At 64.1% G+C, this 56,079-nt stretch carries 58 protein-coding genes (2 of these 58 running past the window's edge); 26 read left to right on the forward strand and 32 right to left on the reverse strand.

Annotated elements, in window-relative coordinates:
- From B5F74_RS02125 to B5F74_RS02150, 6 genes are all read left to right on the forward strand, one after another.
- Window positions 1-908, forward strand: the 3' portion of a protein-coding gene (locus tag B5F74_RS02125) for a diacylglycerol kinase family protein (RefSeq protein ID WP_087199637.1). Its footprint begins 22 nt before the window's first position; 908 of the gene's 930 nt are visible here — the last part of the coding sequence; its start codon lies beyond the left edge, outside the window; it ends in the stop codon at window positions 906-908.
- 359 nt (window positions 909-1,267) lie between these two features.
- Window positions 1,268-1,840 carry a hypothetical protein gene (locus B5F74_RS02130; protein WP_066831984.1) on the forward strand — a complete coding sequence of 191 codons (573 nt, stop codon included), beginning with the start codon at window positions 1,268-1,270 and terminating at the stop codon, window positions 1,838-1,840.
- 198 nt (window positions 1,841-2,038) lie between these two features.
- Window positions 2,039-2,572, forward strand: a complete 534-nt coding sequence (locus B5F74_RS02135; RefSeq protein WP_066831895.1) for a hypothetical protein — start codon at window positions 2,039-2,041, stop codon at window positions 2,570-2,572.
- Window positions 2,573-2,660: 88 nt separating this feature from the next.
- Entirely contained in the window at window positions 2,661-4,418 is a 1,758-nt protein-coding gene (locus B5F74_RS02140; RefSeq protein ID WP_087199951.1) for an energy-coupling factor transporter ATPase, read from the forward strand.
- Window positions 4,411-5,157, forward strand: coding sequence for an energy-coupling factor transporter transmembrane component T (locus tag B5F74_RS02145; RefSeq protein ID WP_087199639.1), 747 nt, complete (start codon window positions 4,411-4,413; stop codon window positions 5,155-5,157). Before B5F74_RS02140 ends, B5F74_RS02145 begins: the two co-directional genes overlap by 8 nt.
- 114 nt (window positions 5,158-5,271) lie before the next feature.
- Window positions 5,272-6,222, forward strand: coding sequence for an RsmB/NOP family class I SAM-dependent RNA methyltransferase (locus B5F74_RS02150; RefSeq protein WP_087199641.1), 951 nt, complete (start codon window positions 5,272-5,274; stop codon window positions 6,220-6,222).
- A 100-nt stretch (window positions 6,223-6,322) separates the two neighbouring features.
- Here the strand turns inward: B5F74_RS02150 and B5F74_RS02155 are convergent, their stop codons facing one another.
- Window positions 6,323-6,550 carry a hypothetical protein gene (locus B5F74_RS02155; protein ID WP_087199643.1) on the reverse strand — a complete coding sequence of 76 codons (228 nt, stop codon included), beginning with the start codon at window positions 6,548-6,550 and terminating at the stop codon, window positions 6,323-6,325.
- 224 nt (window positions 6,551-6,774) lie between these two features.
- On the opposite strand from B5F74_RS02155, the gene B5F74_RS02160 reads away from it, so the two are divergent.
- Window positions 6,775-7,755, forward strand: coding sequence for a hypothetical protein (locus B5F74_RS02160; RefSeq protein WP_239283318.1), 981 nt, complete (start codon window positions 6,775-6,777; stop codon window positions 7,753-7,755).
- Between the two features lie 140 nt (window positions 7,756-7,895).
- On the forward strand, window positions 7,896-8,522 hold the full coding sequence (locus B5F74_RS02165) for a TetR family transcriptional regulator (RefSeq protein ID WP_087199646.1): 627 nt from the start codon (window positions 7,896-7,898) through the stop codon (window positions 8,520-8,522).
- Between the two features lie 498 nt (window positions 8,523-9,020).
- On the opposite strand, the gene B5F74_RS02170 is transcribed toward B5F74_RS02165, so the two are convergent.
- Window positions 9,021-9,908: a DegV family protein gene (locus tag B5F74_RS02170; RefSeq protein WP_066831907.1), complete on the reverse strand. Its 888-nt coding sequence runs from the start codon at window positions 9,906-9,908 to the stop codon at window positions 9,021-9,023.
- 234 nt (window positions 9,909-10,142) lie between these two features.
- A complete protein-coding gene (locus B5F74_RS02175) occupies window positions 10,143-10,589 on the reverse strand; it encodes an Rrf2 family transcriptional regulator (RefSeq protein WP_066831908.1) in 447 nt (148 codons plus the stop codon).
- 178 nt (window positions 10,590-10,767) lie between these two features.
- Here B5F74_RS02175 and sufC point away from each other — a divergent pair, with 178 nt between their 5' ends.
- From sufC to B5F74_RS02205, 6 genes are all read left to right on the forward strand, one after another.
- Window positions 10,768-11,544, forward strand: coding sequence for a Fe-S cluster assembly ATPase SufC (gene sufC, locus B5F74_RS02180; RefSeq protein ID WP_087199648.1), 777 nt, complete (start codon window positions 10,768-10,770; stop codon window positions 11,542-11,544).
- Window positions 11,545-11,556: 12 nt separating this feature from the next.
- On the forward strand, window positions 11,557-12,969 hold the full coding sequence (gene sufB / locus B5F74_RS02185; RefSeq protein WP_087199650.1) for a Fe-S cluster assembly protein SufB: 1,413 nt from the start codon (window positions 11,557-11,559) through the stop codon (window positions 12,967-12,969).
- Window positions 12,969-14,234, forward strand: coding sequence for a SufD family Fe-S cluster assembly protein (locus B5F74_RS02190; protein WP_087199652.1), 1,266 nt, complete (start codon window positions 12,969-12,971; stop codon window positions 14,232-14,234). Before sufB ends, B5F74_RS02190 begins: the two co-directional genes overlap by 1 nt.
- Entirely contained in the window at window positions 14,231-15,487 is a 1,257-nt protein-coding gene (locus B5F74_RS02195; protein ID WP_087199654.1) for a SufS family cysteine desulfurase, read from the forward strand. Before B5F74_RS02190 ends, B5F74_RS02195 begins: the two co-directional genes overlap by 4 nt.
- Window positions 15,488-15,564: 77 nt before the next feature.
- Complete coding sequence (gene sufU, locus B5F74_RS02200) at window positions 15,565-15,999, forward strand: Fe-S cluster assembly sulfur transfer protein SufU (RefSeq protein ID WP_087199656.1); 435 nt, start codon at window positions 15,565-15,567, stop codon at window positions 15,997-15,999.
- 230 nt (window positions 16,000-16,229) lie between these two features.
- A complete protein-coding gene (locus B5F74_RS02205) occupies window positions 16,230-17,549 on the forward strand; it encodes a lysylphosphatidylglycerol synthase transmembrane domain-containing protein (protein ID WP_087199658.1) in 1,320 nt (439 codons plus the stop codon).
- A 302-nt stretch (window positions 17,550-17,851) separates the two neighbouring features.
- Here the strand turns inward: B5F74_RS02205 and B5F74_RS02210 are convergent, their stop codons facing one another.
- The 3 genes from B5F74_RS02210 to B5F74_RS02220 are packed head-to-tail and all read right to left on the reverse strand — an operon-like array spanning window position 17,852 to window position 18,964.
- Window positions 17,852-18,526 carry a hypothetical protein gene (locus tag B5F74_RS02210; protein WP_087199660.1) on the reverse strand — a complete coding sequence of 225 codons (675 nt, stop codon included), beginning with the start codon at window positions 18,524-18,526 and terminating at the stop codon, window positions 17,852-17,854.
- The gene (locus B5F74_RS02215) at window positions 18,513-18,743 is read right to left on the reverse strand and encodes a hypothetical protein (RefSeq protein WP_087199662.1); all 231 of its coding nucleotides are present in this window, start codon (window positions 18,741-18,743) and stop codon (window positions 18,513-18,515) included. Before B5F74_RS02215 ends, B5F74_RS02210 begins: the two co-directional genes overlap by 14 nt.
- Window positions 18,744-18,745: 2 nt before the next feature.
- Window positions 18,746-18,964: a hypothetical protein gene (locus B5F74_RS02220; protein ID WP_087199664.1), complete on the reverse strand. Its 219-nt coding sequence runs from the start codon at window positions 18,962-18,964 to the stop codon at window positions 18,746-18,748.
- A gap of 173 nt (window positions 18,965-19,137) precedes the next feature.
- On the opposite strand from B5F74_RS02220, the gene B5F74_RS02225 reads away from it, so the two are divergent.
- Complete coding sequence (locus B5F74_RS02225; RefSeq protein WP_087199666.1) at window positions 19,138-19,386, forward strand: hypothetical protein; 249 nt, start codon at window positions 19,138-19,140, stop codon at window positions 19,384-19,386.
- A gap of 70 nt (window positions 19,387-19,456) precedes the next feature.
- Entirely contained in the window at window positions 19,457-19,678 is a 222-nt protein-coding gene (locus tag B5F74_RS02230) for a hypothetical protein (RefSeq protein ID WP_087199953.1), read from the forward strand.
- A 5-nt stretch (window positions 19,679-19,683) separates the two neighbouring features.
- On the opposite strand, the gene B5F74_RS02235 is transcribed toward B5F74_RS02230, so the two are convergent.
- The 10 genes from B5F74_RS02235 to B5F74_RS02275 are packed head-to-tail and all read right to left on the reverse strand — an operon-like array spanning window position 19,684 to window position 27,140.
- Window positions 19,684-21,042, reverse strand: coding sequence for a hypothetical protein (locus B5F74_RS02235; RefSeq protein ID WP_087199668.1), 1,359 nt, complete (start codon window positions 21,040-21,042; stop codon window positions 19,684-19,686).
- Entirely contained in the window at window positions 21,043-22,326 is a 1,284-nt protein-coding gene (locus tag B5F74_RS02240; protein ID WP_143753744.1) for a BppU family phage baseplate upper protein, read from the reverse strand. It abuts the gene before it with no gap.
- Window positions 22,326-23,600, reverse strand: a complete 1,275-nt coding sequence (locus B5F74_RS02245; RefSeq protein WP_239283319.1) for a phage tail protein — start codon at window positions 23,598-23,600, stop codon at window positions 22,326-22,328. Before B5F74_RS02245 ends, B5F74_RS02240 begins: the two co-directional genes overlap by 1 nt.
- Entirely contained in the window at window positions 23,597-24,343 is a 747-nt protein-coding gene (locus tag B5F74_RS02250) for a phage tail domain-containing protein (protein ID WP_087199673.1), read from the reverse strand. Before B5F74_RS02250 ends, B5F74_RS02245 begins: the two co-directional genes overlap by 4 nt.
- Window positions 24,340-24,513, reverse strand: coding sequence for a hypothetical protein (locus B5F74_RS12340; protein WP_158095670.1), 174 nt, complete (start codon window positions 24,511-24,513; stop codon window positions 24,340-24,342). Before B5F74_RS12340 ends, B5F74_RS02250 begins: the two co-directional genes overlap by 4 nt.
- Before the next feature lies 1 nt (window position 24,514).
- On the reverse strand, window positions 24,515-24,907 hold the full coding sequence (locus tag B5F74_RS02255; protein WP_087199675.1) for a hypothetical protein: 393 nt from the start codon (window positions 24,905-24,907) through the stop codon (window positions 24,515-24,517).
- Window positions 24,904-25,233 carry a hypothetical protein gene (locus B5F74_RS02260; protein ID WP_087199677.1) on the reverse strand — a complete coding sequence of 110 codons (330 nt, stop codon included), beginning with the start codon at window positions 25,231-25,233 and terminating at the stop codon, window positions 24,904-24,906. The genes B5F74_RS02255 and B5F74_RS02260 overlap by 4 nt, the downstream gene beginning before the upstream one ends.
- A gap of 1 nt (window position 25,234) precedes the next feature.
- Window positions 25,235-25,591, reverse strand: coding sequence for a hypothetical protein (locus B5F74_RS02265; RefSeq protein WP_087199679.1), 357 nt, complete (start codon window positions 25,589-25,591; stop codon window positions 25,235-25,237).
- 10 nt (window positions 25,592-25,601) lie between these two features.
- A complete protein-coding gene (locus tag B5F74_RS02270) occupies window positions 25,602-26,633 on the reverse strand; it encodes a hypothetical protein (protein ID WP_087199681.1) in 1,032 nt (343 codons plus the stop codon).
- A gap of 3 nt (window positions 26,634-26,636) precedes the next feature.
- Window positions 26,637-27,140, reverse strand: a complete 504-nt coding sequence (locus tag B5F74_RS02275; protein WP_087199683.1) for a hypothetical protein — start codon at window positions 27,138-27,140, stop codon at window positions 26,637-26,639.
- Window positions 27,141-27,305: 165 nt separating this feature from the next.
- On the opposite strand from B5F74_RS02275, the gene B5F74_RS02280 reads away from it, so the two are divergent.
- From B5F74_RS02280 to dcm, 4 genes are all read left to right on the forward strand, one after another.
- Window positions 27,306-27,713, forward strand: a complete 408-nt coding sequence (locus tag B5F74_RS02280) for a hypothetical protein (protein ID WP_087199685.1) — start codon at window positions 27,306-27,308, stop codon at window positions 27,711-27,713.
- Window positions 27,714-27,854: 141 nt separating this feature from the next.
- Window positions 27,855-29,492 (forward strand): restriction endonuclease, encoded by a 1,638-nt coding sequence (locus B5F74_RS02285; protein ID WP_143753746.1) that lies wholly within the window; start codon window positions 27,855-27,857, stop codon window positions 29,490-29,492.
- 35 nt (window positions 29,493-29,527) lie between these two features.
- Window positions 29,528-30,733 (forward strand): hypothetical protein, encoded by a 1,206-nt coding sequence (locus tag B5F74_RS02290; protein WP_087199689.1) that lies wholly within the window; start codon window positions 29,528-29,530, stop codon window positions 30,731-30,733.
- 278 nt (window positions 30,734-31,011) lie between these two features.
- Entirely contained in the window at window positions 31,012-32,151 is a 1,140-nt protein-coding gene (gene dcm, locus B5F74_RS02295) for a DNA (cytosine-5-)-methyltransferase (protein ID WP_239283320.1), read from the forward strand.
- On the opposite strand, the gene B5F74_RS02300 is transcribed toward dcm, so the two are convergent.
- Together B5F74_RS02300 and B5F74_RS02305 are read right to left on the reverse strand one after the other, a co-directional pair.
- On the reverse strand, window positions 32,141-33,457 hold the full coding sequence (locus B5F74_RS02300) for an LlaJI family restriction endonuclease (protein ID WP_087199693.1): 1,317 nt from the start codon (window positions 33,455-33,457) through the stop codon (window positions 32,141-32,143). The two genes, dcm and B5F74_RS02300, sit on opposite strands and share 11 nt — an antisense overlap.
- A 2-nt stretch (window positions 33,458-33,459) precedes the next feature.
- Window positions 33,460-35,256, reverse strand: a complete 1,797-nt coding sequence (locus tag B5F74_RS02305; RefSeq protein ID WP_087199694.1) for an AAA family ATPase — start codon at window positions 35,254-35,256, stop codon at window positions 33,460-33,462.
- Between the two features lie 1,415 nt (window positions 35,257-36,671).
- On the opposite strand from B5F74_RS02305, the gene B5F74_RS02310 reads away from it, so the two are divergent.
- On the forward strand, window positions 36,672-36,980 hold the full coding sequence (locus B5F74_RS02310) for a hypothetical protein (protein WP_087199696.1): 309 nt from the start codon (window positions 36,672-36,674) through the stop codon (window positions 36,978-36,980).
- Window positions 36,977-37,162, forward strand: coding sequence for a hypothetical protein (locus tag B5F74_RS02315; protein WP_087199698.1), 186 nt, complete (start codon window positions 36,977-36,979; stop codon window positions 37,160-37,162). Before B5F74_RS02310 ends, B5F74_RS02315 begins: the two co-directional genes overlap by 4 nt.
- 67 nt (window positions 37,163-37,229) lie before the next feature.
- On the opposite strand, the gene B5F74_RS02320 is transcribed toward B5F74_RS02315, so the two are convergent.
- The 6 genes from B5F74_RS02320 to B5F74_RS02345 form a co-directional block, all read right to left on the reverse strand.
- Entirely contained in the window at window positions 37,230-37,829 is a 600-nt protein-coding gene (locus B5F74_RS02320) for an S-layer homology domain-containing protein (RefSeq protein WP_087199700.1), read from the reverse strand.
- Window positions 37,830-37,886: 57 nt separating this feature from the next.
- Complete coding sequence (locus tag B5F74_RS02325) at window positions 37,887-38,381, reverse strand: hypothetical protein (protein ID WP_087199702.1); 495 nt, start codon at window positions 38,379-38,381, stop codon at window positions 37,887-37,889.
- 132 nt (window positions 38,382-38,513) lie between these two features.
- Window positions 38,514-39,923 carry a hypothetical protein gene (locus B5F74_RS02330; RefSeq protein ID WP_087199704.1) on the reverse strand — a complete coding sequence of 470 codons (1,410 nt, stop codon included), beginning with the start codon at window positions 39,921-39,923 and terminating at the stop codon, window positions 38,514-38,516.
- 291 nt (window positions 39,924-40,214) lie between these two features.
- On the reverse strand, window positions 40,215-41,489 hold the full coding sequence (locus B5F74_RS02335) for a phage terminase large subunit (protein ID WP_087199706.1): 1,275 nt from the start codon (window positions 41,487-41,489) through the stop codon (window positions 40,215-40,217).
- Window positions 41,482-41,892, reverse strand: a complete 411-nt coding sequence (locus B5F74_RS02340) for a helix-turn-helix domain-containing protein (RefSeq protein ID WP_087199708.1) — start codon at window positions 41,890-41,892, stop codon at window positions 41,482-41,484. Before B5F74_RS02340 ends, B5F74_RS02335 begins: the two co-directional genes overlap by 8 nt.
- A gap of 197 nt (window positions 41,893-42,089) precedes the next feature.
- On the reverse strand, window positions 42,090-42,671 hold the full coding sequence (locus B5F74_RS02345) for a hypothetical protein (protein WP_087199710.1): 582 nt from the start codon (window positions 42,669-42,671) through the stop codon (window positions 42,090-42,092).
- A gap of 484 nt (window positions 42,672-43,155) precedes the next feature.
- Between B5F74_RS02345 and B5F74_RS02350 the strand changes: the two genes are divergently transcribed.
- Window positions 43,156-43,518, forward strand: a complete 363-nt coding sequence (locus B5F74_RS02350) for a hypothetical protein (RefSeq protein ID WP_087199711.1) — start codon at window positions 43,156-43,158, stop codon at window positions 43,516-43,518.
- Window positions 43,519-44,249: 731 nt separating this feature from the next.
- Here the strand turns inward: B5F74_RS02350 and B5F74_RS02365 are convergent.
- Together B5F74_RS02365 and B5F74_RS02370 are read right to left on the reverse strand one after the other, a co-directional pair.
- The gene (locus B5F74_RS02365; RefSeq protein ID WP_087199717.1) at window positions 44,250-46,976 is read right to left on the reverse strand and encodes a DUF927 domain-containing protein; all 2,727 of its coding nucleotides are present in this window, start codon (window positions 46,974-46,976) and stop codon (window positions 44,250-44,252) included.
- Window position 46,977: 1 nt separating this feature from the next.
- Window positions 46,978-47,193, reverse strand: a complete 216-nt coding sequence (locus B5F74_RS02370; RefSeq protein WP_087199719.1) for a helix-turn-helix domain-containing protein — start codon at window positions 47,191-47,193, stop codon at window positions 46,978-46,980.
- Window positions 47,194-47,419: 226 nt separating this feature from the next.
- Between B5F74_RS02370 and B5F74_RS02375 the strand changes: the two genes are divergently transcribed.
- Both B5F74_RS02375 and B5F74_RS02380 read left to right on the forward strand, forming a co-directional pair.
- Window positions 47,420-48,079 carry a helix-turn-helix domain-containing protein gene (locus B5F74_RS02375; RefSeq protein ID WP_087199721.1) on the forward strand — a complete coding sequence of 220 codons (660 nt, stop codon included), beginning with the start codon at window positions 47,420-47,422 and terminating at the stop codon, window positions 48,077-48,079.
- Window positions 48,080-48,163: 84 nt separating this feature from the next.
- The gene (locus B5F74_RS02380) at window positions 48,164-49,558 is read left to right on the forward strand and encodes a site-specific integrase (RefSeq protein ID WP_087199723.1); all 1,395 of its coding nucleotides are present in this window, start codon (window positions 48,164-48,166) and stop codon (window positions 49,556-49,558) included.
- A 173-nt stretch (window positions 49,559-49,731) separates the two neighbouring features.
- Here B5F74_RS02380 and B5F74_RS02385 read toward each other — a convergent pair whose 3' ends face one another.
- From B5F74_RS02385 to B5F74_RS02410, 6 genes are all read right to left on the reverse strand, one after another.
- Window positions 49,732-50,091, reverse strand: coding sequence for a DUF4160 domain-containing protein (locus tag B5F74_RS02385; protein WP_343217543.1), 360 nt, complete (start codon window positions 50,089-50,091; stop codon window positions 49,732-49,734).
- Window positions 50,000-50,260, reverse strand: coding sequence for a hypothetical protein (locus B5F74_RS02390; RefSeq protein WP_087199726.1), 261 nt, complete (start codon window positions 50,258-50,260; stop codon window positions 50,000-50,002). Before B5F74_RS02390 ends, B5F74_RS02385 begins: the two co-directional genes overlap by 92 nt.
- Window positions 50,261-50,441: 181 nt before the next feature.
- Window positions 50,442-50,840, reverse strand: coding sequence for a hypothetical protein (locus B5F74_RS02395; RefSeq protein WP_087199728.1), 399 nt, complete (start codon window positions 50,838-50,840; stop codon window positions 50,442-50,444).
- Window positions 50,841-50,975: 135 nt separating this feature from the next.
- The gene (locus B5F74_RS02400; protein WP_087199730.1) at window positions 50,976-52,286 is read right to left on the reverse strand and encodes a lactate racemase domain-containing protein; all 1,311 of its coding nucleotides are present in this window, start codon (window positions 52,284-52,286) and stop codon (window positions 50,976-50,978) included.
- 624 nt (window positions 52,287-52,910) lie between these two features.
- Window positions 52,911-53,915: a GGGtGRT protein gene (locus tag B5F74_RS02405; RefSeq protein ID WP_066831922.1), complete on the reverse strand. Its 1,005-nt coding sequence runs from the start codon at window positions 53,913-53,915 to the stop codon at window positions 52,911-52,913.
- 18 nt (window positions 53,916-53,933) lie between these two features.
- Window positions 53,934-54,668: a hypothetical protein gene (locus B5F74_RS02410; protein WP_066831924.1), complete on the reverse strand. Its 735-nt coding sequence runs from the start codon at window positions 54,666-54,668 to the stop codon at window positions 53,934-53,936.
- A gap of 325 nt (window positions 54,669-54,993) precedes the next feature.
- On the opposite strand from B5F74_RS02410, the gene B5F74_RS02415 reads away from it, so the two are divergent.
- Window positions 54,994-56,079: the 5' portion of an FAD-dependent oxidoreductase gene (locus tag B5F74_RS02415; RefSeq protein ID WP_087199732.1), read on the forward strand. The gene runs 483 nt beyond the window's last position; 1,086 of the gene's 1,569 nt are visible here — the first part of the coding sequence; it begins with the start codon at window positions 54,994-54,996; its stop codon lies off the right edge, out of view.

Below are 56,079 nucleotides of genomic sequence, written 5' to 3' on the forward strand. Positions count from 1 at the left end.
ACCCAGCATCCGGCCCCAGCTCCGACGAGATCTTCGCGTTTTCCCGAGCCCTCTCGAGGGCGGGCGACGAGATCTGCATGCGCTTCATCGGCGCGGGCATGGAGGCGAGCGATGCGACCGCCGACGCCACGTCGTTCGACCGCATCGTGGTCTCGGGCGGCGACGGCACCGTATCCAACGTGCTCGACTGCCTGCGCGGAACGCACATCCCGCTGCTGGTGTTCCCCTCGGGCACGGCGAACCTGTTCTTCAACAACATCGGCAACGCGCCCGAGGCGGCCGCACTCGCCGCCGCATGCCGGCGCGGGCGCACGGCGAGCGTCGACATGGGAGAGCTGTACTGGAAAGACGAGGCGGGAGACATCCAGCGCCACGGCTTCATCATCATCGCCGGCTCGGGCTTCGACGCCGCGATCATGGAGAAGGCCGCGCCGAGCAAAAACGACATCGGCGAGATAGCCTACGCGTTCGCGGCACTCGCCACGCCCGAACCGCAGGTCGCCCACTTCACCATCGAGCACGACGGCCAGATCGACGAGCTCGACGGCATCGGCTGCATGGTGGGCAACACCGCCGTCATCCAAAACGACATCAACCTGTTCCCCGACTGCCGCATGGACGACGGCCTCATCGACATCACGGTCATCGAGCCGGCGAAGACCGTCGAGCTGCTGCCGACGCTGCTCGCCGCGGCGCTCGACCCCGCGGGCAGGGGTCTCGGCAGGCCCCAGTTCAAGATGTTCCAGGCCAAGGAGGCGCGCATCACCTGCAAGCCGTCGCTCGGCATGCAGTTCGACGGCGAGCTCATCCCCAACAACTCCGGCGTCTTCGGGGCGCGCGTGCTCCCCCGCTGCCTGGACGTCATCATCGACGACTTCTCGAAACTCAACGCGCGAAACGCCGGGTGACGCCCGGGGAGACGCCGCCGAGCAGGCGCACCGTAACATCGCGGAAATAATCCCCTGACCGGCCTTCCTTGAGGCGCTCCACTGTGCTATAGTGCAGCGCAACACGAACTACCTCGTGATTTCCTGAGTTACCGAAAGGAGCCACCAGAATGAAGACCATGAACCTCGCTCTCAACAACTGGTGGTGGCGTGATGCGATGTCGGCTGGTCGACGGTGAGTCCCTCACGCCTCCTTTGTATGTAGCGCGCAGAAGGCCTCCGGTTTGACCGGGGGCCTTTTTTCGTTCGCGCCCGCGCCGCCGCACCGTATCACGCGCCTCCACGTTCCACCCCACCTCGCACAGAACAGGATGATCACCATGGCACAGTCCCCCAAGTCCTCCCAGGCCCGCTCCGTCAACACCACCGACCACGGCAAGCTCGACATCAAGGCCCTCGTTCTTCTCGCCGTCCTGCTCGCAGCCGGCTTCATCCTCAACATGACGCTCGGCAAGGCGATCGGCGCCATGTCCGCCGGCATGATCAACCCCGAGTTCATCATCTCGGCGTTCTGCATCACCATCCTCGTCGTGCGCCCCGGCGTGCTGCAGGCCCTCGTCATCGGTCTGGTCTCCGCCGCCGTCATCCAGCTCACCACGAGCCTCCCCGGCGCGGACTTCGTGGCCGAGGGCGTGGCCGCCATGCTCATGGCGCTCATCGTCAACGCGGGCATGAAGACCGGCGCCAAGGCGATCATCCCCACCGTGGGCACCTTCGTCACCACCTTCGTCTCGGGCTTCATCTTCATGCTCATCCGCATGGCCCTCATGCAGTTCGACATGAGCATCGCCGCCGCCATGCTGCCCGTCGTCGCCCTCACGGCCGTGTTCAACGCCATCCTCGTCGGCGCCCTGTACGTGCCCATCAAGAAGGCCCTAAAGCTCAACGACTAGGACCGGGCGGCGCGCATCGCGCGTCCAACCCGACGGCCGATCGCCCCGGGTGCTGCGGCACCCGGGCATCGGAAGAAGCATCAGCTCGAACATCAATCAATCGCACCACACGCTCGCGAACGCGGAACGTGAACGACTCGCACGTCTTCCGGCTCGCTCCCTGACGCATACCCATTTCCCTTGAGAAAGGATCCCATCATGACCCAGCGCACCGTCACCGCCCGCTCCGGCGCCCTCGACATCTCCGCCCTCATCCTGCTCGCCGTGCTGCTCGCGGCAGGCCTCATCCTCAACATGACCCTCGGCAACGCGCTCGCCATGACCGGCATCAAGCCCCAGTTCATCATCGCCGCCTACGCGCTGGCGATCCTGCTCACGCGCGGCGGGTTCGCGCAGGCCGCCGTCTTCGGCCTCATCTCGGCCGCCGTCATCCAAATCAACACGTCCATCCCCGGCCTCAACTTCGCAACCGAGGTCGCCGGCGCCCTCACCATGGCGGCGCTCGTGCGCAGCGACATCCGCATCGCCGGGCGCTCCGTCACGCCGCTGGTCGCCGCCTTCGCGGCCACCCTCGTCAGCGGCGCGCTGTTCGCGGTGGCGGGCACCGTGCTTTCGGGCTTCGCCATCGAGGCCGCCCTCGTCAAGGTGCCGATCGTCGCGGGCACCGCGGTCTTCAACGCCATCGTGGTCCAGGCGCTGTATCTGCCCCTGCGCGCGGCCCGCAGGCAGTAACACTCGGGTATGATGGAGCGGGCGCCCCGTGCGCCCGCGTTTCCACGCGCCCGCGCCGGCAGGCGCACGTATCGACGGAAAGGCACTCATGTCAGCAATCATCGAGATGGAAGGCGTCTCGTTCAGTTACGGTTCGGATGCCGCCCACGCCCTCGACAACGTCTCGCTCACGGTCAACGAGGGGGACTTCATCGGCATCATCGGCCCTTCGGGCGCCGGCAAGTCGACCCTTGCCGCCTGCCTGTCAGGGGCCATCCCGCACCACTACACCGGCGAGCTGTTCGGCACCACGGTCGTCGACGGCGCCGACACCTGCGACATCACGCTGACCGACATCTCGCGCATCGTGGGATCGGTCAACCAGGACATCGACGCGCAGATGGTTGCCTCGGTCGTCGAGGACGAGCTGCTCTTCGGCCTCGAGAACTTCGGCGTGCCCCATGACGAGATCGAGGGCCGCATCGAGCGCACGCTTGCCACCGTCGGCATCTCCGAGCTGCGCCATCGCGAGATCGCCACGCTGTCGGGCGGCCAGAAGCAGAAGGTCGCCATCGCCGCGATCCTGGCCCTCGAGCCCCGCGTGCTCGTGCTCGACGAGCCCACGGCAGCGCTCGACCCGGTCAGCTCGCGCATCGTCTTCGAGACGCTCGCCGACATCAACCGCCGTCTCGGCGTCACGGTCATCGTCATCGAGCAGAAGGTCGCCCTGCTCTCCACCTACTGCAGCCGCATCCTCGTCATGGACCACGGCTCCATCGCGCTCACGGGCACGCCGCACGAGGTCTTCGGACGCAGCGGCAACCTGCGCGTCATCGGCGTCGACAGCCCGCGCACCGTCCGCATCTCCAACAGCCTCGTCCGCGACGGCCTGACCGATCGAAGCGAGCCGTGCCTCAACGTGGACGAGGCCTATGGGCTCATCCGCGACATCCTGGCCGGCGTCGAGGGCATCGCGGACACCGCGGCCGACGCTCCTGAGCCCTCGCCCCACACGCCCGCGCGGCCGCATGCGGACGGTACCGCCCCCATCCTCACCCTCGAGCACGTCGGGTTCACCTATCCCGGCGGAGGCGCCAGCGTGGAAGACCTCTCCATGACGGTCTATCCCGGGGAGCTCGTGGGTATCGTCGGCCAGAACGGCGCCGGCAAGACCACGCTCACCAAGCTGTTGAACGGCCTGCTCAAGCCGAGCGCCGGCACCGTGCGCGTCGCCGGCCTCGATACGCGCGAGACCCCGGTGTCGACCATCGCCGCCCACGTCGCCACGCTGTTCCAGAACCCCGACCGACAGATCTGCAAGAACACGGTCATCGACGAGGTCGCCTTCGGACTCGAGCTCACCGGCGTCGACGGCGCCGAGGCGCGCGAGCGGGCCCGCGCGGTCATCAAGCGCTTCGGCCTGCCCGCCACCGAGGCGCCCTTCTCGCTGTCGCGCGGTCAGCGCCAGATGGTGGCGCTCGCGGGCGTCGTGGTCATGGAGCCCGAGATCGTGCTGCTCGACGAACCCACGAGCGGCCTGGATTACCGCGAGTGCATGACCGTCATGGAGACCGTGAGCGACATGGCCGACCACGGCTGCGCCGTCATCATGGTCTGCCACGACATGGAGGTCGTCAGCGACTTCGCCGAGCGCATCGTCGTCATGGCGAACGGGCGCATCCTCGGCCGCGGCCCGGCGGCCCCCCTGTTCGCCGACCGCGCCCTCATGGACCAGGCGAGCGTCACGCCGCCGCAGGTCATCGCCCTCTCCGAACGCCTGACGCGCGACGTCTCGCCCGCGTTCTCCCACATCACCGAAGTCAGCGACATCGTGCGCACCGTAAAGGAGCTGATGGGCCGTGCTTAACGTCATCGATTACGTTCCCGGCGACACCTTGCTGCATCGCCTGAACCCCGTGACCAAGCTCGCGCTCGCCGCGGCCATCATCGCGGCGACGTTCTTGTCCGACGGCTATGCCGCGCTCGTGGGCCTGCTCGTGCTCACGCTGGCGCTCGCCGCCTATGCGGGCGTGTTCGGGAGGCTCGCGCGCCTGCTCAAGCTGCTCGTGCCCGTCGCGCTCATCATGCTCGTGCTCCAGCTCGTGTTCGTGCGCTCCGGCACCGCGCTGTTCGCCTTCGTGACCGACGAGGGCCTCATCACCGGCGGCAAGGCCTGCCTGCGCCTGCTCGGCGTGGCGCTGCCGCTCGTGCTGATGCTCATGGTCACCAAGCTCACCGACCTCGCCAACGCGTGCGTCGAGAAGCTGCACATCCCCTACAAGTACGCGTTCACGTTCACGACGGCGCTGCGCTTCGTGCCGGTGTTCTCGCAGGAGATGAACGCCATCATGGAGGCCCAGACGGCGCGCGGCGTGGAATACGACACCAACAACCCCTTCAAGAAGATGCAGCTCATGCTTCCGCTGTGCATCCCGCTGCTCATCTCGAGCGTGAGCAAGACCGACGCGACGGCCCTTGCCGCCGAGCAGCGCGGCTTCTATCTGCGCACGCGCGAGAGCAGCTACCGGCGCTACCCGTTCTCCGCGGCGGACTTCGCGGCCTTCGCCCTGTGCATCGCCCTCATCGTCCTCGGCATCGTGCTGTAGACGATCCGTCGGCGCCCGCACGCACAACCCCGCACGCACGAACAGCCCCGTTGTGTTTCAATGGGGCTGTTCGTATTGAGAGCACACGCTGCCACGACCATCTGGAGATGCGACATGCCCGAACTTGAGATTCCCGCCTTTGTGCGCCAGCAGATTGCCGAGAGCTACGGAGCGGACGAGGCGTCGCTCGTGGAGCGCGGCTTCGACGAGGCGCGCACCCGCCCGGTGACGCTGCGGGCGAACACGCTCAAGGCGCAGCCGGACGATATCGCCGACGCGCTCGATGCGGCGCGCATCGCATACCGCCGCGTCCCGTGGTACCGCGACGCATTCGTGCTCGAGGACGTGCGCGAGAAGGCCGTCTGGGATCTGGACATCTACCGAGAGGGCCGGGTGTACCTGCAGAGCCTCTCGTCCATGATGCCGCCGCTCGTTCTGGAGCCCCGCCCGGGAGCCGACATCTTGGACATGTGCGCCGCACCGGGCGGCAAGACCAGCCAGGTCGTCGCGCTGTCCGACGGCACCGCGCACATGACGGCCTGCGAGATGAACGGCCCGCGCGCCGAGAAGCTCCAGTACAACCTCGATAAGCTCGGCTGCCGCAACGTGCAGGTCATGCGCGTGGACGCCCGGCGCCTCGACAAGTTCTTCTCCTTCGACCAGATCCTCCTCGACGCCCTCTGCACCGGATCGGGCACCATCTGCTCAGGCGACGAGCGCGCCGGCAGGCGCATCACCGAGGCGCTGCTGAACAAGGTCACCCGCTCGCAGCGCGCGCTGCTCGACCGCGCGCTCGACGTGCTCAAGCCCGGCGGCACCCTCGTCTACTCGACCTGTTCCATCTTCCCCGCGGAAAACGAGGAGCAGGTCGCAGCGGCGCTCAAGCGCCATCGGGACTGCGAGGTCGCACCCGTGGAGCTCGCCGGCGCCGACGGCAAAGCCGATGCCCCGATCATGCTCCCCGGCCGCATCGAGGGCACCTGCACCATCTGCCCCTCGCGCCTGTACGAGGGATTCTTCATCGCGCGCATCACCAAGAAGGACCCGAAGAAGCGCAAGCGGTAACCGGGATGGGTTGATTGGGGACGGGGTCGTTTCAACCCATGGCAGCGAAATGCTCAGCCGTGGGTTGAAACGACCCCGTCCTGCAAAGTACCAGTACGCGTTAGCGGCTGTGCTTGCCGCGATAGGCCGTGTCGGAACGCCTCGGCGCACGGTGGACGCCCGGCGTCTGGGGGCGCGGCGAGCCCTGGCTCCTATAGGCGCGCCAGGCCTCCTCTTCCCGCCTCTGGTCTGCCCGCTCGCGCAGCTTTGTCACGATGGAATAGGCGATCGCGGCGACGATAATGGCCCCGATGCACAGCGCTATCGGCACAAGAGCTCCGGCCTCCACGTGATCACCGCCTTCCTTCCCGCCTTCTTCGGTCCCGACAAGCTTACCAAATCGTCCCTGCCGCGCCCATGCGCTCGATAAAACAACAGGAACCGCAAGGGCGTCCCATACGGGCCCAACGTAAGCAGCTTGTAAACCTGATTGGGAGGCGTGGCGCCCGGGTACAAGAGAGGCGCCGCCATACGGTCAAATCAATCGCTGACATGAATCACGAGGTTGCCATCATGAACCCGAACGATATGCATACGCCTGTGCCCGTCTCGGCCGACGTGCCCGAAAACGTCGAGGCGTCCGTGGACTTCTCCGAGATCGATATCGCGCCGGACCTCGCCGAGCCGGCACACGCCGTCACCCCGGCCGGCGTGCTCCCCATGGAGCCGGCGCCCATCGAGGGGCATCTGCGCAAGGCGGCCCTGCGCGTCCCCGAGGCCATCGAGGAGACCGGCGGCTTCACGCTGTTCGGCCGCCGCATCAAATCGATGCTCTACTCCACCGACGTCGCCGTGATACGCAACGCCAACGCCGACGCGGTCTTTGCCGTCTACCCGTTCACGGCGCAGCCCGCGATCACGCAGGCGCTGCTCACCGCCGCCGAATGCCCGGTGTTCGTGGGCGTGGGCGGCGGGACCACCCAGGGCAAGCGCTCCGTCCAGCTCGCCGCCGTCTCGGAGATGCAGGGGGCCGCCGGCGTCATCGTGAACTCGCCCGCCTCCGCCGAGCTCGTCGCCCAGATCGCCTCCATCGTGGACATCCCCGTCATCGCCACGGTCGTGCGCGCGGATGACGACGCCCACGCCAAGGTGCGGGCGGGGGCGAAGATCCTGAACATCGCCGCGGGGCGCGACACGCCGCAGGTGCTGCGCGAGCTGCGCGCGACCTACCCCAACCTGCCGCTCATAGCCCCAGGGGGCAAGACGCCCGAGACCATCCTCGAGACCATCCAGGCCGGCGCGAACGCCATCATCTGGACGCCGCCGTCGGCACAGATGCTCCAAGCGGACATGATGCAGCGCTACCGCAAGCTCGAGGGAGAGGGCGAAAACCCCGTGCCCTCGATCGACCCGGTGTCCGCAGGCGAGGTCAACCCGCTCGAGGCGCGTCCGGACATCCCCTTCCCCGACGAGGTCGTGGACCGCATGAGCGCGGAGCCGACCCGTCGCACGCCCTTCCCGCGATTCTTCTCACGCAACCGCACGCGCCGGTAGCGCCCCGTCCGCACGCGATGCCGCGCGTGGCCGCGGCCGGATTCGCACGGCGTCGCGGCGAAGGCATGCCGTTGGGCTATCATTGGTGCTTGAATGATGACCGTCCACGCTGCAACCGACCGCGTTTCCGGAGATGAACGATGCCGAGGCTATCTCAAGAGAAATCTGATGCGCGCCGCGCCGAGATCATCGACGCCTGCGAGGCGCTCTACCAGTCAGAAAGCTACCATGACATCACGATGTCGCAGGTGGCAAGCGGCGTCACGTTCGGGCGCGCCAACATCTACAACTACTTCCAGTGCAAAGACGAGATCCTGCTCGCCCTCCTGCAGCGGGAGCACGACAAGTGGACGGCAAGGCTCGATGAGCTGGCGGACGATGCCGAGAACCTGGACGACGAGCGCGTCGCCGAAGGTCTCGCGCAAAGCCTCGCTGAGCGCAAGCAGATGCTGAAGCTGCTCGCCATGAATCTTTACGACATGGAGCAGAACAGCCGTCTCGAGAAACTCGTGGAGTTCAAGCGCTCGTACGCGCGCGCCGTCGAGGCGCTGCAGCGCGTCATCACTCGCGCCAAGCCATCGTGGGACGAGGAGCGCCGCATGCGCTTCCTGTTCAGCTTCCTGCCCTTCCTGCAGGGCATCTACTCGTATGCGTTCCATTCCGAAAAGCAGCTCGATGCCATGCGCGAGGCGGGGGTCACCCCCTACGACCTGGACATCCGCACGGCGACGCGCGATCTTGTCTTGAAGCTCCTCCAAGAAGACTGACGCCGCGCCGCAGGCGGAGCCCCTTGAAGCCGAAACGCTTACCTGGGAAGCACTGATCAATTGCTTCCGCGGCGGTCTGCCCTATGGCGGGTGCCCGCGGTTTTTCGCACCGCGCCGCCCCGGCCGCGCCCTCTTCCCGGCGAAAGTGGCTAGAAATTTCTGTTTTGCTGTAAGCCGGGCCGGGATGGAGGGGTCGGAAGCCCGCCGCCGGCACCGGTTTCCCCCGGACAGCGCCCGATTCGAGGGCTTGAGGGGCCTGAAACCGGCTTCGTAACCGGCCAACAAGGTCAAGACGGCTTATCTGGACATTTCCGCAGCGCCCGGCTTACAGCAAAACAGAAATTTCTAGCCACTTTCGCCGGAAGGGATGCTCTCTGGAATGGGTTGGTTGGGGACGGGTTCGTTCCAACCCGTGGGTTGGAACGAACCCGTCCCCAACCAACCCATTTGCACAGCAAAAAAGACCCGGCCGAGCTGAAAACTCGACCGGGTCGCAAGCTAGTCGACGCGCGTGTCGCCCATGAAGAACAGGGCGACGGTGCCGGGACCGGTATGGGCGCCGATGACCGTGCCGATGTCGCAGATCTCGACCTTGCCCTTGAGCGCCGGGATCTTCTCGCCGACCAGACGGGCGACCTCCTCGGCATCCTCCAGGCAATCGGAGTGAGAAATCGTGCAGCGGCCGGTGTAGGCGGAACCGTTCTCAACGTGATCCATCATGTCGTCCACCAGGCGGACGATCGCCTTCTTCTTGGTGCGGATCTTCTCGCGCGGGATGAGCTTGCCCTCGAAGTTCACGTTCATGACCGGGCAGATCTTGAGCGCCGTGGCGATCAGCGCGCTCGTGGAGCTCACGCGGCCGCCGCGCTTCAGGCAGTCGAGATCGGACACGAAGAACCACTGGTTGACGTTCATCTTGTGGACCTCGGTCCACTCGGCGAGCTCATCGAAACCCATGCCCTCGTCGCGCTTGTCGGCCATGACCTCGACGAGCAGGCCGAACCCCGCAGAGGCGCACAGCGAATCGATGACCCGGATCTTGCGCTCGGGGTACTGCGGCGCGAGCGTCTCGGCGGCAAGGCAGGCGGAGTTGTACGTCCCGGAGATGCCCGTGGACAGCGAGACGTGCAGGATATCGAGCCCCTGCTTGAGATAGGGCTCCCAAAACGCGACGTACTCGCCCGTACCGACCTGGGAGGTCTTGGCCTGCGCACCACCTTTGAGCGTGCCGAAGAACTCCTGCGGCGTGGTGGACTGATAGATGTCGTCCGTGTAGGTCGCGCCGTTCATCTCGTAGTGGAAGCAGACGTAGCCCACGTTGCGCTCACGGTAGAACGAAAGCGGCATGTCGGCCGTCGACTCACAGGTGATCATGTAATCGCTCATGCATTCTCCTTCGCAGACACGAATCGGATACCCGCCCCATAGCATTATCGCACCTGACGCCCTTATCTCCTAGCTGGTATTGCACACGAGATGGCGTGGTATCGAAAACATGCTGCGAGGGCGCGGACGAAAAAGCCGCCGAAAGACCACGTAGGCCTTTCGGCGGCTCGGTGCGAGAGCGATCGACGCCACCTGCGGGAAGACACGCATCGCGGCAGGCGGGGCGATCGGGGCTCACGCCTCGATGTGCGACAAGTCGACGTCGAGCTTCATCTCGGGCACATGGGCGAGCTCGGACAGCGTCACGCCGTCGACGTAGTCGTCGATGGCCGCCTCGAGCCCCTGCCAGAACCTCACCGTCGAGCACAGGTCGGAGCGCACGCAGGAGCCCTCGAGCCCGTCGCAGGCGACGGGTGCCGTCGCGCCCTCCGCCGCGCGCAGAATGTCGCCGGCGCGGATCTCCTCGGCCGGCCGGGCGAGCATGTAGCCGCCGCCCTTGCCGCGCACGCTCTTGAGCAGGCCGGCGGCCATGAGCGGGCGCACGAGCTGCTCCAGATACTTGAGCGAGATGCTCTCGCGCTCGGCGACCTCGCGCAGGGCGATCTTGCCCTCCTCGTCACCGAAGGCGGCGATGTAGATCATGAGGCGCAGCGCGTAGCGGCCCTTGGACGATATGAGCATGGAGTGCCTCCGTACCCCTCGATATGCAAAAAGACGACCAGCGTCCGGTCATAATCTTAGTGAATTGCTCGGAATTAATCTTGACTCTTTTCCGGTACATCTTATCCTTATCCCGAGAGAATTCCTAGGGTTTATCCCGGGGACACACCGTCCCCTTGCATTCGAGGAAGGACACCCGATGCCACAAAGCGCACTCCTCAGCGTGAACAACCTGACCGCCTCGGTCGACGAGAAGACGATCCTGCACGCGGTCAACCTGTCTGTCAACGCGGGCGAGACCCATGTCCTCATGGGCCCCAACGGCGCCGGCAAGTCCACCATGGGCCATGTCATCATGGGCGACCCCGTCTACACCGTCAACGACGGAAGCATCACCTTCGACGGCGCCGACATCACCGAGCTCTCCTGTGACAAGCGCAGCCGCGCCGGGCTGTTCCTGTCGTTCCAGGCGCCCGTCGAGATCCCCGGCGTGCCGCTGTCGAGCTTTTTGCGCGCCACCATCGCCGGCCGTCCCGGCCTGGAGATGAAGGGCAAGGAGTTCCGCCGCCGCGTGAAGGAGCTCGCCGCCCAGCTCGACATGGACACCGCCTACCTCAACCGCGAGCTCGGCGTGGGCTTCTCCGGCGGCGAGAAGAAGAAGGTCGAGATGCTGCAGCTCCTGCTGCTCCAGCCCAAGCTCGCCATTCTCGACGAGACCGACTCGGGCCTTGACGTCGACGCGCTGTCCGTCGTCTCCCGCGGCATGGACGCCTATCGCGCGAGCTGCGACGGCTCGCTCGTCATCATCACCCACAACACGCGCATCCTCGAGCACCTCGAGGTCGACCGCGTGCACGTGATGGTGGGCGGGCGCATCGTGCGCGAGGACGATGCGAGCCTCATCCCGTGGATCGACGAGCACGGCTTCGAGTCGTTCGAGCGCGAGGCCGCCGACGCGGCAGCCGACGCGCGCTAAGGAGGCCGGCTCATGGCAAAGAAGCGTACCGAGGTCGCGGACATCGACCGCAGCCTCTACGATTTCAAGGACTCCGAGGAGGGCTTCGAGCGTCTCGACGCGGGCCTGACGCCCGAGATCGTGACCGAGATCTCCCAGCGCAAGGACGAGCCGGACTGGATGCTCGACTTCCGCCTGAAGTCCCTTGAGATCTACAACTCCATGCCGAACCCGACGTGGGGGCCCTCCATCGCGGGCCTCGACATGGACCATATCGTCACCTACGTGAAGCCCAACACCGACCAGAAGGCCGACTGGGAGTCCGTGCCCGACGACATCAAGAACACGTTCGAGCGCCTGGGCATCCCCGAGGCGGAGCGCAGCTATCTCGCCGGTGTCGGCGCCCAGTACGACTCGGAGCTCGTGTACCACAACATGCAGGACACGGCCTCCAAGATGGGCATCGTCTACTCCGGCATCGAGGAGGCGCTGCACGAGCCCCGCTGGGAGGAGATCATCCGGGACAAGTTCATGACGCTCATCCCGCCCACCGACCACAAGTTCGCGGCGCTGCACGGCGCGGTGTGGTCGGGAGGCTCGTTCGTCTACGTGCCGAAGGGCGTCAAGCTCGACTTCCCGCTGCAGAGCTACTTCCGCCTGAACGCCGCCGGCGCGGGCCAGTTCGAGCACACGCTCATCATCGTCGAGGATGATGCGGACCTGCACTTCATCGAGGGCTGCTCGGCGCCCAAGTACAACGTGGCCAACCTCCACGCCGGCGCCGTCGAGCTGTTCGTGGGCAAGCGCGCGCACCTGCGCTACTCCACGATCGAGAACTGGTCCAAGAACATGTACAACCTGAACACCAAGCGCGCCCGCTGCGACGAGGAGGGCGAGATCGAGTGGATCTCGGGCTCCTTCGGCAGCCACGTGGGCTACCTCTACCCCATGAGCATGCTGGCGGGCCGCAGGTCCAAGTCGAGCTTCACCGGCATCACGTTCGCCGGCGCCGGCCAGAACCTCGACACCGGCTGCAAGGTCGTGCTCGGCGCCCCCGAGACCACGGCGACCGTCGAGACCAAGGGCATCTCCAAGGGCGGCGGCATCCAGACCTTCCGCAGCTCGATCGTCGCCACGCCCGCGGCCGAGGGCTCTGCCGCCACGGTCTCCTGCCAGTCGCTCATGCTCGACGACGAGAGCCGCTCCGACACCATCCCCGCCATGGACATCCGCGCCAAGAACGTCGACATCGGGCATGAGGCCACCATCGGCCGCATCGGCGACGACAAGATCTTCTACCTCATGAGCCGCGGCATCTCCGAGGAGGAGGCCCGGACCATGATCGTGAACGGCTTTGCGAACCCGGTCTCCAAGGAGCTGCCGCTTGAGTACGCCGTCGAGATGAACAACCTGATCAAGCTCGAGATGGAAGGGGCGATCGGATAGTGGAGGCCCTGAAGATCAAACATGCCAGCGCCATGCCCGCCCCCACCTGGGGCTGGCTGCGCATGAACGACGCCACGATCGAGATCCCCGCCGACCTCGCGCGCGCCCGCGCCGTCACCGTGGAGGCCGACGAGGACCTCACCGAGAACCACGCGAGCTTCGAGGGCGCGGTGGCCGAGCTGCAGGAGCGCATCGACGCTGTGCGCGGCGACGCCTGCGACACGCGCGCCTGCGTGCGCGCCGTCGAGCGCGAGGCGGAGAGCCTCGACGACCTCGACACGCCGGCGCTGTCCGCCTACCAGAAGCGCGCCACGCGCGAGGAGATCGCGGGCGATGTCGCCGCCTCCTTCGAGACGGGCATCCATATCGATGTGCGCTCGTATCTGAACTTCCTCGCCGGCAGCACCGTCGTGCTCGCCACCGAGAAGGGCGAGACCGAAAGCGCCGTGGTCCGCGTCGACGGCGAGCCCGGCCACGCGGCGGGCGCCTCCGTCGACGTGGTGGCCGCCCCCGACTCCACGCTCGACGTCACCATCTCGCTCGATGGCGACGCGTCCGGCAGCAGCAAGGCCGGCCTCATCGGCTCCGAGCTACGCGTGTTCGCCGGAGCGCGCTCCCGTGTGAACGTCGTCGTCTACGTGACCGCCGACGCGCCGTTCACCGTGATCGACGATTCCGGCTACGTGCTCGACGAGGGCGCGCGCGTGAACGTCCGCCACATCGTGCTCGGCGGCGGCCGCACCTACACCGGCCTCGCCTCCGACCTGCGCGGTGACACGGCCCGCGTGGAGATCGACACCCGCTATCTCGCCTCCGGCGAGGATGCGCGCGACTTCAACTACATCATCCGCCATCGCGGCCGCAAGACCTTCTCGAACATGGACGCCAACGGCGTGCTGACGGGCACCTCCCGCAAGGTGCTGCGCGGTACGATCGACCTCGTCCACGGGTGCAAGGGCTCCGAGGGCTCCGAGCGCGAGACGGTGCTTCTGGCCAACCAGGGCGTGGACAACAAGACCGTCCCGACCATCCTGTGCGACGAGGACGACGTGGCGGGCAACCACGGCGCCACGATCGGGCACGTGCGTCCCGAGCAGCTGTTCTACCTCGGATGCCGCGGCCTTTCCCAAGAGCAGGCAGAGTCCCTGTTCGTGGCGGCGAAACTCGAGGACGCCGTCCTTTCCGCACCGACCGACGACATCCGTGAGAACGTGGTGCGCCTCGGTTCCGCCCTCATCGATGGTTTCGAGGAGGAGATCGCATGATCGATATCGACGTGAATCCCTATAAGGCGGATTTCCCGCTGCTCGCGGGCAAGCCCGACATCGCGTTTCTGGACAGCGGCGCCACCGCACAGCGTCCTGCCTGCGTGCTCGATGCGCAGCGCGCGTTCTACGAGACCATGAACGCCAACCCGCTGCGCGGCCTGTACTCGCTCTCCGTCGAGGCGACCGAGGCCATCGCCAAGGTCCGTTCGCAGATCGCCGCGCTCATCGGGGCGGTGGACGACCGCGGGAGGGCGCAGGCGAACGACATCGTGTTCAGCCGCAATGCGAGCGAGTCTTTGAACCTGGTGGCCAAGTCCTTCGCCCCGCTTGTGCTCAAGCCCGGCGACGAGGTCGCCATCACCATCATGGAGCACCACTCCAACCTCATCCCCTGGCAGCAGGCATGCGCCGCTGCCGGCGCCAAGCTCGTCTACCTCTACCCCACCCCCGAAGGCGTGCTCACCGACGAGGAGATCACCGAGAAGATCGGCCCCGCGACCAAGATCGTCGCGGCCGTGCACGTGTCGAACGTGCTGGGCGTGGTGAATCCGATCGAGAAGCTTGCCAAGGCGGGTCACGACAACGGCGCGTACCTGGTCGTCGACGCCGCGCAGTCCATCCCGCACATGCCGATCGACGTGCGCGAGCTGGGCGCGGACTTCATCGCGTTTTCCGCCCACAAGGCGTTCGGCCCCATGGGCATCGGCGTGCTGTGGGGTCGCCACGAGCTGCTCGAGCAGATGCCTCCCATGCTCACCGGCGGCGAGATGATCGAATCGGTCACCGAGCAGGGCGCCGTCTGGGCGCCGGTGCCCGAGAAGTTCGAGGCGGGCACGCAGGACGCAGCGGGCATCTACGCCACGGGCGCCGCATTCGACTACCTCGTGAACACCGTGGGCTACGACGCGGTCCGCGAGCGCGAGGGGGCGCTCATCGCCTACGCCATGGACCAGCTCAAGAGCCTGTCGTATATCCATATCATCGGCTCGCTTGATCCGGCCGACCATCACGGCGTCATCAGCTTCAACGTCGAGGGCATCCATCCGCATGACGTCTCGAGCATTCTCGACATGAGCGGCGTCTGCATCCGCGCCGGGCACCACTGCGCGCAGCCGCTGCTCGCCTGGCTGCACTGCGAGAACCTTGCGTGCTGCCGCGCCAGCTTCGCCTTCTACAACGACAAGGCGGACATCGACCGCCTCATCGCCGGCCTCAAAGCCGTCTGGTCCACCTTCCATCCGGGCGAGTAGGCCGCTTCCACCAGCATCCCAGACCGCGGCGGCGCAGGAACAGCGCCGCCGCATTCGTTCGCCAAGGAGTCTTCCATATGGGCAACCTCTATACTTCGACCTCCTTCATGGAGCACAACTCACATCCCGACTACAAATACGAGATGGACGCCCCCACCCACGAGCACGACGGCATCAACCCGAGCTGCGGCGATGAGCTCACGCTGCAGCTGCGCGTCGAGGACGGCGTCATCGAGGAGGCGAGCTTCACCGGCCACGGCTGCGCGATCTCCCAGGCATCGGCCGACATCATGGCCGACCTCATCACCGGCGAGACGGTCGAGGAGGCCAAGCGCCTCTCCGGGCTGTTTTTGGCCATGATCCGCGGCGAGGAGCTCACCGAAGAGGACTACGAGGACCTCGACGAGGCCGCGCAGCTGCGCGACATCTCCCACATGCCCGCCCGCGTGAAGTGCGCCGAGCTCGCCTGGCGCACCCTGGACGGCATGCTCGGTGACGACGAAGCGGAGTAATTGCCACGTAGGGCCAATGGGTCAATTGGGGACGGGTTCGTTCCAACCCATCGGTGGCAGTGTAAGCCGCCGATGGGTTGGAACGAACCCGTCCCCAATTGACCCCTCGCTGACGGCACCGTGGACCGCAGCCGCCTCGCTATTCATTCTGTAGGCTCGCTGTACCGCATGGCGCGAAGGCCGGCTTGCGGCTACACTGCTTTGGAGACATCGATTCAGCGGGAGGGCGCATGGCGCAAAAGCATACGGGCGACACCGACTCCAAGCGCTCTGCCGTCGTGAAAGGCGAGCCCGCCGAGGCGCGTCGAGGAAGCGCGCCTAAGCTGCACGTCGGCAGCGCTACGTCGGCCCGTGACCGCGATGCCGACCGCTCCTCCATGAAACAGGTCAGGATAACCTTCGTCTTTCTCGGCATCGTCGCCGTCATCTACGTTGCCTACCTGTTTTTCAGCGGCCAGATCGACGACTTCTTCCGCGCGCTCGCGGGCGTTGACCTCGGCTGGATCGCCACGGGCATCGTCTGCTTCCTGTGCTATTACGTTTTCGGCGTCCTCGCCTACGCTGTGCTCGCGTCGACCGACCACAACTCCCCTGTCGGCTTTCGCGACCTCATGAGCGTCGAGGCGTCCGGCGTGTTCTTCATGCGCCTCACGCCCGGAGGTGCCGGCGTCATCCCTTCGCAGATCTACCGCCTCACGCGCGCCGGCCTTTCCCTGACCGACGCCTCCGCGCTGCAGTTTGTCCGCTTCACGCTCTACGAGGCGGGCGAGGGCATCTTCGCCGCGCTTATGCTCCTGCTGTGCAGCGGATACTTCCTCGAGACCTTCTCCGACGTCAAGATCCTCGGTCTTGATGTGACCTTTATCGGCATCTTCATGTTCGCCTATAAGTTCGTGCAGGTGGGCGGCGTGCTTTTGCTCTGCCTGCTCCCCGGCCCCATCCAGAAGGTGGGCGGCATCCTGCTTAAAATCGGCCGTGCGCTGCACATCCTGAACACCGAGCGGCACGATCGCTTCAAGAATCTGCTCGACACGCAGGTGAGCACCTTCTCGAGCGCCTTTCGCGCCGCGGCGGCACATAGGCGCGCGCTGTTTGCGGCCGAGGTCATCACCCTGCTGCAGCTCGGCTGCATGTACGCTCTTCCCTATTTCGTGCTGCGCGCCTTCGGCCTCGAAGCCGACCCGATCGTGTGCCTCGCTTCCGGATCGATGGTCGAGCTCCTCGTGAACGCCATCCCGCTTCCCGGCGGCGCAGGAGGCGCGGAGGTCGGGTTCTCCTACCTGTTCGGCGGCATGTTCGGCTGGCATCTGTCCGCTGGCCTTGTAATCTGGCGCAGCGTCGAGTATCTGCTGCCGGTGCTCATCGCCGCTCCCTGCATGGGCATGCGCTCCACCTCGAACGAGAGCATCTACCGGCGTTGGACGAGAAGGTTCCGGAACATGGAGCGCGTTGCTCGCGGCCAACGTGGTTCGCTCGAACGGCCCGCCGGCATCACCTACCGCCCCAAGCGCAAGACGCCGACCGACAAGCCGGGGCAGTCGGGGAAATAAAAACGAACGCATCGCTCACCCTGCCTTCTGAAAGAGGGCACCGTGAACCAAAAGGGACAGTCTCTATTATCCTCGAGAAACGGTATGGAACGAAAAAGTACATAATGCGAGGTAGATGGGCAAATCGGTAGTACTGTTTAGTACCCTTCAGCAGGCTTCGAACGAGACAATTCTTTTCCGATTCTTTGACAAAGAATGCGGGAAACGACGAGTCTCAATCGACAAACAGCGGGGGCCGCGCTGAGCGCGGCCCCCGCCATGTCATCGGGCGGCAGACAGCTACGCCGCCTGGATGTCTCCGATTAGGACTGCAGAAGCGCCAAGATTTTATCCAGCTTGGCGTCCACCGCATGAGTATGGGCATCGATGTAAGCCAATCGGTCCCCAAGTGCTGCCGTGGTCTGGTCCTCGCCCTCTCCGTAGGTGATCGGCATGCGTGCAATCAAATTGCCCACGCCGGAAAAACAAGTCTCGTCCCAGTGCATATGGTCGAACACAAAGCGCAGCTGCGCAGCCTGCTCGTCGGTCAATTCGTCCTCCCGTCCCTCCGGCCAGCGGAGTATATAGGCGTATCCGAAGTCGTAATACTGCTTGAGGCAGATCTCCGCCCCGGACGAGTCCCCGGGACGCCTGTCCCAGTCTCCCTCCGCCCCGATGATGAGGTCGCCCCCGTACCAGATCACCGTGTGGCCCTTGCCTGCCGTCAGCAGGATGTCGCCGGGCATGAGGCTCGCCTTCTCGAAGCGGTAGCATTCCCATCCGCGCTCCACCAGCACGAATCGCTGCGTCGCCGTCGAGAAGTCCGGGTAGGAGTCGAGGGGCACCCCCTCCACGAGCGCGGCGAACTTCCGCGCCGCACCTGAGCAGTCCGTCCCGTCTTTCATTGCGGCCGAGGAATGGCTGCCGAGGATGTACCCGTGCGAATCGTTCTCCGCGTACGCCAGCATCTCCGCGAGCGCTGCCTTAATGCCCGCCATCGACACCCTCCCCGGGCACCTCGATCTCGCCGAGTAGCGCCATCACCGGTGACAGCACCGCCATCACGATGACCGTGGCGAGCGCGCGCCACTCGACATCGAAGACGACCGTGCCCATGATCAAATCGATGTTGGTCGCGATAGCCGCAAGCACGCCCTGGACAATCGTGCGCCCGAGCCTGTAGTACCACTCGTTGCTCGTCAGAAACTCCGTCATGCTCAGTCCTCCGTTCTCTTCAGGGTCTCGATCTCCGTCCGGATGACCGCCACGTCGCGTTCGAGCCGGTACGTCCGCTCGATGACGCTGTTGTGCTTCTCGACCTGCTTGGTCAGCGCCTCGATCTTCGTCTCCGTAACGGCCCGCGCCTTTGAGTTCGACACCAGCACGCCCACCAATGTGAGCGCCCCGGAGACCAGCGCCGCGACAATCGATTCCACGAGCTGCCCCCTCCGCGATTCTTAACGACGAGCAAAGCATCCCGTGCTGTCACAAAGCCCGTTTGCCGATTACCGAAACCCCCGGTTACGCGAACGGAGAGATTGATAAAGTTTATACATATGGAATAAAGGCATTAACATTTGGTAACAGAGTCGCTTTAGGAGGACGCGCCTTGATTCGAAAGAACGTGCCCACGCACCTTCCTCTCGCGGTGTTCGTTTTGGTCGTACTGAGCTTGGCGGCGCTTACGGGCTGCGGATCCGGTGACTCCGAAACCGGCTCAGCGCCCGCCGAGCCGGCGAAGCTCTACAAGACCGAGCTGGTGGGCGTCACCATCACCAACGAGTACGGCGTAGAGCTGGAGACCGTCGCCCAGGGCATAGCCGGCAACGGAAACGTCATCGACTTCTACGTGAGCTAATCATTTTGAGCCCTCGCATCCTTGTGGAGGATGCGAGGACTGCATAACGAGCTGAAATGTGAGGTGGACCATGGGTCTATTCAACTTCGGCGAGAAGGCGCGCCTGAAGAAGGAGAACGGGGCGCTGAAGAAGGAGAACAAGAGACTCAAGAAGGAGAACCAGCAGCTGAAGAACAGGCATCTCGTAAAAGATGGGATGTTCAGCGAGCTCATGTCTGACGGGTTGAGGCATGGAAGCTCCCTTGCCGGAAAGCACATGTCCGACCGGAAGAAGTATTTGAACGGGAAATAAGGCCATCAAGGCGCCGCCGTCAGGTACCCCGGCGTCCCCATGGCGTCCACCCTCATCATCGACGCCCCGTCCGCATCCTCGCTCCAGACGGTCCCGGCCCCGCCGACGAGCGATGTGCACCCGTAGAAGGTCCCCATCCCGCCGGCGCCCTCGGCCAGCGCCCAGTCCGCATCCACGAGGATCGTCTCCAGCGCGGAGCAGCCGTTGAAGGTGTGCGAGAGGTCCACGAGCGCGCCCGGGTCGAACCCGGTCAGGTCGAGTGTCTCCAACGAAGCACAGCCGGAGAAACAGTAGTCCATCGAGGTGACGCTGCCGAGGTTCCCCATGCCCTGCACCGAGGCCAGGGAGCTGCACCCGTAGAACCACCACGTCAAGCTGACGATCTCCAGCGCCGCAACGTCCGACGCGATCGTCACCAACAGGACGTCGTCCTCATACCCGTCCCAGGGCATCGCGGAAGCGCTGCGGTAGGCCGCCTGCGCGCAGAGCCGCCCGCTCGCGAGCAGCTGCCGCCCCGCCTCGGGTGCCGAGCTCGCCGTCACCACGAGCTCGCCGTCCGCGTACAGGTGTCCGTAGACCCACGTGCGCCCGTCCGCGTCCGGGTCGGTCAGGATTCCCTCCTCGCCGGTGTTGAGGTTGCCCTCGTCATCGAAGCTCCCGCAGACGTAGCCGCTGCCGCCCACCAGCCGATGGCAGAGGGAAAAGGCGCTCGCGTCCAGCCCCTCGGCCGGAATGAAGCCGTCCGACCAGATCGTCTCGAGCTCGCTGCACCCGTCGCACATCTGGCGCATGTCGGTCACGCCGGCGAGGTTCTCGAAGCCGTGGATCTCCACGATATCCGAGGAGTGGAACCAGTACCTCGTGCACGCGAGCGGCGAGCTCGCCAAGCTCTCGTCGAGGTAGACGTGTTGGACCCCGCTCAGCGAATACCGCCAGGGCACGTCCCCGAGCGCGGATATCTCACCCGGCGCCTCCCACGACTGCAGCACGTTCCCGAGCTCGCTCGTAGTCTCCGCCCGGTAGCACGCCTCGAGCATTCCGCCCTCCAGCAGCAGGACGTATACCTTCGGCTCCGCCTGCCAACAGAGTGCCAATATTGCCGCCGCCATCTCGGGCGGCGTGTAGGTCTCCGTGCCGCCCGTCTGCACCCGGATCGCGTCCGCGATCGCGTCGAAGACGCCGCTCGAGATGATGCCGGTCCCTTCCTCCGCCGCCTCCTGCAGGGGCGTCCCCGTGCCCGTCCCGTCCAGCGCCAGCACGGCGGCCGCCATCTCCGACGGCAGGTACGTCTCCGTCCCGCAGTTCTGGGCCCTAATCGCGTTGGCGATAGCGGTCAGCACCGATTTCGAGATCTTCCCAACCATCTAGAACTCCGTCCCGCTCAGGTCATCCAGCGCCGCTATAGCCTGGGCCACGTACGAGCGGGTCGCCAGCTGGCACAGGCCGACGGGGGCGCACTCCACGTAGTCCTCGTCGAAGTCGCCCTGCTCCGGGATCGTGGCTAAGCATCCCGTGTCCGGAGAGAAGACGAGGTCGCCGACCCCCAGGCGCACACCCTCGACCTCGAATGTGCCGGTCGCCGCCTCGCCGGCGGCGACGTCCAGCCCCTCGGTCAGCCCGATTCGCCGGCTCCTGATATTGGTGATGGGCTTGACGAGGTGCTGGTACTTGCCGTCGACGTTGAGGCTGGACGTGCTCGTCACGACCGCAAGCAGGGATGCAGAATCGATGACGAAGTCGCCGTTTTTGTACTTGCCGCGCGTGGCGTAAAACTCTGCCAGCGCGCCGATGTTGACGAACTCGTCGTCGATCAGGAAGATCCCCGGCGAGCGCGTCGCGTCGTCGCCGGGGGCGCCCTTCAGCCCGGAGAAGGAGAACTCGAGCGTGCGGGCGCCCGGTGTTCCGCCGAGCTCAACATCGACGGAGGGCGTCCCGGACGAGGAGTTGACGGTCGCGGTCGCGCTGACGAAGTCCGCGTCGGCGCCGGGGTCCCCCTTATCGCCCTTCGCCCCGTTCTCGATCGCCGCCGTCGTGGTTCCGTACTCGTCGGTGACGGTGATCGTCGCGCCCGTCTCCGTCTGCACGACCGAGGCGGAGGGGCTGTAGCCGTCCAGGCCGTCGAGCCCGTCCTCGCCGGGAGCGCCGGGCGCCCCGTCCTCGCCGTCGAAGTCCCCGCGTGCTGCCGCGGCACGTATCTCGGCCGCCGCAGCGCGCGCGTCGGCCGCCGCGGCGATGAGCGAGGTCACCGCCTCCTCCTCGTCCTCCGTATCGTCGTCGGCGAGCGCCATGGCCACGTCGATCACGAAGGGCATCGAGGACATGACCGACCCGTCCCCATCCACGATGGCCACCTGGGCGTCCACCGTCCCCTCGTGCGCCGCCATCGCCCGGGGCCAATAGATCCTGCAGGCCCCCAACTCGGGGTTTGTTGGCGTAAAGTCCGCCGTCCCGCGAAGTCGCGCCTCCCGATGCCGCCACAGCAGCGTCACCGCGCACCCCGTGAGGTCCACCGGGGTGCCGCCCCGCGCCACCTCGAGCGACAGCCCGCGCCCGCAGGAGTCCGCCGGAGAGGCGGTAAAGGGGCCGAGCGCCGCGTCCGCCTCGTCCCACAACGCATCCACCAGCCCGTATCCGCTCAATTCAGCCATCAGAATTCAACCTCACTCAAGTCGTCCAGCTCCGCGAAGAGCCCGTCCACATACGCCTTCGTCGCCAGAGCCGGCACGGCTCCGCCCGAGGCGGCCCCGGTCGCCGCCCGCACCTCGGCAGCCACCGCCGACACCGCCGCCGCGGCGTCCCCGGCGGCCCCGGCAGCATCCTCCACGTCTCGCACGGCATGCGCCACGTCGCTCGCCGCCGCGTGCACGGTCGGCAGGACGCTACCCAGCGTGTAGCGGGCGACGACCCCGTCGCCGATCTCCCGCTCGCGCGCCACCACCCGCAGCTCCGAGACGCGGGGCGCGGGCGGCGCCGTGTCGGTCACGGCCACCGTGTCGCCGAGCAGCACCGGCACGCGCCCCTCGAGCACCGCCGCCTCCACGGCATACGAGATGCGGGGCCGGCACGCCCGCGGGAGCTCTGCCTGCGTGAGCTCCAGCACCCGCTCGGGGTCCGTCACGCCGGAAAACACCACCTGCCCGAAGCGGTGGGCCCGCGTCCCGTCGGGCCGCGAGATGCCCCACGCGAGGCGCGCCGCCTCGTCGCCGACCCACCCGGCGCCCCCGTTGACGGAAGCGAAGCCGATCCGCTTGCGGTAGCCGCCGGTCCACGTGCCGTCCTCGCCCATGACGGCCTCGCCCGCGCCCCAGCCGTAAAGCGCCGTGTAGACCTCGTCCTCGGCCACGGTGCGCACGCAGCCCGCCATGTTCCTCCCGTAGGTGAGGCGGGCTCCGCGCCAGGCGCCCACGCGCGCCCGCAGCACCACCCCGCGCGCGGTGACGCCGGAGGCACCCACCTCCACGTAGGGGTCGGGCTCGGCGCCCCATACCTCACAGACGCGCCGAAGGGCGGAAAGCCGGTTCGCGTGGTAAATCATGCATGCCGCCGTGCTGGAGAGCCCTGTCGCGGAGGACTCCCATCCCGCCGGGGCGAGCACGGCCGACGCCGCCTCGGCCGCCGTCGCTCCCGTCAGGCGCAGCTCCTCGACGACGCCCGCGAGCAGGTCGCACAGAGACCCCTCGCAGTAGACCCCGCAGCCGCCCCCGGCGCGCTCGTCGGTGCGCACCACCACGTGCTCGCGCCAGCGCCCGTCCTCCGGGTCGCGCCAGACCAGCCGCTCGTACTTCTCCGGGGCCTCCAGGCACGCGAGCTCGAGCACGTCCTCGCCGCCGAGCTCCTCGCGGTGCCTCGCCGCGCCGCATGCGCGCAGCGTCCCCAGGCGCCGCCCGTCGCGCCCGTAGTGGTCGGCAATAAAGCCGCTCACAGCCACGCCTCCCGGAAGTAGACGACCATGTCGTGCCCGCCCGTGACGACGACCTCCGAGGTCCCGGGCGGCAGGGCGAAGAAGACGCTCCCACACGCGACGTCGGCGTCCGCCGCGACCCCGTCCACGTAGACCCGCTCCGCCGCGCAGTCGACGCGCACCGTCTCGGTCCCGTCGAGGGTATGGGCGACCTCCACCTTGTCGGCGGACCCCTCGAGCCCCAGCGTGAAGCCGTCGCCCGCCGACGCCGTGAACACAACCTCGGGCGGCGCCGGAGCCGTGCCGTCGCGCAGCACGCCGACCGAGGTTGCGCCGACCTGCCCGTGGGCCGCGCCGGATGCGCCGTACAGGTACGGGTCGAGCGCCTCGAAGACGAGCTCGCACGAGCCCTCCTCGAACAGGCTCTCCCAGAACGAGGCGTCCCTCAGCACCACGTCGTGGAAGCTGTAGACGAGCACGCCGGGGAGCCTCAGGTCCCCAGCGCCCTCGCCGAGCCAGCCCGCCATGTCGCGGCGGACCTCGAGCAGGCCGTCCGCGTCCGTGTCCTTCTCGAGGTCCAGGTAGAGCCGCACACGGATCTCACGCGTGCCCGGGACCGACGAGGTGGCCGCCATGCCAGGCCGCCCCGGCGCCACGAGCGCCACGACCGCGGGGACCGCGGGGGCAACCCGGGCCTCCGCGGTCGTGTACGGCGAGAAGTTGTGCCCGCCGAACCAGATCGAGCGGAACAGGCCGGACGTCACTGCAGCCGCCCCCGAGCGCGGCCGTACGCCGTCGCGCGGCGCTGCTCACGCTCGGACGCCGCGTCGTCGCCGAGCCGGCCCGCCGCCTCGGTGCGCCGCCATCCCTTGACCGTAGACCGCTCGTCGCGCACCGACCGGAGCTTGCCGTTCCACTTCTCAGACATGTTCACATCACATCTCCCTCGCGACGGTCAGGAGGCACCGCACCCGCCACACCGCGCGCCCGCTGCGGTCGGTGCACACCCTCTCGAGCGGGCAGGTGTCGACGCCGAGCACCCGCACCCCGTCGAGCGATTCATTCAAGTCCTCGCGCGACGCCGCCCGCAAAGCTCGCTCGCAGGCGGACGCCGCCCGCGCCGCGTCGAGGTCCTCGTCGCGCACGACGAGCACCTCGAGCTCCGCGACGCCACGCTCCTCATCGGGCTGCCGGCTCTCGCGCGTAAAGCCGCGCCACCGCACGACGACCGGCTCCGAGCAGAGGAGCGCCGACGGGGCGCACACGTACACGTCGCGCACGCCCGACGCCTTGACCACGCCGGCCACCGCGTCCACGAGGCTGATCATCCGACCTCCAACTCCCAGTGGTGCACGTGCCCGCGCACCACGCAGCAGCGCTTGACCTTCCTGACGAAAACGCTCGGCCCGTCGCCCACGAGCACGCGCGAGCCTACCGGTATCTCAAAGCACCCCAGCGAGTTGCACGCGTCGATAAAGACCGTCCCGCGCCCGCCGTCGGCGCCGCGGTGCCCGTCGTCGACCACGGCCTGCTCCCAGTCCATGCGCACGTGGCGCACGTAGCGCGAGGGCCCGAAGGTCCCGTCGCCGACGGCGGGCCACACGATCATGTCGTCGGGCAGCAGGCGACGAGGAATCGGCCTCAGAAAGCTCATCTCATCCCACCCCCGTGAAGGCGAGACCGGACCCTGCAAGCTCCGCGAGCGCCGCGTCGAGGGCCATGTCCGCGGCGGTCGTCCCGTCCGAGGTGTAGTGCGTGACGCTGAAATCCCCGATCTGGAAGCCGCCCGCGAGCCCCTCTCCGAGCTCGGCGTGCGCGTCGGCCGCCGCGCACACCGCGCGTCTCCAGGCGTCTGCCTGGCGCTCGTCCCATGCCGGGTCCGGCTCGCGCGCGAGCGTGACGCCCGCCACGAGGCGGATCGCCGCCGGCATCGCCTCGGCGAAGGCATCCGCCGGCATCGACCCGCCGTATTCGTCCAGGTAGAAGCGGTACTCGACCGCCGCCGCGCCCATCGCCCGCACCTTACGCGAACAGCGGGCGCGCCGACACGTGCACGCCGGCGAGCTTGTTGTCGAGCAGCTCGACGATGCCGTACTTGCGGTACTTCATCATGTGGGAGTCGAGGCTCTCCAGCTCGTCAGGCGAGAACACGCGGCTCGCCACGTGCTTGTCGAACTTGATGACGGCGGACTTCTCCACGACCATGAAGTTCAGGCGGCGGCTGCCCTCGGTGACCTCGTAGTTGGAGGTCATGGACCCGGAGGGATTCTCGATCACCTCGAAGGAGTCGCCGACCTGCTCATAGTAGGTCTTCCCCTCGACGGGCGCGCTGTCGGTCGACTTCTTAATGCTGTAGTAGCCGCCCGAGAAGCCGAACTCCTTGACGCCGCCCAGGCCGGTCTCGCCGGAATGCAGCTTGATCTCGTCGTAGAAGCGCCCCTGGGGCACCTCGACGACGCGGCAGAAGCGCTCCAACACGCGGTTCGAGCGGTTGGGGTTCGCCAGCGAGAAATCGTCGAGCAGGCCCTTCAGGGTCGGCGTGATGAACAGGTAGCGCGAACCGGTCGAAACCTGGTCCTCGTCCATGCGGCTCGTCACCGCGCGCAGCTCGGCGAGGATATCGGAGGCGTCCGCGTTGGTGAAGTCGTTCTCGACGACGTCCACGCCCTCGTGCCCCGCGATCGTGGCGAAGGTGAAGGCGTCGCCCTCGGGCGCCACCTGCGTGCGCTGCAGCTCGGCGCCCGCCTCGACGAAGCAGTCCAGCACGCCCGCCTCCTCGACGTCCATGGCGTCGGCGAACAGGCGCGTGCCGCGGTCGTAGTTGAAGGTCTTCGTCTCGAAGCTGTAGTTGATTGAACCGGTGATGTAGCCCTCGTTGCGCGTGTAGTCGCCGAGCCCCGTGACCTCGATCTTCGGGATCATGATCTCCTTGGCGTTGCGCCCGGCGCGCGCCATGCGGCGCGGGCTGTTCAGGCACGTCGACACCGCATGGAGCTGGTAGACCTCGTCGATGACATCCGTGTAGTTCTTGGTGGATTCGATGCTGTTCGCCATCCGTTACTCCTTGCCCTCGTCGTCCAGCCCGGCGATCTCCCGCCAGCGCTTCAGAAGCGCGCCCTCGTCCGTGGCGGCGCCCGCCGCCGGCAGCCCCGTCTTTCCCGTGGGGGCGGGCGGCGCGCCTGCCGGGCCGCTCTCGAACAGCCACGGCTCGGCGGCCTTGAGCGCCGCGATGTCCCCGTCGTGGTCCGCCAGCAGCGCACGCGCCGCCTTGACGTTGCGGGCGCCCGCGAGCGCGAGCTCGAAACCCACGCGCTCCTCGTCGCCGGCGCGCCTCAGCTCGTCCATCTCGGCGCGCAGCTTCTCTGCGCTCTCGGCGGTCTTCGCCGCCTCGGCGATGCCGCGCTCGAGCTCCGCGATCTTGGCGTCGCGCTCGGCGAGCGCGGCCTTGTACACCGCCTCGGCGTCGGGCGCGGCCTGCGCCTGCTCGGTATTGGTTTGTTGCTGTTGGTTGTCTTCCTGCTGCTCCGGCCCCTCGGCGCCGGATGCCTGCTCCTTGGTCATGAGACCCCCCATGAGTCAGGCGGGCGCGGAAAGGAGAATGGAAACGCGCCCGCATCCGAACTTGGAGCAAGGATGCGGGCGCGTCACAAAGAGCCCCGGCCGCTAGGGCTCAGCGACCGGCAGTACAATCGATGAAGAGGTGAAATCAAACGGAAGGGGCGAATCATGCCGGGAAGCGACTTCGGGTGCCGCGCGTTCGCGAGGATCCTCGCCAAGCGCAAGCCCCATTACCCCGTGTCCGACCGCTACATCGAGCTCATCCACGACTCGCCGGACAAGACCGGACGCAACGAACGAGAGCACATGGTCTCCTGGTTCGCTGCGAACGAGACGACCGGCGCGGGCGCCTATACGCGCAACGCCCCCAACAGCAGCGCGCGGCGCTGCTACGGCCGCCTGCAGAACGCAGCGTCGCTCCTCTGGATCGCCGAGGCGGTCGGCATCCCAACTGAACAGGTGGAGCGGGCATACGATGCCGCCGTCGCCGCCGGCGACCGCAGGCGGGCATGCGGGGCCATCCGCAAGGTCATCCCCTGGACGGATGTATCCGAAAGAGTGCAAAGACCGAGGTAGGTCTGCAACACTCCTCGATTGTGCGAGGACCAGAGAGTCCTGTGACGGAATAAAGAGGGGAAGCGCCTGCTAGAATAGACATTTGTGGGTCGCTTTGCCCACAACCAAGAATCACCGGTCTCGAGGCGGAAAAAAGAAACAGTGAGCAACAGACAGGACATCAAGGCGGGAAGAATCCTTGCAATGGCGGCAGGCAGTTTTGCCTGTCTTTTCATCCCCGTATTCCTCGTGGCCTTTTTCTCCCTCTCAGCCTGGTCTGACTACAGTCCAGTATGGCGCGATCCCTTATTCGCCCTAGCGATGATTGCACTTCTCGTCATCTGCCTCGTTACGTCGGCCGTCATCGAGTTCAAGACAGTCAAACGCGATAACGCGTTGGAGGATGGAAAGGAACGGTGTTCTTCGGAGCTTGCGCGCCTCGCTGCGGATGTGAGTTTTCTCGATCTGTATGCCTCTCAGGGAAAAGAAGGAGAGGAGGCGAGGGCGCGCGTGGCAGAGCTTGCCGATTTGGCAGGAGGCTGGCCGAGCGATACGACCAAGCGCATATTTGCCGATATCGATGGCAAGCGTGTGGAAGCCGCAGAGAGACACAAGCTGGAACCCGTTAACAACGAGCTTCGAGATTATCTTACCAGCGGCTACTTCGAATACGCGTTTTTCTCTTCGGACGATTTCGTGCGAAACGTATGCGAGAAAAGGCTCGACGAGATGCTCATGCAGCTGGGAGGCTTCATCGAACCCGATCTCAAAGATCAGATTGATAGAGCCTATGAAAAACGAGAGACTGGAGACAGCGTCCAGCAGGAATTCGCCATTCGAAATGAATCCCTGAACCAATCCCTCAAAGAAATCGTGGATAGCGCTGAGTATCAGCATGCCGTCTGGGACCACGATCTCAAATCCATGGCAGCCGTTCTCGAAAAGGCTCGTCCCATTTTGGAAGAACTTGGGGAGAATGCCGACAGGGAGATGGCTTCCAAGGTCTCTAAGCTCGAGCATCTCTGGAAAACTGCATCAGCACGGGAAAAACGCACGCGTCATGAGAACGAAGCGATTCTTGCCCAAGAAAGGTCTGCCCGCGAGCACATGGAAAGGGAGAGGAATCAAAGGGAGAACGAACTCGCCAAGGCCAACGCCGAACGAACTAGGCAAGCTGCGGAACTTGCGAGATTAAACACCACGAGGGCCCAAGAGGCGAAAGAGCTCGCTGAGGTATATTCCGAAAGAGACAGGCAGAAAAAGGAACTCGAGAAGGTTCTGGCAACAAAAGAGGCGCTCCACGGTGAGCTCATTTCGAAGACAGCTGCGGTCGAGAAAGCGGCAAAGCACACAAAGGAACTCGAGAAAAAAGTCCGTGAATTGCAGCAAAAAAGCGGTATCGGAACTCCGACCCACGAGGACATCGACCGCGAGATGGCGAAGCTCGATGCCATGGACGGTTGGGCATTCGAGTCGTACTGCGCCGATCTCTTCAAGGCGGCCGGCTATCAACAGGTGCAGGTGACGAGTGGGTCGGGCGATCAGGGCATAGACGTGATCGCCATCAAAAACGGCATCAAGTACGGCATCCAATGCAAGAACTACAGCCATCCCGTCGGAAACAAGGCTGTTCAGGAGGCATATGCCGGTAAGAGCTTCCATCGCTGCCACATCGCCGTGGTCTTGACCAACAACACGTTTTTGCCGAGTGCTGTCGACCTCGCCCAAAGCACTGAGGTAGTGCTTTGGGATCGCAACATGCTCAGGAAACTCGTAGGGCGATATCTATCCGTGAGCTAGGCCCCGCTCGAATTTGCGACTGGAAGGCACGAGAGATGCCCACATTCGATTACACGAACCTCCCCACGTGGTACATAGAGCAGGCAGCAAACCAGACGTACCCTGGGCTTCAGACATTCGTCCGCGATACGAACCTGACCGTCGAAGAGGCAGCAAGGTACCATGTGGGGTCCGTCATCAGGGCAGACGACTATGTCGTGGCGACCCCGCGCGTCGGCGGCATGGCGACAACGCACCGCTTCGCCATCCTGTCGAACCGCATGTACGACGCCACTGATCTCGCCGACACCGTACAAGGCGCTTCCTGCGCTCCACGCACGACCAGACGTGCACCCCGCTTCAAGGTTCTCGGGATACTGCGAGCAGGCGGCCTCACCCAGATCGTGCTATTGCACCTGTTGGACGATGAGCGCTGGCAGATCTGGCAAAACACCGAGTTCTCTGTGGATAGTGACATCATGGAGAGCGTCCGCGCCAACTTCCATGAGAAGGCGGCTGCAAAACCCATACCCGAGCTCAAGCTCCATGCTTGGATGAAGGCATGCGAAGGGGCGATCGGCTTTGCTGCCACTGGTGCCCCTTTACCCATCGGGGAGGACACAAAAGCGCGACTCGCTTCCACCTCGAGCCTCGATTTCCGCAGCATCTCCGGCCATCTCATATATATCGAGGACGGGAAGAAGGCGCTTCGCCTCAACGAGAGCGAATGGGACGAGGTCTACCCCGGGCTCATTGCATACGGCTACGTCGACCATGTGAGGGGGCTCTGCTGTGCCATCCTCGCATCCGCTCGGCTCGACACCGCAAACCAGCTGGAAGTGCGTCGCGACCTTGATGACATGTCCATCCGAATCGAGGCAGGCGCGCTGGGAGACCTGCGGTGCGCCGGTGTCATCGATGACGTGCTCGGCGAACGCGCGGAATTGGTTGAGACGATGTGCTTTCAAAAGGAGGAACCCGAGAGTGTCGAGGCGCTTCGCTCAATCAGGGCGCTCGATCCCTTTCGGCATCGCGACTATCCAGATGATGTCCGAGCTCTTCTCGTTGGTGACGGGATCGAAACGCCCGAAGCGGTCTGGTTGCGGCTCGAGATCCTAACGGAAGGAAACGACATACTCGCGCGCCTGCTTAACGAGCCCGCTCAGCGATGTGGGGTCCACACGGGAGATCTTCTGCCGCTCGCCTTCTACGACACAGACGACGATACGCTCCTCGTAGCCGTGACCCACGGGAATCGATAGCCTTCTGTATCCACCTCATATAGCATCGCGCCGCCCGTTGGGAGCCAATGTGTAACCGCCCCTTACCATGAGGTTGGCGGCAGAAGGCAGGTCGTTGCAAGGCATCTCAATTACCGATTCTGGGTAGCGACGGCGATGCAATAGTCTTCTATCAGAGGATGTAATGCAGCGCAGTTGATGTGTTTGCTCGGTGCGCAATGCTGGAGCACGTCAAAAGCACGTTTATCACGTGTTAATCTTAGGACAAATTGACCTCTAAATGACACAAGGAGATGGCCGTGGATAACGAGATAAAGCAGAAACGTTTGTCTCTCGGGCTAACGCAGAAGGAGTTCTCTGACGCCCTCGGCCTAGGAAGGAACGGCGAGCGCACCCTCAGGAGATGGGAAAATGGCGAAGCGAAGCCGAAGGAGCTCGAGCGTCGGGCGATACTGTCATTCGCTAACGATGTCCCGTTTCCAAACGTTCCAGAGGATAGCGCAAAATTCCGTTTTGTCGACCTCTTTGCGGGCATCGGGGGCATTCGCCTTCCTTTTTCCGAGCTTGGAGGGCGCTGCGTCTTCTCGAGCGAATGGGACAAGTTCGCCCAGAAGACGTACTCAATCAACTACGGAGAGGTACCCCAGGGCGACATCACTCAAATCTCCAGCGATGAGATCCCCAGCTGCGATCTGGTGATCGGAGGGTTTCCGTGTCAGCCCTTCTCGCAGGCGGGTCTAAGAAAGGGCTTCAGCGACACACGCGGCACCCTGTTCTTCGAGATCGAGCGCATCATCCGCGACAAGCGCCCGAAAGCGTTCCTGCTCGAGAACGTCAAGCAGCTGCGCGGCCATGACAAGGGGCGGACCCTTCGGGTCATCCTCGACCATATCGACCAGCTTGGTTACTCAGCTGATTATGCGGTCCTGAGGGCAGCGGATTTCGGTGTGCCCCAGAACCGCGAGCGCATATACATCGTCGGTTTCGATCGTTCGGTCTTCGGCGATGACGTCCATTTCGAGTTCCCCGTGCCGCCCAAGACCCCCACGCGCGTGGGCGACATCTTGGAGCCCGAGGTCGATGACAAGTACACAATCAGCGACAACCTCTGGGAAGGTCACCAACGCAGGAAACAAGAGCACAAAAGGAAAGGAAACGGGTTCGGCTTCACCCTGTTCAACGCGGATTCTGAGTACACGAACACCATCTCCGCCCGCTACTACAAGGACGGCTCGGAGATCCTCATCGCTCAGGAAGGGAAAAACCCGAGGAAGCTTACGCCACGCGAATGCGCGCGCCTGCAGGGCTTCCCCGAAGAGTTCATCATCCCCGTGTCGGATACCCAAGCGTACAGGCAGTTCGGCAACTCCGTCGCAGTGCCGGTGATCAGGGCGATCGCCCGCCTGATTGTGAAAAAAATGGATGCGGCTAGCGCTTAAGCAGTCTTCTGTTCACCCCGATCGGGCCTATCCAGTCCCATCGGGGTGAATTTTTGACATAGGCTTCTAGGCAAGCGGTTACATCAACGATATAGGCATCTACGTATCCCCAGCGATTCCCGTCATCGAGCTCGGGGATATTGACGTGGCCGAAGCCCCTTGCCAATCCAAAGGCGTCTCCCGGCAACAGAAACGCGTTTGCTGTTGCCGCAATGCCATACCTGTCCCGAAGAGGCTCGTCGTGGTTAAGCCTGCGCTCGATGGTGTCTTGGTAGTAAATCTGCTTGACGATGTCATGCCAACCGGGAAGAGCGATTTTCGCCTTGTAATACTTGGCATCGAGAACGAGAAGCACGGAGTCGCAGATCGTGAGGATATCCGGTCTCTGGCTCGGGTCAGTGCGGCTGGGCGCATTGGCAAGTTCACATGCCACATGCCATACCGGCTGAGGAACCAAAGAAGAATACAGCGTCGGGTCATGGTTGAAGGCCACTTGGCATGCGCGTTCCCAGATATTCTCGAAATCGAGCGACCCGAACAAAGCGACCTGCTGATCGCCGCGATCAGATGACCGGTCGCTCAAATATGCCGTGAGTAAATCAATGAGAATCAGCTCACGCTGAGAGAACGTGGAGGTCTTCTCTCGTGCGAGTGCGGCTAAAAGCTCGTTTTCGCTCCAATTCAGAGCAGCATTCTGCAGCTCCGTGGCATCTTCGATCGCGAAAAGCCATCCGAACGTCTTGACGCATTCCTTAACGACGTGGGCCTGAATCAAGCGCAGCGTATCCCTCGAGTCGACGACGCGCATCCTTACATAGGGATTCTGATACAGCACGCCGCTGCTGGAATGCAGCGGGCTCGATCTGCTGACGGTTTTCTGCCAGTTGACATTTCCGCCCGAAGCTACCGCCGTGACGGTGCGGAACCTGCTCACGAGTCCGTTGGACACGTAATCGTCTAGGATCTTCAACGCATAATAGATCTTCTGGGAGCCTAGATTTCCGTCCATGGCAGCATCCTTCGCCGCCATCAGGGGATTCTCTGCTTTGTATTTGACCATTGAGCGCATCAAGAGAAGAACGGTCCCGCGGAAGCGCTCGGGGCTCGCGGTGACGGATGAGATATCCTGTCCCTTGGGAAGGGATATGACCATCGTGTCGCCGACGAGAGCGATACCCGTGAAGGCGACCGTCGCCCCACCACTATCATGTCTCAAGGTTTTGGGACACATGGTGGCTATAGGCCCAATATGCGGATGATCGTCTGCCGTAACTCGGCTGCCGTCTTGCACGACGCGGATGTCCATGCTTACGCCTCTAGGGTATCTTCCTGGCTATCGGTTTCTTCGACAGCCGCGCCCGAGTCATCATCGGCAGCCATTGAATCAATGGTCTCGACGATCAGCAGGGGGTCCCCTTCATCAAGGGTGCGCTCGACTGCGGAAAGAGAACTGGTCTTGGGATCGAAAAACGCCGCGCGATCATTTCTGAACACATCGTCCCAGAGGTACATGACGATCTTCTTGAGTGCCTCCTTGGTGCCCCTCGTTTCGATTTCCTGTGGGGCAACAAAGAACGGTCCGACCCAGCGATCCTCGTTGATGCGGAGGCCCCTGAGCTTCTCGTTGATAGCGCCGAGGATCCTCAACAGCGGGAATGATGACCCGTTGTAGGCCACCTCGTTGTAAAGAGCGGTGTTCTTGTTGAGTTCGACTGGGATATAGGTAAAACTCCACCTGCGTTTGAATGCCGTGTCGAGATAGGTGACGCCCAGATCAGCGTTGTTCATCGTCGCTACTATGGAGAGGTTGGACGGGATGAGAAACGCGGAAGCGAGCTCGTCATGGCCGATGCTGCGAAGGTATTTTGCAAGCTCCGGCTGGGGCTTGATGGCATAGTCGCTCTCGTGCTCGCTGTTCCGGTCGAGCAGCTGGAACATATCACCGAAGACCGCAGCTGCGCTCGCTCGGTTGATCTCTTCAATGACTAGGCAGTCCTCTCGCAAGGGGTGCTCGTATGCGTCGACAACCGCGTCGACAAACGGACCCGGTACAAACCGATAATCGATCGAGGGCATTCCGGGAATGCCCGAAACCACAGCACTGGAATCGAGAATCCTCGCATCCGTCTCGACATATGCCGGTACGGGTTTGTAGCTGCCTACGAAATCGAAATATGAATACTCCGGATGAAAAACCGTACGGGTAAGCTTGGCATTCTTGTATAGCTCGTTTTCGATGAACCAGCTCTTCCCCGTGCCAGGTGCACCGTAGATCATGATGTTAGCGCCGGTTTTCAGGCGCTCGGCGGGCTCGTCGCTGATCCGTTGATTGCCATCGTCATGCGTGTGTGCGGGCTTCAGGTGGCGCGCGGCTTCACAGAGGGAGTAGTCGTCGGAGAAATCACGAACTATGGGACCGTAAATCTCTCCACTTGCCTGTGCAATACCGAGGAGGGCCAAAATCGGAGAAAAGTAGAAATCATTTTTCCGAGCGAGAGATTTACCGCCCTCCCAATAGGTGTAATCGAGCATGAATCTTAGGATGCGTTTTGCGGCAGTGGCGGCATCGCTTTCGGAAAACTCATTATATAGAGCCCGAATCTCGCCCTCAAACTCGGGAAGTAGGTGGCTGTAACTTTCGATAAGGTTTCGCAAGCCCGTCCCATCATCCGAATCCTCGCGGGCTTTATCAAACGATTTTCGGGCGCTCTCCAAGTAATCGTTAAGTCTTTTTCTGGTCGTCAGCGACAGCGAGCAATTTTGAAGGCAATTGCAAAGACAATCGTAATAGCGAAGAAGCGCCCTATAGTACGGCACCGTGTCAGGGATTTTACGGAACGGAAGTGAGGCTACGACTACGGCAGCGCCCTCGCTTCTCCAAAAGGAAACCGAGTAGCTATGGAATTCCAAGCGGACGTAGCGGGCGGTGTTGGCGTTATAACGTTGGTAGCTTTCTCTAAATGAGGAATCGATGAGGTAATCATCCTCCTCGATCAGTTGAATACTCGCTTTACTCGAATCAAAGAGCTTCCTCAGATCGGGAAAGACGTCATCGACAGATCTGCTAGAAGAGGGTGCGGAGATAGATGGAGAGCTGTCAGTCATACAATTGCCTTCCAATACGCATACTGAATTGTAGTTATTCTATTTCAAGATAAGAGGAGACGAGCCGAATCATCGGGTAACGGAGAAAGTTGGATACGAACATATTGCTGAAAGGATAAAGAAACGAAAGCCGGACACGGCAATTGTCAACCAAGCCGAAGGACGAAAAGCAGCCCAACGGTACGTATGCATTAAATCGCAAGAAACTGAAGCCCGACCAGGGACTTCGCGCGCCCCATATGCGCACGGTTGACGTCGCTGAGGCATCCCGCTCCCGCGTAAAGCAGGCGACCACGCGACAGCGGCGTATCTCAAGAGTGCATCGCCCATTCGCGTAAGACAAGCGCCGCGCAACGACCCCGTACTCGAAACACACCCGAGACCATTCCGGTGCGCCCCGTTGGCAAAAGTGAGCACAGAGAAGATGATGGGCCCATCCCGCATGCCATATGAAGCTTTTGCCCTGAAACGAGCCCGTCCATGAGCCACGAAAGGCAATCGCGAGACCGCAAAGCCGTCGACCCGTATGCCGCAACGCGAACAGTGAATGAAACCCTCACAACCGTACCCAGAACGACACCGGCCCGCACGTCCCACTTTGCGCCCGCACATCCCACGGCAAACCGCAGCGACATCCCTTCCGCATGTCCCCGCAAGCCTCCCGGCCGCCCCGCTCGTCCCCCGGCACAGCAGCGCGCTGCCCCTCGAGGGTCGACCGCATCCCGCCCGCGCCCGCCGTGCGCGCTCGGGTCGGCCGTGCCGCCCGCAGCCCCCGCGCCATGGAAGGTCAACGGGCGCGTCGGCGTCTCCGCGTCCGTCTTTGCCACGGCTCGGTGCAGCCCGCCTGCGGCGGTCTGCCCTCGCAGCGGGCAAAGCCGGCCGCTACGCCGCCGACGCGCATGCACGGGAAACTAAGGCGCGGGGCCAGCGGCCGTCACGGCCTCCTGCACCGGCGCGCACGGCGGGCGCGGGCGGGCTGCGGCTCTCACTCACTCGTCCGCACGCAGCTGTGCCGGGGGCCGGCTGAGCGGGGCGGCCGGGCAGCTCCGCATGTCACCTGCGTGCAGCCAGGGCGCCACGCCAGCGACGACACCGCCCGCAGGCAGTAGGCGCGCCGCGCCAGCGGAGACATCAGCCCGTGGGCGCCAGCCGAGACCCGCGCGCAGCAACCCGTCCCGTACAAGCGGTGGCCGCGCGCAGCAATCGCAACGCCGCGCCGAGAGCCCCACGCCATTGCAACCGAGACGCCGCGGGCGGCAGATGGCAACCCCGCGCGCTCGGGTCGCAGGCGGCACCTCATGCCCCAGCCCGCGCATCCGCGCGGGCGGCTCAGCCTTCCCGGTGCACCGCGTCCCAGCGGCGTGGTACCGTGATGGCAACAGCCAGGCACGCACGACCGGCAGAAGGAGGGGCCCATGGCAGCGGCGCATGCGAGCGCAGGCATACCGCGCGAACCCGAGCGCGCACCCATCAGGGTCGACACGCTGCACCGCATGCGCCCCGGGCGCATGCCCGAGGTGCGCCCCATACAGGTGAGGTGGCCCGACGGCCGCGCCTGGCGCGTCGAGCGCATCGTCGCCCGAGACGAGTACACCATGCCTGGCGCAGGCGGCCTCGTCGTGCGTTGGCGCGTTATCCTCGCCGGCCAGCTCAAAACCCTGTACCAGCAAGGCGACACCTGGTTCGTGCGCGCACGCAAACAGACGGGAGGAGACCGAACATGATGCCCAGGCCGGCATTCCTCGACAGCCCCTACGTGGTCGTAAAGCAGGGCCGACACGGCATCGCCTACCGCGTGTCGGACGAAGCCCCGGCGGACGAGCGCGAGCGTCTCGAGGCCGAAATCTGCGTATACGAGAAGGCGTGCCGAGCCATCCACAAGCTCATGCTCGACGACAAGTCATAGCAAAAGGGGCACCGCTCGCGCGGCGCCCCCGGAAGGAGACGTTTGTCTCTGCGTATGCGGTACGGCCCTAGTTCATGGGCAGCACGCCGGTATTAATGCCGTTGTTGAGGATGACGGCGAAGCGTCCGCGCGCGATGTTCTCCCACGGGCGGATCTCCCTGCCGTCGGCGGTTTCGTAGCCGGTGATCATACGGCTCTTGAGCGCCCAGGCGATGCTCGGGCGCGCCCACTCGGAGACCGCAGCGCCGTCGGAGCACTTCAGCAGGTATCCGTCGACCTCCTGATCGGTCATGGCGGGCTGGTCTTTGGTGAGATAGTTGGCGAGAATCGTCATCGCACGCTCGGTCGAGACCTCCTGGTCGGGGCCGAGCACGTAGCCGCGGGGCGTCTCCATTCCGTGTACCACGCCGTTCTCGAAAGCCCAGTTGACCGCAGCGGTGTAGTACTGCCCGTCCGCGACGTCGACGAGGTAGGTGTGGTTGAGGGTAGACGAGACGTCGGTGCTCGAGGCCGCCTCGGGCTCCGCGTAGCGCCACAGGATCGTGATAAGCTGGCCCGTCGTGAGTGGGTTGTCGACGCCGAACAGCCCGTTGTCGTACCCGGTGATCAGGCCCGCAGCAGCCACGGCGTACACACCGTCATAGCGCCAGTCATTCGAATCCTGCATATCCGCAAAGCATCCCGGCAGAGGAAATTCCGGAAGAGGTGCGGGGCGGTTCCCCGCTTACAAAACGAAGTCGGTTGCGTCGTCCGGTCGAGCTGTGTCCGTCCAAGCGCCGGTCTGTCCGTTGAAATACTGTAAGTGACCGGAAAAGGAGATTGGGCCGGGCCGCAGCTGATAAAGAATATCTGGACCGACCGTGAATTCATACGAATGGCTAAGGCTGCTGCTGCTAATAAACTGAAGGTTTCTCGGATCTTTGTCGTCCCAGCGAATTTGGTTGCCATACTGATCGCTAATGACGAGATCGAGGCTAAGCCCATGGGAATCCGGCCCTATCCCCCAAATATCGACCGTGAAGGTCAGGCTGTCTCCTTGGTAAACGTGGTCTTCAAAGCAGAATAGATAGAGCTGGCCATTCCAGGGGGTCGATGGCTCCCACCACGCCGCGTGAGCTGCGGCTGGAATAGCAAAAGTCGCCACAGGGGCGAAAACGCACGCGAAGAATATACGTACCATCAAATTAGCTTTTTGTAGCACGAGAGAGACTGGACCCATGGCTCCTCCAAAGACGCTCTGTCAGGCACTAGCTAAACGATACAAGAAAGCGGTATGTACAAGCACGGCTGTCCCGTACACGTTGGTGCTTTATCGACAGGAGGGCGCCGGCTTGACGCATATGGTGGATGTCTAGGCTTCATTTTCCATTTGGGACGCCTTTCGAGCCGTCTCCTCATCCTCGCCATACCACCGCATCCGGTACTCCCACGGCTGCATGAGCCCCGCCGCCACCTCGGCCATATCCTGCTTCTTCTCCGCGGCCGTGTCCTGCACGATCGAGTCGTCGAACACCACGCGCACCTCGCCCTCGTCGGGCAGCGCTTCGCCCAGGCGTCGCTTCACGGCGAGCACCGCGCGACAGATCTGCGCGATGGCGTCACCGAGTCCGTGCTCGTGCCGGCGGATCGTGCGCATGAGCGCCGACTGGTCGCTCGACACCTCCGTCGCCGTCTTCAGGCGCCCCTTCTCGTCGATGTCGAAGTAGTCGACCCCGAGCCCCGTGAGGTCGCCGAGCACCTGCAAAGCGCACCTCAGCGCCTTCTGCTGGGCATCGGTCCTCAGCGCCGGCGCGAACTCGCGAATCACGTCCTCCACGCTCTTGACCTTGCGGAACACCGTGCAGTCGCCCTTGCCAAAGGGGATCGCCACGCGCCGCCCGTCGGCCTGGTCTACGTCGAACAGCATGTCGGACAGAAACACGCGCATCTTGCCGTTATCGATCTCCGAGACCATCGCGTCGTAGCACAGATCGACCGCCTGTACCGCGTCGATGGCGTCGGCGAACACGCTCTGCCCGTACGGGCTCATGTCCACCCGCGTGTTGTCGATGGCTGGTTTGATGAGGGCGAAGGTGGGCGAGGTGCTCCCCGTGTCGAAGGCGGGGCACACCTCGCGCGGACGGATGATGTTGCCGTCCTTGTCGAAGCACACGGTATGGATCCGGTACCCGCCGCCGTCGCAAATATCGATAACATCAGTGTCGAGCGGGTTATCCGCGCTTCGCAGGTGCATCTGGAGCTGGTCGACGATCGCCCCGCGCCACACCGCCCGCGTCACGAACGCGCACTCGGTCACACCGTCCTCATCCCACGTGAGCGGCACCACCATCCGCGCGTCGTAGTGCCGCACGCGCACCTCGCGCGTATCCACGTCCACCCACAGGGCGAAGGCCCCAGTGCCCAGTCCGAACGCGCGCACCACTGCATCCTGCGCCGCGGCCAGAAAGCCGGTGCGGCCCATCCATGAAGTCAGCCAGTCCGTGCACGTCTGCTCCTCGCACGCCACCGCCGTCTTGTCGGTCAGCAGCAGCGACCCCCACTCACGGCACACGCGCATCGCGGGGTGAATCGACCGCCGGTGCACCTCGTACAGCCGCCCGGCCCCGTCAACATCCCGGTAGTCGTAAAAGTCACCCGTGGCGCGCATCCAAGCGTCCCACGAGCGAATGTACCCCTCCATATCCTCCAGCGGCAGCCGAAACCCCAGCCCCCGAAGATACTCCCGCACATGTTCCGGCACCCAAGCGCGCGCATCATCCATACGAAGCTCCTCCCACATCAGGCAATCTCAATACCCCCATGGAACAAGCCCGTCACAATAACTGAGCTCCCGCACATCTCTATCCTCGTACAGGCGTTTTTGCACAAGGTGAGCCGGCAATCACACGGCGCTACCGCACACATCCCACAACCGGCAGCCCCCACCGCGCGCCCACTAGGCACGGGCCCACAGGCCACCACCGCAACCCGCCCGGCTTACCTACCCAGGTCCACCGCAGGGCTAAACGCCCTGCGGAGCGGGTCTCGGCTCGCCTTAGACGTTTCCGCCCCGCTATCCCCGCAGCACGTCCTCCATCATGGCGTAGCGAACCGCGTCGATGGAGTGGTCCCCGCCGTCGGGGATCTCGTCGGTCCACGTCCCGTCGCGCTCGCGCCGGTACTCCTTCATGCGGAACTCCTCGAGCGTGAGCGGGCACGCGGCGGGATCTATCACGATCTCCCGCAGCCCCGCAAGCCACTCGTAGGAAAGACGCCGCATGCGCGCCTTGCGCGCCGGCCGCGCCCGTATGCCCAGATCGCGCCGGTAGGTCGCCATCTGCACCTTGCCGTCGGGCGTGTCGTCGCACCAAACCGGCTCGTCATGCAGGTACGCCTGCTCGCCGGGAGCGTCTGAGAAGGTCAGCACCTCCTGCACGAGCCGCCCGGTCTCCTCGGGCGTCATGCGCGTCGCGGAGCGCTCGCCCACGATGAGCAGCCTGCGCTCGGCCGGCTCCCACGCGCAACGCACGCACCGCCAGGGGTCGGGCCACCAGCCCCAGTCGAGGCCCACGCGCACGCGCCCCGCGGCCGCACGAGCGAGCCCGATCCGCTCGGCGACCACGTTGCCGAAGATCGCGCCGCCCGTGCCGGTCACCTCGCCCAGGTACTCCCACCGCCACGCCGTCTCGTCGACACCGCGCAGGTACTCCGCCTCCTCGATGAAGGGCGCGCCGATCCAGTCGGGGTGGCTCTCCAGCACGTCGAGGTAGGACGAGCCGCGCACGAGCGTGTCGGCGCGCCTGAGCCGCTCGTCTCGCTCCACGTTGACCCAGCTAGCAGCCGAGCGGGGCGGGTTGTACGAATAGAAGACCCAGAAGTCGCTGCCGCCGCGCCGCAGGGAGTTGAGAATGGAGCGCACCGCCTCTATGCCGTCGAACTGGTCGAGCTCCTCCAGCCAGATGACCGCCGCGTACCCGCGCGGGAACTTCGTGCCCTTGAGCTTCAGCGGGTCGTCGGCGCCGCGGAAGACGATGCGCTGGCCCGTGGGCAGGTAGACGACCTCCATCGGCGAGACGCGCGCCCGGAACCACTCGATGAGCCCCAGCGCGTCGATGGCCCAGAGCACCTGCTGGTACACGGAGTCGCGGAGCGTGTTGGAGAACCTGCGCACCACCACCGCGTTCGCCTCGGGGTTGGCGAGGATGAGCAGCACGATGCACACGCTGATGAAGCTCGACTTGGTCGACCCTCGGCCCCCGTGCAGCCAGTAGTGCGTGTGCCCGTGGGCCATGATGTCGCCGAGGACATCATGAAAGCGCGGGATCACGAGCGCCGACGCGTCAACCATCGGCACGCCCGCCCTCGGGCAGCGTGCCCGCCTCGACGAGCGGCAGCCGCTCCTGCACGGGCTGCACGGCCACCCCGAGCACGATCTGCGGCGCCGCGTCCGCCTTGCCGTCGTCGCGCTGGCGCTCCGCCTTGCCGTACTCGTCGGGGTACTTGCGCTCGAGCAGCCAAGCGGCGGCCGTCCAGTACTGGTTGCGCGCGAGCGCCGCCGCGCGGATCGTGTTGAGCAGCTGCCGCTTGAACGCCGATTCTTCCTTTTTTAGCCCCTCGCTTAACGCGCGCTGCAGCTCGCCGCGTGGCCGCCCGATCCAGCGGTAGAAGGTAGACTCATGAATACCCAACGCACTGATAATATCACCGTTGGATAGGCCGTCTGCTTTGAGGCGAATCGCCTCATCCACCATCTCTCGAGTCAGCTTCGGCCGCCTCGCCACGTGAATCACCCCCGTAAAGCCGATAAGTTTATCTGGGACTAATACTCAAGACTTGTCACAAGGGGATCTGCGTACCGGCAACGTTCTATATCATTCTCAAGCCAATTGCACGCCATAATCTGGTCGATTGGCATGTAGCGAGGTGCTGATGTATTGCAGCGATGGGCCTATGAACAGCTTTTGAGTGCAATAAAGATTATTAGTGCGACGATGACGAGCAGCGCGCAGCCTCCAAGCGCGGACCCGTCCGATTCACCCTTCGAATGAGCTTGCGTATAGTAGCGCTCTCTATATTCCTGTAGGAGGGGGACTAACCGATCCTGATCTTCGTCAAGCCCTTCTTTTTCTGTCTTGAATTTGTCGGGTGGCAAGGTATAGAGAATCTTTTCCATATGATAAGAATTTGCTGCTATTTCGCGAATTTGTCTTATCAAAGGGCGTTCAGATTCATCGAAATCATCGAAACCAGCATATCGATACATGAGGAACGATATGAATCTGTCTCGCTCCCCACCATCATCGAAAAGTCTATCAACGGCCCTGGACAAGGTCAGGCAGCTCCAAATTTGCATTTCGTAATCTGACACTTGCACAGAATCAGCGAATTCGGGATAGCCTTTTTTGATTACATCAATCCTGCCGCGATCATAAAGCTGGGCGCGATGCTTCGCATCTTCCCTTTCTGAAAAGTCATTGGAATGCTCGGCAATATAAAGATCTTTAACGTAGTCATCGCGTGTGTATGACATAGCGAATCACCGACCTCAATAGTTCATTTCACATAAGAAGTTGATATCGCAATAATTTTAGACCCCCATTACAACCGCGTCAATTATGAATAAAGATGCGCGTGCCATGATTTCATTCCCATGCAAGTGAATGAGGTTGTTTCACGGTGACTTTTTCTTGCGTCGCATCACAAAAGAGGGAGAGGGCCCAGGCACCGGTGGACTGTCCCCCGGTAGGAATCCCTCTCCCCGCAGCGAGGCCGTGTCCCATCGTTTTCCGTCGGGGCGTGCCCCGCCCGGAACCACACCCTTGAGCATTTCGCCCAGGAGTGGAGCCTCTGTCCTCATCCTATCATCTATCGAATAAAGGCAGGATTCCGCCAAGTTCAGCGTTGGATATCTGTAAGGCAGCCTCAATTTACTGCAATTTACCGTTTTCCATTATTTCAGATTCATAAGGCATTAATCTCTATGTGTATCGCGGCAACCTGAAAGGAGCGGAGCTATGGGCGTCAAGGAATGCAGAGCCTACATCGAAAACTATCTGGCGGAATACGGGCAACCTCCGGGCTCATGGCCGGTCGCCATCATGGCGGAGGATCTCGAGCGCCGGCTCGGGGACGTGGGCCCCGGGGGGATGAGACCGACGGAGGCGGCGGACTTCTTCAATCGCTGGAACGGCAAGGTCATGAACGGGAGGGGCGAGCTTGTAGACTACACCCGGTTCCTCACCTACGCGGACTCCGGCATCATGGCCGCCATCGCCGACGGTGGCCTCACGGGTAATCAGGAGGTCTTCGAGTGCTACTCCTCCCTGCACAGAGGCTGCTTCGGCGTGGAATTCCCTCTATGGGATGACCTCCTATAAGGAAAGGACGGGGCATGGGCGGAATCTAGCCCATGCCCCCGTTCTTTCAGATTGTTCGACAAGGCAAGGGGGCTGGATCTGCATCCAGCCCCCTTGCTTATGCTCATCGCCCTCGTTTCCCCTTCAAACCGTACTCCCGGCACAATCTCGAGTTTCGTTGCCTGAGCCGAGCCCACTCGCGCTTTGCGGCCTCCAACTCGGGGCCTTCCTCGCAGCCCTTGGCTTCCAACTCCAGCAGTTCGTTGAAAGCCGCCTCCTCCGCAACGTGCATCTCGAGCGTGCATCTCGCGCACATGCCCGACTGCCGATTAAGGTGCACCCCGATCGCCCCGCACATCGGACAGACCTCGAGCTTGCGCAGGCTGCACCGTATCCTGCTCGCGTGCACCTCGATGGAACGCCTAGAACGCTCCACGCCGAACCGCCGCTTCATCTCAGCTTGGACCGCATCGACGCCCAAGTGCCCCATTTCGCGCAGCAGCTCTTCCTGGCCAGTCGTCCACGAGCTCACGGCCGCTCACCGCCCGTCAAGCCGGGCATACCGCCCGCGACCTGCGCGGACGCGCCCCGTCTCAACGTCTTGACCATCTGCGCGACAACATCCCTCGCGCCCGCCCGCGCGCGTGCGCGCCCGCGCGATACCCCTCTATCTCTATCTATATATGAGACAGAAAGACAGTAAGAGAAGAAAAGGGCCACCACCAGCTCCTGCGCCTGTCTCAACATGCGTCTCAGCATGGCTCGACACCTCCCTCCGTCATGACATCCCGGTAGCTGCCGGAAGTCCTCTCGAGCAGCCCCTCGAGCGCGGGACCGTCGATGCAGACGCAGTACACCCTCGCGCCACCGTCGAAGCGCCTCTGCCGTGTGAAGCCCCGCCCGGATCCGAGCACGAGCACGCCCTCGTCCGCCATGCGCCGCAGCGTCTTCTGGCGGTCGAAGCCCGCATCGGCGAGCGCTTTATCGAGCACGGAGGAGAAGACCCACCACAGCGAGCCGGGCCGGTCGGACAGATCTTCACGCAGCCCCCAGCGCTCCAAGCGGTCGTCCTCCACATAGCGTGCGAAATGGACGGAGCCGCGCACGAGCCACTCGGAGATGAACTGGATCGCCTTGATGTCCGTGTCCGCGGCACCACCCGTCGCGTGCGCGAGCACCCAGGCGGCCAAGCGCATCGCGTCGTTGAGGCACTCGCCCCAGTCCTCGTGCGTGCGGAAGACGTAGTAGGAAGCGAGGGCGTCGGCGAAGGCGAGCAGGGCCGAGTTGTCTGCCTGCGGGTGTCCGCCGGAGCCCTCCGCAATCGTGTCGCGCACGCGGGCGAACTGGCTCTGGTAGAACTCCTCGCTGTTGCGTCGCAGCGCCGCGATGTAGACGCGCCCGGCAGTGCCGTGCTGGGCGGCAACGAGGCGGTGCATGGCCTGCGCCTCCCTCACGTCGCCGAACGGCTCGGCGGAAAGCTCGAGCGTGCGGTTTGCAGCGCCCTGCTGGGTCGACTCGCCGACGATCGGTATCTCGCCCGTCGCGATGGTCAGCGACCGCCAGCTGCCGCTCCTCATCATCGACCGGTCCGAGCTGAGCGCGCCGCGCTCGTGCCCAAGCGACAGGCTATAGAGCAAATCCTCAACGATCTGCCGCTTGCCCGCCTGGCCGCCCGGGGCGCCCTTGGCCTGCAGCTCGTCGACGATGAGCGGGATGTCGTGCAGCAGCGCCGCTCCGCGCACAATGCTCTTAGGTGTGTCGGCAAAGGTGCGGAAGTAACCGTCCGCCCCCTCGGTGGGATCTCCCCACACGGACCCCGCGGCCTTCAGCGTCGGCGTCTTGCCGGAGCGGCTGCGACCCCACAGGTAGACGATGAACGGCTGGACGTGCAGCAAAGAGACCAACGGGCTCGCGAAGCTCGCCGCAAGAACCGCACGGAAGCACGGGGACGTCTCGCGTGCTTGGGCGATACCCGCCACCCATTTCTCGAGCGTGCCGGCGGACTCAAAGAAGGGCCGCACCTTGGGCAGCGCGTCGGGGGACGGATCCAACCTCACACCGTCAATGCCCGCGTCATACGGCATGAAGGCCCCAAGCGGCGACTCGGCCCACCCGAGATGCGTCACGCTGCGGCTGCGAGGCCGCTTGGCGCCGAGCCTGCGCTCGCAGTCTGTCAGGTATCTGACGACGTCTTTGGCGTTAGTCGACGAGACGTTCGCGCCCAGCGGAGCTAAAGCTCCCACGATCCTGCTCTGGTTGAGCAGGCTCTCGCGGTCGAGCGCCCGCTCGCGCACGCCCGCCGGCGTCGCCACGCGCACGAGCGCCCGCACGTCGCCGGTGTCGACATCTATCAGGTCGCACGCGACCCACGGCGCCGTGGCGGTGACCATGTAGCGCTCGTTGCCGTCCCTGTCGACGGCCCAGAGCGCCCCGTCGCCGTCGGCGCGCCAACCCTCTACGGAGGGCGCGGCATCGGCGACGAAAGGCGGTTTCTCGGGTAGGGATGACCCCTCGTCAGCTGTGTGCACGGTAGAAGTCGAACATATGTTCTTTTCTAAAGACGGCGCGCTCCTATGGATCGCCTTACTGCGCGGCGTGTACACTTCCGTGCATCCTTGGATAGCGCGCTCGATGGTCTGTGCGCCGTATGTGGTCCCGCCGCGCCGGCTGTCCCACTTGTCCCGCATAAGGCCGCTTCGTCTGAAGATCCGATCCATGCGGTCGGCATCGCGCCCGCACCAGAAGGCCAGGTGGCTGCACAGAGCCATGTCAGCTGCCGAGCGGTCGCCGCCCTGGGCGGAGACGTCGCCGGCCATGAGCGCGCGGATGGCCTCGCCGCTCCTCGACGCGTACATGCGCTCGATGAGCTCGCCGTCGTCCATGCTCTCGCCGTCTTCGCGAACGACTTCCGTCAGAGCCGGCTGAGCCGCACGCTCCGGCTCGATCCACGTGCGGTACGCCCGCTCGATCACCTCGGGATTCGCGCGGATCTCGCCGCGCCCCTCGAAGACCTGACCGGTGACCGTGAAATAGCGGTCGTGGTCGTACAGCTCAACGACGCGCCCACCGGGCTGCCCCTTGCGCGACCTCTGCGCCCAGTCGGGCTTGGACCCGCGGAAAATCAGGTGCAGTCCGTCTCCCGACGGGGAAACCTCGGTGTAGGTGCCCGCCTGCTCGACAACCCACCGGTACTCAGGGTCAAGCATCCCGTCGGTCAGCACATGGTCCAAATCAAGACCCGTATAAGCGCGATCAGGACAGAAAACGAAACCGATACCGTCGCAGCGCCATCTGCCGACCGCGGCCAATGCCTCCTCAAACGACGCCCATGTAGACGGGTCCGTGCTCTTGGCCATGCGCCCGGTCCGCGCGTCCACCGGCAATTTCGTCGTCTTGCCGCCCCTGGTCTCGCGCCTCCAGCACACCCAGCGCCTCTCCGCCCGCAGCTCAGCGGGCACGGAGGAATAGTCCCTGCCCATCTCACGCCTCCTGGGCCGCGAGCGCCCCGTACGCGTTGGCGAAGATGGTATCGCGGCATATGACCCACTTGCCGCTCACCTTGTCCGCGGGAATCTTGCCCGCACGCGCGGCGCGGCGAATCACCGCCGCATTGCCGCCGACGAGGTCCGCCACCTCCTCGGGCGTCAGGAAAAGCGGGATCTGGTCGTACCTTGCCGTCGCGTTCTCTGCCTTCATGTGCCGTCTCCTTCCGGTCGTTCACCTATCGAGCCGAATCGGTTCGTTTCGGGAGATAGCGTATCATATTTATTTATGTCTAATTTTAAGGTGAGTCAAATTATGACCGATTTAGTGCTATTGTCGGTATAACAAGTCATATTCTGTTCTATAATGGTACGAGAGGTGACATATCGTCCCGTAGGGCGTCTCCACAAGGCGTCCACAACTCGGAGAGGAGGACCGCATGGAGACATCGCTGGAGAGACTGAGGGTGCGGGCTGGGTACCGCAGTGGGGCCGCGCTCGCCGCCGCGCTCGGGGTGAGCGCGGTGACGTACAACAGGTACGAGAGGGACCCGGCCGGCATTCCCACCAAGTCGGCGTGCGCGCTCGCCGACCTCCTCGGCTGCTCTGTCGACGAGGTGCTGGGCAGGCGGGCGCCCGCGGCTTCGCAGGGGCCCGTCCAGGCCGCCTACGACGCGCTCAGCCCCGAGTCGCGCTCACTCGTCGACAGCTTCCTCGAGACGCTCGCCGCGGCCGACGCCCAGCGAAAGACCGGCGCGAACCTGACGCTGCGCGCCCACGCGCTCGGCCTGTACGAGGCCTATATCGAGGACTACGAGAACTCACGCGGCCTGTTCGACGGCCCCGGCGGCCGCGAGGGCTTCCGCGCCTACGCGGAGGGCAGGCTGGCTGAGCGCCGCGAGCGCGAGACGGAGGCGTCTTACCGCGGCGCGCTGGCGCGCCTCGACGCCGCGGTATCCACCGGCGATGTCGAGAAGGAGGACATCGCGGAGGAGATCGAGCGCCTGCGCGCCGAGTCGGTCGCCGACCTCGAGCGCGAGGACGGGGAGGTCCTGGAGCGCCTCATGTCCATCTACGACGGCGAGCACGCCGCCGGGTAGCCAGAAAGCGGCCCGCGCGGGACGGCCATCCCGCGCGGGCCCGAGCGTCCGATCAAGCAGCACACAAGAAGGGACGGTTCAATTATGGCAAAGAAGGCACACGGCGGGAAAGACGAGAAGTCGGGTGAGAAGTCACCGAAGAAGGTCGTCCTCAAGAGCGGGTACCCCGGGATCTACCGCCTGGAGGACAAGGACAACAGCAAGTGCCGGAAGTGGCGGCTCGTCGCCTTCCTCCCGTACGACAGGAAGAGGAAGGTCTACCCTCAGCGCAGCAAGACGGTCGAGAATATGACCCTCACCGAGGCGCGGGGGGAGCACGAGAGGTTCAAGGCCGAGCTCGCCTGCTCGAAGCGCGTGGAGAAGAGCGACAAGACCCTCGCCGAGTACGCCAAGCGGTTCTGCGACGAGCGCGAGGCCTCCGGCGCCTTCGCAGAGCAGACCATCGACGCCGACCGGATACACGCGAGGCAGATCTGCCACCTCATCGGCGACCTTCCCGTGCAGGAAATCGACGCCGCCGTGCTCGCCCAGGCCTACCTCGACCTGCGCCACGGCAAGTCGCTCTCGGGAAAAGAGCTCTCCGGCACGACGGTCGGCAACATCCATGCCTTCGTTGACCTCCTGATGGGCCATGCGGTGAAGCATGGCCTCATCGCGAAGAATCCCTGCGACGAGATCGAGACTCCCCGGCGCGACACGAAGGAGAAGCGCGCCCTCAGCGAGGCGGAGCTCCAGGACTTCATCTCCAGACTCGACCCCGCCCGGAGCATGGACTGCGCCGTCTTGCTCGCGGCCTCGCTCGGCCTCAGGCGGGCAGAGATCGTCGGCCTCTCTTGGGGAGATATCGACTTCGCCCAGGGCACGGTCGAGATCAAGAGGTCCTACAACTCGCATAGGCATCTCGTGAAGACCAAGACCGAGGCCGGGCGCCGCACCCTGCCGCTCTCCGATTTCGCCGCGCACGCCCTGCGCGCACGGTATCAGGCGGCCGGTGCAACCGGTGAGGACGATCCCGTGATCGAGAACTACCTCGGCAAGCGCGCGAGCGCCGCCGCGCTCAGCTCCTGGTGGTCGAAGAACCGTGAGCGCCTCGGGGTGGACGGCCTCACCCTGCACGAGCTGAGGCACACCTTCCTGTCGATCCTCGCCGGCCGCGGCGTCCACCCCGCCGTCATGCAGCGCCTCGCCGGGCACACCGACCCGACCCTGACCCTCGGCATCTATACACATGCTAACCTCGACACGCGCCGGGCCGCCATGCAGCTCGTCGACGCCGTCTACGAGGTCGAGCCCGTGGATGAGGTGTCGCGCGCGGTCGAGGACGCCAAGGGCGCCCTCGATGCCGTCATCGCCACCTTCGGAGACGTGATCCCGGCGGCCGAGGCCGATTCGCTCGTCAAGCTCATCGAGGCGCGGAAGGTCCTCGACTCGATGGGCGCGCCCCGCCCCGCACTCGAGGTCGTGGGCTCCGCGGCGTAGCGCCGGAGAATTCTTTGCCCGTTCTTTACCCTGATATAGAATTATCGGCAGGTCCCGAGCAATCAAGCCCGTGACCTGCCTTTTTCATGTCCTGTAAAAGATGTCTATCTCAGAGACAATAGAGACAGTCCCTTTTTTGGCAGGGCAGAAGCCCCATATGCACAGCTCGTAGATTACTTATAAAACGAAATATCGCCATGAAAATACTCACGCCAACGTCGGCAGATGTACCCGTAATTAACCATGATGAAATCCATGACATCGGCGAGTTCGCGCTTGGTCAATCTGCTTCCGTTGCTCGCGAGTACGCAGCCGCCGTTTCGCGTGAGCCAAATCTTCGTGGCATTCGGCGACGGGCGTCCCTTAGCGACATGTACGTGAATAGGCTCACCGTTCTCGCCTGTCCAGAAGAAAATGGCAAACCCCTGGAAAAGAAACAACCTAGGCATAATTCTTAGAAGCTTCCCGCGCAAGCCGAAGGATGAGCGGCGCGTTGTTGTGGACAAACGTATCGAGATACGCCATGTCATCATCGGTAAAGCCCTCGATATCCGACCACTCGAACGCCGGGAGCGCACAACGGGCGCTATCGAAGCCCAGCTCAATAGGGCGCTCGATCGAGACCTCGACGACTCCGTCGTCCAAAACGTTGGAATAAGCTACCTGTGTCCCGTCCTCAAGCTCAGCATAGTCGTAAAACATGATGCACCTCCTAACGATTCAAAGTATATCTCGTATTACCCCATGCCCGTCGCTCTTACAGCCCATCCGAAATACCTTTTCCGCCTTTCATTACCAAACATAACGCAGCCATAATGGACCAAGGGGTCCTCTGCATCCCCTCTCCATCTGTGGCAACCTGGCGGCAACCGATGAACGCGCACTAGAGCACGAACCCCATGACGGCACCGAGCAACGTGGCGACCCAGGGGGTCGTGAAGTCGCCCATATAGAGCATGGGCGCTAGAAACAGCCCGCTTATCGTCGACGACGGAAACAGCAGCACCGTTGCCCACATGAGAACATGCAACGCAAGCGCCGCGATGTTGACCACCTTCACGAGACGAATGACGCGCTTGCTCTCCCCCACGTTGTTGAACAGCGATCCCACGAGCAGCGCCGACGAATAGCAAAACGCAGGCCATGCGACCAGTGAATGCAGCGCCGCCGGAAATGTCCGGTAATGCATGGCGGCCCAGTCAGCGAGCACCATCCAGTACAGCACGATGTAGGCAAGCGATGCGGCGGTCACGACGGCGGCGATGATGAGGATGCGCTTCATGGCTCCTCCCCGGCTCGGATAGCCTCATTCTACCCACGGGCGCACTCCGCGATAAGCGGCCCCCTCCGCGATGTCCCCGCCCATGAAAAAGGGCCGTCCGAAGACGGCCCCGCATGCAAGCTGCAACACGTTTTGCTACATGACCACCGGCGTCACGACGTTGTCGTCGGCGTCGAACTCGAGCGGCGCGGGCTCGTCGAGCGCCTCCACGCCGGGATACTTGCCCGCCTTGACGTCCTCGTAGTAGGCGGCAGACAGCATGATCTGCCCGATGTGCAGGCTGTTGGCGATGCGCACCATGCGGACCGGCTTGCCCTCGATGCCGTTGCAGGTGCGGATGCACAGCTGGATGGCCTCCTTGTCGGTGGCGACCACGCACGGAATGCACGCGCTCTTGAGCACCGTCGAGGTCAGGCAGTTGGGATACATGGCCTCGATGTCCATCACGTCGAAGATCTTGGAGGTGATGGCGCTCGCCAGGCCGACACCCAGCGCGTTGCCGTGGCTGATCTCGGAAAGGTTCAGAAACGCCGTGCGCTGGACCTGGATGCCGCCGTGCGCGAAGTCGGTCGAGAACGTGCCGGTGATGTTGGGGTCGACGCCCGTGCCGGAATAGTTCTTGCCGATCTCATCGACCACGAGCACGTCGCCCTCGCCCACGATGAGCGACGGCATGTTGGCCTTGGCGACCTCGAGCAGCTCCGCCTCGCGCTCGAGGATGTTCTCGGGCAGAATCGCCTCGATCATGGCCGTCTCGTCGTAGGCGTTCTCGATGCACGGAATGGCGAACAGGATAGGCGCCTTCTCGAGCACCACGGCCGCCATGGTCGGGATGTTCTGGCCGATCTTGCCCATGCCGTCGGAATGGACGGTCTGGGCGCCCACCTGCTTGCCGAGGCCGACGGTCATCATCTTGCAGGGACCGGACTCATGGGTGCCGCGGAACGCGTTGTGGGGCTTCAGGCGGCAGGAGACGATGATGCCGTCGGACTCGTAGGCGTTCTTGTCGAGCACCACGCGCTTGCCGAGGCTGGAATACCCAAGCTCGACGACCTCCATGGAGCTCTTGATGGGGCAGCCCATGGCCTCCTCGGTGATGCCGAAGCCGGCGAGCATCTCCTTCTGGCCCTCGGCGGTGGCGCCGCCGTGACTACCCATAGCAGGTACGATAAACGGGTTGGCGCCGCGACACTTGACCGCGTCCACGACGGCCTTGGTGATGATGTCAACGTTGCGAATACCACGGCTACCAGCGGTAATGGCGATGTTCATGCCCGGCTTGATCTTCTCGGAGAACTGCGGCTGGGCAATCTGCTCCTCGACGATACCGGGAATGTCCTCCGGCGCGATGGACTGACGCGGGAACGTCTGACGCGCATGGAACATCTCGGGGATCTCGACCCCGGCGAGAAGCTTGGATACGGTACCGCCCTTGGTTACCTTCATGGTAAACCTCCCTGATTCGTATCGTTCACGATACTGTAATGCTAGTCTCCGGGCAGAACGCGCCAATGGTACGAGGAACATAGTTGGACAAACGGCATTAGGCCCACCGCCCTCGGCACAGCAGGGCTGAGCTCTTGCGCTGGCGATACATGGCGACAGCGCGTTTCCCGCACGACGACAACTCAATGCGCGGCCGTTGGGACCCCTCCAGAGGGCTTTGCCATGGTCAAATCCATCACTCCCATTGCAAACTTACAGACATGAAGCTGTACGTGGTCAATCGGTGCGTTCCCATTGCAATTCCAGGAACAGATCTGGCGCAGATTAATATGCAATATTGTTGTCCTTGCATGTTGGCCTCTCGAAATACGCCGCCACGGCAAAGCAGGGAGAAATCAACCGCATATTGCAATATTTAATATTGCGCCCTTCAAAAGCAGCTCCATGCAATTGCAATGGGAGCGCACCGATTGACCACAGATGGCTTCACGTGCATCGGATTGCAATGGAAATGCAGTTTTTGACCATAGCGCGATCTTCCGACCTGCCATGCAACGATAAAAAACACCGCCCGGGCGAATGCCCGGGCGGTGCTAGCGCGACAATTCGATATGTCGGAGAAGCCTACTCGTTGAGAGCGGCGTTCACAGCGACGGCGCAGGCGACGGTGGCACCGACCATGGGGTTGTTGCCCATGCCGATGAGACCCATCATGTCGACGTGCGCAGGCACCGAGGAGGAGCCGGCGAACTGGGCGTCGGAGTGCATACGACCCATGGTGTCGGTCATGCCGTAAGAGGCAGGGCCGGCAGCCATGTTGTCCGGATGCAGGGTACGACCGGTGCCGCCACCGGAGGCCACGGAGAAGTACTTCTTACCGTCGGCCAGGCGCTCCTTCTTGTAGGTGCCCGCAACGGGGTGCTGGAAGCGCGTGGGGTTGGTGGAGTTACCGGTGATCGAGATGTCGACGTTCTCGTGCCACATGATGGCAACGCCCTCGCGGACATCGTCGGCACCGTAGCAGTTGACCTCGGAGCGAGGACCGTCGGAATACGGGATGGTCTCGACGACCTTGAGCTCGCCGGTGAAGTAGTCGAACTGGGTCTTCACATAGGTGAAGCCGTTGATGCGGGCGATGATCTGGGCGGCATCCTTGCCGAGGCCGTTCAGGATAACGCGCAGCGGCTTCTTGCGGGCCTTGTTGGCGTTCATAGCGATGCCGATGGCGCCCTCAGCGGCAGCAAAGGACTCGTGGCCGGCCAGGAACGCGAAGCACTCGGTGTCGTCGCCGAGCAGCATGGCGCCCAGGTTGCCGTGGCCCAGACCGACCTTGCGGTCCTCGGCGACGGAGCCGGGCACGCAGAAGGCCTGCAGGCCCTCGCCGATGATAGCGGCGGCCTCAGAAGCGCTCTTGGCGCCCTTCTTGATGGCGAGAGCGCAGCCGAGGGTGTAGGCCCACTTGGCGTTCTCGAACGCGATGGACTGGACGTCTGCGACGATCTCGCGAGGATCGATACCCTTGTCCTGGCAGATCTGCAGAGCCTCCTCGAGGGAGGAGATGCCGTTCTCGGCGAGGCATGCATTGATCTTGTCGATGCGGCGCTCGTAACCTTCGAAGCTAACAGCCATTATTCTTTCCCTCCCTTTCTACTCGTGAACCGGGAACACGGACTCGACGGTGTGGGTCTCCTCGTCGGTACGAGGATCGATGTACTTGGCAGCGGCCTCCCACTGACCATAGTGACCCATGGCGCCAGCGATGGCGTCCTCGGGGGTGGCACCCTTCTTGAGGGCATCGGTGAACTTGCCGAGGTTCAGGAACTCGAACGCGATGATCTCGTTCTTGTCGTTCAGAGCCATGCGGGTGACGTAGCCCTGGGAGAGCTCGAGATAGCGAGCGCCCTTGGCCTTGGTGCCGAACATGGTACCGACCTGGGAGCGCAGGCCCTTGCCGAGGTCGTCAAGGGAGGCACCGACGGGCAGGCCGCCCTCGGAGAACGCGGTCTGGCTGCGACCGTACACGATCTGCAGGAAGATCTCACGCATGGCGACGTTGATGGCGTCGCACACGAGGTCGGTGTTCAGGGCCTCGAGGATGGTCTTGCCGGGAAGGATCTCGGAAGCCATAGCCGCGGAGTGGGTCATGCCGGAGCAACCGAGGGTCTCGACGAGGCACTCCTCGATGATGCCGTTCTTGACGTTAAGCGTCAGCTTGGAAGCGCCCTGCTGGGGAGCGCACCAACCAACACCGTGCGTAAGGCCAGAGATGTCGGAAATCTCCTTGGCCTGAATCCACTGACCCTCCTCGGGGATGGGTGCGGGGCCGTGGTATGCGCCCTTGGCAACCGGGCACATGTTCTCCACTTCTGCTGTGTACTGCATGCCTCTCCTCTCTTTCGTGATCAATCCCAAAAGATCCGCGGCGAAACGGAACACCTTTTGAGCACTGACATGCGTATCCATTTTAGCGCGAAACTGACGCGGCGAATTCGTCGAAGGGCGGTGAATTTGACGCGACCGGTTGGATTTCGCCAAGCACCAGGGAAGTCACCGGTCGATTGCCTCCGCGGCGAGCGCTGCTCCCGCCCGCCTGGACGCCGCGGTCGCAAACCTCCCGACGCGGCAGCAGGGTTGACCCGCATCGACCGCGGCAATTCGGGCACAATAGAGTCCGCCGGTATCGCTACCGATCGGAAGGACCTCCGCGATGCGCAACGACATCGACCTCAACCACGCCGACGGCACCGACGTGCTCGTCATCGGATCGGGCATCGCGGGATGCTGTGCCGCCATCGAGGCCGCGCGTGCCGGAGCGCGCGTGACGATCGCATGCGCCGGCAGGCTCTTTTCGGGTTCGAGCTTCTTCCCCGGTACCTGGGGGCTCGGCCTTATCGGACCGGAAGACGATAAGGACGCCGAGGACCTGGTCGAGACCATCTGCCGTGTGGGAGGCGGCGTCGCCGACCGCGCTCTCGTGGAGACGCTTGTCGCCGGCATCCGCCCATCGATGGCCTGGCTCGAGGAGCTCGGCGTCGCGCTCAAGCGGCCCGCGAGCGAAACGTCCGCACACGAGGCCGCCTTCATCCCCTGCTTCGACCATAAGAACCGCCTGTGGCGCGGCCTCACCCGCGAGAGCACGCAGCGCGCATTCGCCCGCGCCCTCGATGGGCTCGGCGTCCGGATCCTCGAGCGCTGCGAGCTCATGAACCTCATCGAGGCGGATGCGTGCGGGAGTCGGGGCGTTGCCGGAGCCGTGCTGTTCGACCGCACCGCGAAGCGCTTCGTCACGATCGCCGCGCACGCCGTGGTGCTCGCGGCAGGCGGCACCGGCGGCCTGTTCGAGCGCAGCCTCACCTCGCGCGACGTGCTGAGCTCCACGCACGGGATCGCACTCGCCCACGGGTGCTCGCTCATAAACATCGAGTTCATGCAGATGATGCCGGGCCTTGTGGCGCCCAAGCGGGGCATCGTGTTCAACGAGAAGAGCTTCCGCTTCGCCCTCATGGAGCCGCAGCCCGACGCGAGACTGCTTGAGATGCGCGCCGCCTACGGCCCCTTCACCTGCCGTCTGCCGTCTTGTGCCATCGATCTTGCGATCGACCGGGCCGGGGCGGACGGCCTCGCCGTGTGCTACCGCTTCCCCGCAGAAGACGTGCCGGAATTCGTGCAGGTGTTTTGCGACTGGCTTGAGCATGAACAGGGCATCGCACCCGATGCGGAACTCCGTATCGCCATGTACGCACACGCGGCGAACGGCGGCATCAGGATCGATGCAGACGGGTTCACCGGGCTG

It is taken from the genome of Collinsella sp. An271 (genome assembly GCF_002159695.1).
GTDB classification, from domain to species: Bacteria; Actinomycetota; Coriobacteriia; order Coriobacteriales; family Coriobacteriaceae; genus Collinsella; species Collinsella ihumii.

Excerpts from the sequence above, each read along its gene's own strand:
- sufU (WP_087199656.1), top strand. The coding sequence starts at position 15,565 with ATGGGCAACCTCTATACTTCGACCTCCTTCATGGAGCACAACTCACAT.
- B5F74_RS02400 (WP_087199730.1), bottom strand. The coding sequence starts at position 52,286 with ATGAAGGTAACCAAGGGCGGTACCGTATCCAAGCTTCTCGCCGGGGTC.
- sufB (WP_087199650.1), top strand. The coding sequence starts at position 11,557 with ATGGCAAAGAAGCGTACCGAGGTCGCGGACATCGACCGCAGCCTCTAC.
- B5F74_RS02270 (WP_087199681.1), bottom strand. The coding sequence starts at position 26,633 with ATGGCGAACAGCATCGAATCCACCAAGAACTACACGGATGTCATCGAC.
- B5F74_RS02210 (WP_087199660.1), bottom strand. The coding sequence starts at position 18,526 with ATGGCGGGCATTAAGGCAGCGCTCGCGGAGATGCTGGCGTACGCGGAG.
- B5F74_RS02195 (WP_087199654.1), top strand. The coding sequence starts at position 14,231 with ATGATCGATATCGACGTGAATCCCTATAAGGCGGATTTCCCGCTGCTC.
- B5F74_RS02390 (WP_087199726.1), bottom strand. The coding sequence starts at position 50,260 with ATGTTTTACGACTATGCTGAGCTTGAGGACGGGACACAGGTAGCTTAT.
- B5F74_RS02215 (WP_087199662.1), bottom strand. The coding sequence starts at position 18,743 with ATGACGGAGTTTCTGACGAGCAACGAGTGGTACTACAGGCTCGGGCGC.
- B5F74_RS02350 (WP_087199711.1), top strand. The coding sequence starts at position 43,156 with ATGGGCGTCAAGGAATGCAGAGCCTACATCGAAAACTATCTGGCGGAA.
- B5F74_RS02385 (WP_343217543.1), bottom strand. The coding sequence starts at position 50,091 with ATGATGACATGGCGTATCTCGATACGTTTGTCCACAACAACGCGCCGC.
- B5F74_RS02255 (WP_087199675.1), bottom strand. The coding sequence starts at position 24,907 with ATGATCAGCCTCGTGGACGCGGTGGCCGGCGTGGTCAAGGCGTCGGGC.
- B5F74_RS02165 (WP_087199646.1), top strand. The coding sequence starts at position 7,896 with ATGCCGAGGCTATCTCAAGAGAAATCTGATGCGCGCCGCGCCGAGATC.
- B5F74_RS02405 (WP_066831922.1), bottom strand. The coding sequence starts at position 53,915 with ATGGCTGTTAGCTTCGAAGGTTACGAGCGCCGCATCGACAAGATCAAT.
- B5F74_RS02325 (WP_087199702.1), bottom strand. The coding sequence starts at position 38,381 with ATGGGTCCAGTCTCTCTCGTGCTACAAAAAGCTAATTTGATGGTACGT.
- B5F74_RS02235 (WP_087199668.1), bottom strand. The coding sequence starts at position 21,042 with ATGGTTGGGAAGATCTCGAAATCGGTGCTGACCGCTATCGCCAACGCG.
- B5F74_RS02410 (WP_066831924.1), bottom strand. The coding sequence starts at position 54,668 with ATGCAGTACACAGCAGAAGTGGAGAACATGTGCCCGGTTGCCAAGGGC.
- B5F74_RS02265 (WP_087199679.1), bottom strand. The coding sequence starts at position 25,591 with ATGGGCGCGGCGGCGGTCGAGTACCGCTTCTACCTGGACGAATACGGC.
- B5F74_RS02340 (WP_087199708.1), bottom strand. The coding sequence starts at position 41,892 with ATGGTGGATGAGGCGATTCGCCTCAAAGCAGACGGCCTATCCAACGGT.
- B5F74_RS02280 (WP_087199685.1), top strand. The coding sequence starts at position 27,306 with ATGCCGGGAAGCGACTTCGGGTGCCGCGCGTTCGCGAGGATCCTCGCC.
- B5F74_RS02205 (WP_087199658.1), top strand. The coding sequence starts at position 16,230 with ATGGCGCAAAAGCATACGGGCGACACCGACTCCAAGCGCTCTGCCGTC.
- B5F74_RS02395 (WP_087199728.1), bottom strand. The coding sequence starts at position 50,840 with ATGAAGCGCATCCTCATCATCGCCGCCGTCGTGACCGCCGCATCGCTT.
- B5F74_RS02130 (WP_066831984.1), top strand. The coding sequence starts at position 1,268 with ATGGCACAGTCCCCCAAGTCCTCCCAGGCCCGCTCCGTCAACACCACC.
- B5F74_RS02315 (WP_087199698.1), top strand. The coding sequence starts at position 36,977 with ATGATGCCCAGGCCGGCATTCCTCGACAGCCCCTACGTGGTCGTAAAG.
- B5F74_RS02230 (WP_087199953.1), top strand. The coding sequence starts at position 19,457 with ATGGGTCTATTCAACTTCGGCGAGAAGGCGCGCCTGAAGAAGGAGAAC.
- B5F74_RS02175 (WP_066831908.1), bottom strand. The coding sequence starts at position 10,589 with ATGCTCATATCGTCCAAGGGCCGCTACGCGCTGCGCCTCATGATCTAC.
- B5F74_RS02160 (WP_239283318.1), top strand. The coding sequence starts at position 6,775 with ATGAACCCGAACGATATGCATACGCCTGTGCCCGTCTCGGCCGACGTG.
- B5F74_RS02310 (WP_087199696.1), top strand. The coding sequence starts at position 36,672 with ATGGCAGCGGCGCATGCGAGCGCAGGCATACCGCGCGAACCCGAGCGC.
- B5F74_RS02320 (WP_087199700.1), bottom strand. The coding sequence starts at position 37,829 with ATGCAGGATTCGAATGACTGGCGCTATGACGGTGTGTACGCCGTGGCT.
- B5F74_RS02330 (WP_087199704.1), bottom strand. The coding sequence starts at position 39,923 with ATGGATGATGCGCGCGCTTGGGTGCCGGAACATGTGCGGGAGTATCTT.
- B5F74_RS02345 (WP_087199710.1), bottom strand. The coding sequence starts at position 42,671 with ATGTCATACACACGCGATGACTACGTTAAAGATCTTTATATTGCCGAG.
- B5F74_RS02300 (WP_087199693.1), bottom strand. The coding sequence starts at position 33,457 with ATGGACATCCGCGTCGTGCAAGACGGCAGCCGAGTTACGGCAGACGAT.
- B5F74_RS02365 (WP_087199717.1), bottom strand. The coding sequence starts at position 46,976 with ATGGGCAGGGACTATTCCTCCGTGCCCGCTGAGCTGCGGGCGGAGAGG.
- B5F74_RS02275 (WP_087199683.1), bottom strand. The coding sequence starts at position 27,140 with ATGACCAAGGAGCAGGCATCCGGCGCCGAGGGGCCGGAGCAGCAGGAA.
- B5F74_RS02370 (WP_087199719.1), bottom strand. The coding sequence starts at position 47,193 with ATGAAGGCAGAGAACGCGACGGCAAGGTACGACCAGATCCCGCTTTTC.
- B5F74_RS02335 (WP_087199706.1), bottom strand. The coding sequence starts at position 41,489 with ATGGTTGACGCGTCGGCGCTCGTGATCCCGCGCTTTCATGATGTCCTC.
- B5F74_RS02135 (WP_066831895.1), top strand. The coding sequence starts at position 2,039 with ATGACCCAGCGCACCGTCACCGCCCGCTCCGGCGCCCTCGACATCTCC.
- B5F74_RS02375 (WP_087199721.1), top strand. The coding sequence starts at position 47,420 with ATGGAGACATCGCTGGAGAGACTGAGGGTGCGGGCTGGGTACCGCAGT.
- B5F74_RS02150 (WP_087199641.1), top strand. The coding sequence starts at position 5,272 with ATGCCCGAACTTGAGATTCCCGCCTTTGTGCGCCAGCAGATTGCCGAG.
- B5F74_RS02170 (WP_066831907.1), bottom strand. The coding sequence starts at position 9,908 with ATGAGCGATTACATGATCACCTGTGAGTCGACGGCCGACATGCCGCTT.
- sufC (WP_087199648.1), top strand. The coding sequence starts at position 10,768 with ATGCCACAAAGCGCACTCCTCAGCGTGAACAACCTGACCGCCTCGGTC.
- B5F74_RS02290 (WP_087199689.1), top strand. The coding sequence starts at position 29,528 with ATGCCCACATTCGATTACACGAACCTCCCCACGTGGTACATAGAGCAG.
- B5F74_RS02380 (WP_087199723.1), top strand. The coding sequence starts at position 48,164 with ATGGCAAAGAAGGCACACGGCGGGAAAGACGAGAAGTCGGGTGAGAAG.
- B5F74_RS02140 (WP_087199951.1), top strand. The coding sequence starts at position 2,661 with ATGTCAGCAATCATCGAGATGGAAGGCGTCTCGTTCAGTTACGGTTCG.
- B5F74_RS02240 (WP_143753744.1), bottom strand. The coding sequence starts at position 22,326 with ATGGCTGAATTGAGCGGATACGGGCTGGTGGATGCGTTGTGGGACGAG.
- B5F74_RS02260 (WP_087199677.1), bottom strand. The coding sequence starts at position 25,233 with ATGAGCTTTCTGAGGCCGATTCCTCGTCGCCTGCTGCCCGACGACATG.
- B5F74_RS02305 (WP_087199694.1), bottom strand. The coding sequence starts at position 35,256 with ATGACTGACAGCTCTCCATCTATCTCCGCACCCTCTTCTAGCAGATCT.